The sequence below is a fragment of the Xanthomonas hortorum pv. cynarae genome (assembly GCF_002939985.1).
GTDB classification, from domain to species: domain Bacteria; phylum Pseudomonadota; class Gammaproteobacteria; order Xanthomonadales; family Xanthomonadaceae; genus Xanthomonas; species Xanthomonas hortorum_D.
The window spans coordinates 1-57,671 of sequence record NZ_MDFM01000028.1 but is presented as its reverse complement, the minus strand read 5'-3'; the positions used below and the strand labels follow the sequence as shown (position 1 = coordinate 57,671).

Sequence of the window (57,671 nt, the reverse complement as noted above, 5' to 3'; positions counted from 1 at the left end):
CACCGCCACGGTGATGCGCATCATGCCCGAGCATGCGGTACCCAAGGCCTTGGGCATCATATTTATCGGTAACGCGGTCGCTGCCGCATTCGCAGCGCCGTTGGGCAGCTATCTGGGTGCGACCATCGGCTGGCGCGGTGTGTTCTGGGGCATGCTGCCGCTGGTTGCGCTCACCATCGTCTGGCAGTGGCGCAGCCTGCCGTCGATGCCAGCGCAAGGCGCCACTTCGCTGAGCGGTATCGTCACCTTGTTGAAGCGTCGTTATGTTGCGCGCGCCATGCTGGCGGTGATGCTCGGGTTTGCCGGCGCGTTCTCTGCGTTCACCTATTTCCGCACGTTTCTGGAAACCATTGCGCAGGTCAATGTGTCGCAACTGTCGTTGTTGCTGCTTGGCCTGGGTTTGGCCGGGTTCGTCGGGACCTATGCCGCCACCGCGCTGGTGCCCAAGCGCCTGTTCACGCTGCTCAGCGTGCTGCCGGCCGCGTTGGGCGTGGCCACCCTCGGCATGTTGCTGGCCGGGCATCTGCTGTGGGCGGTGGCCATCGCGATGATCGCCTGGGGCACGCTCAACGCGGCGATACCGGTAGCGTGGTCCACCTGGCTGAGCCGTTGCGTCAAGGACGCGCCGGAAAGCGGTGGTGGCCTGATGGTTGCCGCGATCCAGCTCTCCATCATGCTGGGCGGCGCCGCAGGCGGTGTCCTGCTGGATCATGTCTCCATTGGTGCCACGTTCGGGGGTGCCAGCGTGTTGCTGCTGGCATCGTCCTTGGTGGCAGGGCGGGGCGATCGTTTGCAGCCCTGAGTGTTGGTGATTGCACGATGCAGTGCTCATCGCATGGAAGGCAGCTCGCGCCACGCTATGCCGCCAGAGCAAGGGTTCGATCAAGTCATCAGCTCAAACGCCAGCGTAAAAACCCAGATCCTGCCGCAGGGCATCCACGCAATAATCGACAAACGTGCGCACCTTGGATGAGCCCCGGCGTCCTTCCACGTAGACCACTTGCACCGGCTCTGGTGCGATCTCGAACGCGTCGAGGATGCACGTGAGCTTGCCGCTCTGCAGGTGTTCGCGGATCTGGTAAGACGGCACCTGCGTCAATCCCCAGCCCTGCACTGCGGCGATGATGGCGGCGTTGAACGAGGTCACATTGAGGCGTGAGGCGACATCCACCAGATGCTCACGGCCATCGATGCGAAACGGCCATTTGGGTGGACGCTCGGAAGATGCGGTGGAGATGGTGGCGTGCTGCAACAAATCGTCCGGCCGCTGTGCAGTGCCGTGCTCTGCCAGATAGCCGGGCGAGGCGCAGATCATGCGACGCACGCTGCCGACCGGGATGGCGGTCGATCGCCAATGTATCGGCGTCACCGGGCATAGCCATGGCGCGCTGATGACGGCCAACCTGTTGGCACAGACCGACCTGTTCCGCGCTGGCGCAGGTACCAGCGGCAGCTACAACAAGACGCTGACGCCGTTCGGATTCCAGAACGAGCGCCGTTCGTTCTGGGCCGCACCGGAGGTCTATGCGCAGGCGTCTACGTTCTTCCACGCCGAGATCAACGAGCCGTTGTTGATCGTGCACGGCATGGACGACGCCAACCCCGGGACCGAAACCACCCAGGCACTGCGATTGTTCCAGGCGATCGGTGGCAACGGCGGCACTGCGCGGCTGGTGTTGCTGCCGTTCGAACCGCATTGGTACACCGCACGCGAATCCACCGAAGACGTGGTCGCCGAGATGCTGGACTGGTTCGACCGCTACGTGAAAAACGCCCCACCGCGCGATGCGGGCAGCCAGCACAAAATGTGAGATGACGAGCACCTCACACCAAAGCGGAGCTTGCCAGGCTTAATCCGCCGACAGCGATCCCAGGGTGAAGCCGGAAACGGCATTCACCTTGCCGCGCCACAGCACACCACGGTTGCTGGGCAGGGGCTGGCCGCCGGGTGAAAAGCAACGCGATTCAATCAGGTGAATGAACTGCGGAGGCGTGCTGCTCGGCTGAACATCTTCTTCGGCGTCGTAGATACTGGCGTGGCTGGCAAACGCGCGGCGAATATCTTCTTTTTCGTCGGCGTTGCCTGGATAGGCGGCAGAAAATTCCTGCGCAAATGCCTCGAAGTACTGTTTCCCGCTGACAAGCTGGCCTGAAACAATGATGCCTTCAACAAACAGCGTAATGCCGAACTGCACATTCGAAGTGTTGACGGTCGCGACCAGCTTTTGCAGATACCAATCCAGGCTCTGACCATCGAACGCCAGCTTGACGTCTTCCAGCTTGGGTTGAGTGTCGTCTTGATCTGTCATGTGGCTCTCCTTGGTGAAAGGTCTAACGCGTATGTTGAAGTAAGCGCAGCGACGTACCTATGCATCGCCCCGCATGCCCAAGAAAGCAAATGCGTCCTGTCCAGTGATCGGCGTGGTTGAGTCCGCCATGGTCGCCTTGGAGAGCATGCTCTGAGTCTATGACATGTTTGCCTTGTTGGTTTGCCCTGACTACAGTCTTGATCCTGAGCACTAGCGCGTGCTGTTGCACAAGCTCTCTCACCTAAGCGGGGGATCGATTGTCCTCTAGCAACCTCTGTTTTTATGAACGCAGGTCCAGAGATCCCGCCGGACCTGCCAGCCCATCGAAGGCGTATCGCGTCGTTCGATGCTGCGCACTGCTTACTCGGCGGGCGTCATGTCACGTAGTGCAATCACCAGCTCGCCATCGCGCGCACGGATACTGAGTTTGCTGCCGATCGCAAAACCAAGTTGCTCCAGCCACAACCCACTCAAGCGCAGATGCGGCACGCGTTGATCGCCGCCATGCTCATAGTCACCCGCGTAATGCGTATAGCTCACCGTGCATGCCTTGGGCTTGCGTGCGCGACGCGGGGCAAGCAGACGGCCAGGGCCGTCGGGCAGCGGGGGCGTACTCTTGGCGAGTTCCTCGGCAGTGGGTAGCGGTTTGCGCTGCGGCTCGACACAAGTCCAGGTGGCGAAGGTTTTCTGTGGTGGCTTAGCAGCGCGCTTCGGCTTACTGGCTAAGGTCGCCTTCGATGGAGTGCGGCGCATTAGCGTGCCTCCTTCGAATCATGCTGGACGCATACGCACTGGGGCACCAAACGTAGCAAGGCACTCTGGCGTTGCCCGGACATTGCAAACAGCCCATGTGGTGAAATGAATCGGACCGACACGTCCGACAAGCGCAGGGGTGCACGAAGCATGACCAACCTCCATAAGCCAAAGACCATCGCCCGCAGGCGACGGGATGTCGGGAGGTTAGAAACCGCACGTAGCCGGCGGGCTTATTCCCCTTACGGGTGTTGTATTCGCCGCCCTCCCGACGCAGGCATTGCGTCGGTCGCGCCTGCAGGTTGCAGACACAAAAAAACCACCGGTTTGACGGAGGTGGGTGCCGCTACGTGAGGAGTTTCTACGCTCCTTGGTGTTGAGTCTGCTACCAGCACGTTCGGGCTGTCAAGCAGTGGTCATTCGCAGCCTTGCGATTGTGGCAAGCTAGTTAAACTTCACTATTAGGGGCTTGCATTGATGAACTGCAGTAGGTCTTATGCTGAATCTTCTTCGTGCAATTAGATTGGTTCCGTGCTTTCCGGTAAAGCTGCGGACTAATTATGCTCTAGACAATCAATTATATTAATTTACAAAATAAATTTAATGGGTTTGTAAGGTTCATAATTTTGTGCTAAAAATGTTTAAGATGGCATTAATTTGAAATTCGCAAAAAAAGGATAAATAATGAAAGTCGAAGAGGCGAAGTACTCGATTGCGGAAATAAGGGGATGGTTTATTGATAAGGTTGTTTCTGTCAATAAGGACTATCAGCGTTCTTCCGGACTCTGGCCGGCGTCAGCCAAAAGCTACTTTATTGATAGCATTCTCAGGGACTTTCCATTTCCAAAAGTTTACTTCCATGAGCGACTGGACAAGGCACTCAAGAAGCCGCATCGTGAAATCGTAGACGGTCAGCAACGTTTAACAACCATCTTTGACTTTGCTGAAGAGAAATTTGCACTAGGCAAGAATGCAGGAGAGTTTGCTGGGATGCGTCTCAGTGATCTTCCTCAAGAACTTCAGGATGAGTTTTGGTCTTACACAGTATCTGTGGATGTTATTAGAAATGCTGATAGAGCAAACATTCTTCAAATGTTCCGTCGAATGAATGCTTTTACTCTTCCGCTCAATGCTGCAGAAAAGCGTCACAGCGAGTTTTATGGTGATTTTAAAGACTGGGTTAACCGAACTCTAGATAAATATGGATCCATTCTAGTTGACTGGAAGGTTTTTACGAGTCGGCAGATTGTTCGCATGGTTGACGCAGAGTTTATAGCCGACGTTGCGCTGGCAGCCAAGGAGGGATTAGTTAGTACGAGCCCGAAGAAGTTAACAAAAATTTATGCAGATTATGAAAATTCTAATGGCAGCCTGGCTGAGCTAGACGATAAGGTGTGGGGAGCACTTGATGTCGTAAGGCAGCAACTTTCAGGTATCCAAGGAAGTTATGCGGTCAAGCCGCATATATTTCACTCTCTTCTGTGCGCGTTAATGCACAATAAGTTCGGGTTGCCCGATGTTGCAGTAAAAACGGGTATTCAGCCGTCAGGGATATGGCTAGATAATCCCCAACGAGCAGTAGCACAAATTAGAGAGCTGGTGGAAGCTTTTGAAACAAGAAGTGTTGATAAATATTCTGAATTCGTAAATGCAGCAGCTGAGGGCGGTAACCGGGCCCCGCAGAGGCAAATTCGTGTCAAATGGCTTTGCGCTGCTTTGCAGAGTGAACTACCGTAGTCCAGGCTGGAGAGTGTATGACTTTGTTGCCCGCGTGGACAGTAATGTCACATAACTTTGACGCTTTCAGTGAAGAATTTTCGGCTTTCCTAGGCAGGAAATCCATTAGCATAGTGTGTGCAGCAGACTTTTCACTTGCAGATGAATGCTTTTTAGAGGGATTATTATCGCGATTATGGCAGGAATGGGGCTATTTCTGCCGCTCGGTAGTATTTCTTTCGTGTCGTGGAACACTCACTTCAGGTGGTTTTCCCGTGCCTCAGCATCCTAACGCTCTTAGCGAGAATCATATCTCTGGCGCGGTAAAGCGAGCCAAGGCTACCCCTAATCCTCCGACTTGGGGAAACACTAATGACTCCCTACGAAATGAAGTGACATGGGGTGATACAGATGTTTTGGCAACTATTATTCCACGCATGGAAGTGCCCCGTCATGGGCAGCTAGTGGCTGCCTTTTCTCAAGCGCATTCCAGTTCAAAGGCTATGCAGATTATTAGAAATGCAAGCGCTCACAATAATAGGCAAACTATGGAAGAAGTAGTTGCACTAAGTTCGAGATACATAGCGTTCGAAATTTCTCATCCAACCCATGCACTTTTTTGGATTGATCCGTCTTCAGGGGACTATCTCTTTCGCCATGCTTTAGAAGATCTAAGGGAAAACGGATCTTTTGCGATCACCTGATTGAATTGGGTTGCTTTAATAATTAGAAATTTATTTATTACTGAGTAATTTTTGAGTCTACAGAGTCCTCATCGAGTCGGTCCGCCCTGGCTAGGATCATTCATTCCACGCGCAACTTCCTGCTGTTGCATAATCTGTCTTTCCTGTGCGATCGCCTGATTAGCTGCCAGCAACTTCTGGTCTGATTGCTCAATCGGAATGTTGATCGCTTGATCAATTTGCACATGCACCCGCTTGTTCGCCGGGTCGTCCAGCCGGCCTTCTACCGCAAACAGGTTGCCGGTCTTGCTCATCAATACGTGATCGACGCGCGTCAACGCATTGCTCTCCATGGAGCGGTCTGCCGCTTCTGGGTAACTCTCGCGGTTGTCTTTACATGCGGCCAGGAGGCATCGGCTTGCTCGCTCACTCATCTCGTCGTAGGGCTTGCCAACGCTCTCGTCGATCTTGCGCATGCCATCGCGGATCTGCTCAAGCATGGCGTGGTCGGGATGATCTGGGTCGTCTGGACCGCGCTGGGCTAGAGTCGAACTGGATGTGGGCGCTACTGGTACATATTTATGATCATGTGCCGGATTTACGCTTCCATCCTGGGTGTGATCGAAGTGATGGAGGACTGGTGGTGTTGTGCTGCTGTCGTAGTAAGGAAAGGGAGCCTTGTTCTTGCCAAAGTCCAAACCCTCAGCTTCAATGATCGGCTCTTTCATTCCGACAGAGGCCATATTGATGGTTGCTGCAGGCATCACACCCTGTATTGGCCTTGCATACTTCCTTTCGTACTCAACTATATGCTCTACCCCTGAGGTCGCGTAATAGTTTGGATAGTCAGATGTGCCTCTATCCCCGATTCCAATTGGGTTTCGACCTGGGATAGGGTGTGTCGGATCTGGTCTATTGAAGTAATGTTGTCCCATTGCCGCAACATTTGTCGGCGACATTTGTAGCTGACCATCCGGGTCGAATTTTAGTCCTGGCCGTGGCTGAATAGTTGCGCCGGCACCCTGTGGCTTGACGATAAAATCTTCGATCCTGCGGTTTCCTAGAGCATTCATTTCTGGTAAGCCTGCAGCTGGATTGCCCTGCTTTTGTCTACTCAGTAACGCGTTCCAACCTGCAATTTCTGCTTTCGCTTCGTCGTCTCTGCTTGCTTGAATGGAAGTGGCGAAGACACGCGTGTAATCGTGAACAGGATTTGTACTTTTAGCTATGGAAACGGCATCGTTGTGGAACGCCGCGTTCGCTAGCCTTCTTTCGGGGGCATTGAAACCGTGTTGAATCTCGTGTCCGAGGACAAACGTCATGTCATTGGGATCGTACCCGTTAGGGTTTGCCGCAGACCTTCCCTGTAATCTGGCAGCAGGCATGTTCATGGAGTGACTGCTAGCGCTGTAGGTGCCACCAGCCGTGAATCCTGGAGGTATAAAGTCGAAGTGTTCTAAATGCTTATGCGGCGGATCACCCTTGTCGGTCGTCATTACCGCTCGCTTGATCTCATCTGCAAGCACTGGCGAGCCATTGATGGTCGATTGGAGGTTGTTGACCATATCTTGCGTCACTGGATGAGTCGCCCTCGCTGCATCCAGATATGTCTTCTGGGAAAATTCGATCGACATATGCTGCAGCCTGAGAGTTGCTTGCAGATCCGGGTTGTGTCTAGCGCCAGAGGATTGAAAATCAGCTGCCGGTAGAGTGACGGTCCCGGACTGAATATCGTAACTCCCAGCAAGATTTTGTTGTCCTGTAGAACCTTGCAGTGCAAATGCTTTCAAGTGCCCATTCTGGGCATCTTGATTGAGAAGCCCAAGCTGTTGTGAGTCAGCAACTACGGCCGAGCGAAGTTGCGCAACTTGCTCTGGCGTAACACCTGATTGACTTGCGAACTGCTTCAAAGCCGCTTCAAGTTGAGCATTTGGACTAGCCATGTCGGTAGGTGCTCCTACTCATTCACGGTGGAAATCGACGTTACGCAGGCGCGATATTTCTTGCCATCAAGCGCTGTTACTTCAGGCCTGGAAGCAATAGAGACCGTCATGCCGTCTTTGTGATAGCGCCAATCAATGAGCTGGCCAAGTTCGCCGTAGTTAGGCGCATCGCCAAAGCCCATTGCCTTCATGGCGTTGTGGTAATCCTCGAAACTGAGCTGACAAATATCCGTCATGGCTGCATATCTATCTGACTTGTGCACGAAGTCCAGCGACACGCCAGGGCTACGCATAGCGGCTGACGGCAGGTACTGAATTTCGTATGACCAATCGCCTCTTAATAGTTGGCTGTAGGCAAAGGATTCGACTCGCTGCCCTGGAATCGCGTTGAAGTGTTCAAGGCGAACTCCGATCACTTCATTCACATGCTCAGGGTTGAGATCGCTGGAGGATTTCAGAGCACCGATCAGTTTCAAGAACCGCTTGCCGATCTCGTCGGCGCTGAGTTCAGAGGTGCTAGCCGATGTACTGTCAGTCGAGGTCATGGTGGCATGTTCCTTCGCGGGTGGCTGTATTGCATCGGCCGAGGTGTGCGCGCAAGCACAGAGTGTCGTTCCGCATAGCGCGAGTATCGAAAGCAGGACGGTTCTTGAAAATCTCATTGACTCGTTCCGTGCAAATGACCAGGGGAAGTTAGTTTTCCTAACATGAATCATCAGTTAAGTTTTTCGCTGAAATTATCAGTCACAGCATTGACGGATCCAGGCCCCATCCATCACCACCCAGCCACCGCACCATCGGAGCGCGGATCGCTTGCTCCGCTGATCACGCCATCCACCTCGCGCACCAACGCGCCCGCGTGTCCCATGATCGAGGTATATGCGGGCAACAGTTCCACTGCATGCCCGGCATCGCGTAGTGCTTGCACCACCGCTGGATCGAAGCGGTCTTCCAGCTTCAGCGAGGTGCTGTCTTCGCCCCAGGTGCGGCCGAGCAACCAGCGCGGTGCCGTGATGGCCTGTTGCAGCGGTACGCCGAAGCGGGCGTAGCGGGAGAAAAGGGCGGCCTGTGTCTGTGGTTGGCCTTCGCCGCCCATGGTGCCGTAGGCCATGACACGGCCGTCGTCGAAAGTGGCGAGTGCGGGGTTGAGGGTGTGGAAGGGTTTGCGGCCCGGTGCGAGGGCATTCCAGCCGTCGGGGGCGAGGCGGAAGCTGCAGCCGCGGTTTTGCCAGGTGATGCCGGTGCGCGGCAGCACCAGGCCGGAACCGAATTCGAAATACGTTGACTGGATGCAGCTGACGGCGCGGCCGTGCGCGTCGATGGCGCCGAACCAGACGGTGTCGCCGGCCTGCGAGGGCTGCGGCCAGGGCAATGCAGTGGTCATGTCGATGCGTGTGGCGAGCGCGTCGAGTGCGGCCTTGTCGTCAAGTAGGGCCTGAGCGTCGAGCGTCATCCAGGCGGGGTCGCCGACGTGTGCGTCGCGGATCAGGAAGGCCTGTTTGGTGGCTTCGATCAGGCCGTGCAGGTGTGCGTAGCTGTCGGGGTGTTCGGCATGCAGGCGATCGAACAAGGCGAGGATCAGCAGTGAGGCGAGGCCTTGCGTGGGCGGTGCGTGGTTGTAGAGGCGTGCGCCGTGGATGGCGACCGAGAGCGGCACAGTGGTTTCGGCATGATGGCTTGCGAGGTCATGTGCGTTGAGCGGGCTGCCGAGCGCTTGCAGATCGGCGGCGATGTCGTTGGCCACTGCGCCGCGATAGAAACTCTCCAGGCCTTCGTCGGCGAGCCGTTGCAAGGTGCGTGCGAGGTGCGCTTGGTGCAGCAGCGCGCCTTCGTGCAGGGGCGCGCCGTGTGGCTCGAAGATGCTGGCGTAGGCGCCGGGTTGCACGTGCAGTTCGGCGCTCTTGCTGGCGGCGATGTGTGCGCCGCCTAACGTGACCGGTACGCCATCGCTGGCGTGGTGGATGGCGTCCTGCAACAAGCGTTGCAGCGATAGCGTGCCGCCTGCGTGCTGCAGGGCGAGCGCCCAGCCGGAGACGGTACCGGCCACGGTATTGGCCGCACCGGGGCCGCGCCACGGAATGCTGCTGTGGCCGCGATAGAAGTCCAGGGTTGCGGCTTGCGCGGCGCGGCCGCAGGCGTCGATGGCGTGTACGCGGCCGTCGGGTTCGTGGATCAGCCAGAAGCCGTCGCCACCGATACCAGTCATGTGCGGGTACACCACGGCCAGGCAGGCGGCGGTGGCGACGGCGGCTTCGATGGCGTTGCCGCCGTCGCGCAAGATATCGCGCCCGGCCTGTGCGGCCAGATGATGCGGGGCCACGACCATGCCGCGACGCGCGCGCAAGGTGTGCAGCATCAGCGTGTCTCCGCCGGTGGACTGAAGGCGAGCAGGCCGTCGCGTTCGAGTTGCGCCGCCAGTGCGAACAGGCGGTCTTCGCGGCCGGGCGCGGCAATCAATTGCACGCCCAGCGGCAGGCGGCCGGGGCGCGGCAACGGGGCGGCCAATACCGGGCAGGCGGCAAGCCCGAGCGGTTGGGTGAAGATACCTAAGTTGGCGCGCGCGGACACCGGCAGGCCGTCGATCTGGATGGTGTCCTGGTCGATGCGTGGTGCCACGCACGGTGTGGTAGGCGCGATCAGCACATCCACCTCGTCCCACAGGCGTTGCATGGCGGCGCCAAACCACTGCGCGAAGCGGTGTGCATCGGCCACCGCGCTGGCAGGCAATTGCAGGCCGGCAAGCAGGCGGTCGCGGGTGGCCGGGTCGAACTGCTCGGCATGCGTGCTCAAACCGGCGCGATGACGATGGCCGCCTTCGGCAGCGGTGAGCACGAAGGCGGCGGCGCGGGCGCGTTCTGCTTCGGGTAATTCGATGAGGGTGGTGCTGTTGCAGGCGGTCAGCAGCGTGGTGAGCCCGGTATCCAGGTCGGGATCGAGATTGCGTTGGAACCAGCCGCCCAGGCGTGCGATGCGCAAGCTGCCGGCATTGCAGGAGGCAACGGCGTGACCAAGCATCACTTCATGGACGCGGCGTAGATCGGCGATGGAGGTGGCGAACGGGCCGACCACATCCAGCGCATCGACGAAGCCGAACACGCCGTCCAGCGGCAACGCGCCATGCGTGGGACGCAGGCCGTACACGCCGCATAATGCGGCCGGAACGCGGATGGAGCCGTTGGTGTCCGAGCCGAGCGCGAATGGCACCAGACCGGCGGCCACCGCAGCAGCCGAGCCACCCGACGAACCGCCGGCCAGATGGCGGTGATCGTGCGGGTTGGCGGTGGTGCCGTAGTGCGCGTTGACGGTGGCAAACCCGTAGGCGAATTCGTCCATGTTGGCGGTGCCTACCAGCACCGCGCCCGCATCGCTCAGCCGTTGCACCACAGCCGCATCGCGGGTGGCAGGTGCGCACTGCGCGCGGACGACGGCACCAGCGGTGGTGACCTGGCCGGCGACATCGAACAGGTCCTTGACCACGAACGGCACGCCGGCCAACGCGCCGCCGTCGCTGCCGCCGGCCAGCGCGGCCTGCACGCGCGCGGCATCGGCGGCGGCGCGTGCAGGCAATAGGCGGGTGATCGCACGCAGGCTGTCGTTGGCCTGGTGGATGTGCGTGAGTGTCTGGGTGGCATGGCGTGCGGTCAGCGTGGGCTGGCTGCGGGTGGTGCTGACGATGGAGGCGATCTGCCCGCGCGGAGTGGTGCTGTCCTGTTGCGTTGGGCGCGGGGCGGTGAAGCTGGCGAGCAGCTGCGCGTGGCCGCGCAGGACCTCGGTATTGCGATCGATGCCGGCCTGCCACTGCGCTGGGAGTTGCATGGGGTCACCTTGGGTTGCTGGAAGTTGCGGGTATGGGTGTCTTCCAAGCCCCTCTCCCGCCGGGAGAGGGGTTGGGGTGAGGGTGCCCCGCTAGTTGGAGATGTATCAGGTACGCGTTTACCTTGCTTGCCACCTACTCAACTGGCGCAGCATTTTTCGTAGTTGCCGTACCCTCATCCGCCCTTCGGGCACCTTCTCCCGACGGGAGAAGGGGTAACGGCAACCCCACTGCCGGCGGCTGCGGCGCAGTGAGGTGATCGACCAGTAATTGCTCGAACGCTTCCACATTCACCGCATGCACCACCGTCTGAGCTTGTTCGCCCAGTCCAGGCTGATAGCCTGGTGCCCACGACAGGATGTCGCCATAGCCGGCATCGAAGGCGGTATTGGTATCGACATAAAGCGTCTCGGTGTGCGTTGCCAACTCGGGGCACAGCCACACCGCAGTGGCCAGCTCATCCCACATCGGAAAGCCGGTTTCGCGACGGCGCAATGCGTGGCCGATGCTGGTATCGGCAGCGCTCATGCGTGCCAGCAAGGCTGGCGTGAGTTCGGTCGCGGTCGATGGGTCCACCGGCACCATGGTGATCTTGCGCCAGGGCGCACGCATGACGATGCTGGCCGCTTCCGGATCCCAGCGGATGTTGAATTCGCGGCGTGGCGAGTTGACGAATTCGCGCGCGAATTGCTGTGCGCTGATGCTGTTGCGTTGCTGCCGCGGGTTGAGGCTGCCGCCCATGTAGACCAGCTCGCGCGCCAGTGTGGCGAAGGCCGGGTCCAGCGATTGTGCAAGCGCCAGATTGGTCAGCGGGCCTGTGGCAATGATGCTCACCTCGCCTGGATACAGGCGCACCATGCGCAGCATGAACAACGCAGCCGGTTCGTCGGATGCGCGCACCACGCTGGGATTGCCCAACGCCAGGTCGGGCACCACGTCGTGGGCGTGATAACGCGGCGCGCTCTGCACGGTGTCGCCATCCACCCAGTGTTTGGTCCATGCACCTTTCCAGACCAGCTTGCCGTACAGCGCTTCCCAACGCTCGGTGGCGAGCTCGCTGTTGAGCAGCGGATGCACCGGGCCGGGTAGCACCGGGATCTGCGGCTGGCCGGCCAGTTCCAGCAGACGGCAGCTATGCGCCAGCACTTCGTCGCGCCAGATGTTGCCGCTGACCGCGCTGATGCCCAGCACCTCGACCTCGGGCGATTGCAACAGCAGCAGCTGCGCGGGGGTGAAGCCGTCGATGTCGTCTTCGAGAATGACGCGGCGTTTTGATGGGGCGGCGTGCGAGTGGGTCATTGCGCTTTGGTCATGGGGAAGAATGCGTTGCGGCGAGGATGGAGTGGACGTCGCGTTTGTAGGAGCGTGCCTGCGCGCGATGAGGCGTTACCGGTGAAGCCGATTCGCGCTCGGGCGCGCTCCTACGTAAAGCAGCATGCGCTCGTATTGCGCCAGATCGGTTTCAAGCTGCCATTGCAGCCGTGCCTTCTCGCTGCTCTGGCGGAAGGCGCGACACACGGCATCATCGGTTTCGCGCTGCAATGCAGTGGCGCAGGCCTGCGCAGCTGTACCGTCTGCGCTCCACACGCTGGTGCCCGGCAGGAAGCTGTAAGTCAGCCCGTTGCGAGCGAGCTGCTTGAGCGTGGGGTAATCGATGCCTTGCTCCTGCATCGCGCGTTGATACTCGTGGGTCATGTCCGCGCGCGAGACGCCGGCATCGTCGGTGGACAGCACCACCGGCACACCGGCGCGCAGATACATCGCCAGCGGATGCGCGCCACCTTTGACGCCCAGAATCACATCGTTGCTGGTGAGGTTGATCTCCACCGCGATCTGGTCGCGGCGCATGCGCTGCAGCAATCCATCCACGTCGTCTTCGTAAGGCAGATCCACACCGTGACCGATGCGGCGTGCACCCACGTCCACCGCCTGGCGGATGTGCGAGCGCAGTTGCGCGGGTGGCACCAGACCCAACGCCAGCTCGCCGGCATGCAGGGACAGCGGCACGTTGGGATAGCGCGTTGCGAAGAAACGGAACATCGCCATGTGGCGCGCGTAATCGGCCAGCGCCACCGGGTTGTCTTCGGGCGCAACGATGTTCAACGCCACCGCGTGGCTGCCGCCGGCAGCGATCAGCGCGTGCGCAAGCGCCATCTGCCCGAACACCATCGGCTGCGGCAACACGCGCAACACGTAAGGCACGTAGCGATACGCGACCTGGCAGCCGGGACGTGCATCGGGCTGGTCGCATTGCAGCACGCGGCGCACCTGGGCATCGGTGTCGGCAAGGTCGCGTTGCGCAGCCTGCACCAGCGGCGGCAAGGCATCCTGCAAGGCAAGTAGATTGGCTGCGTCGTCGTCGGCCTTCCATGGCAGAGCCTGCATCTGTTTTGCGGCCTGATCCATCTGCGGCGGGTTGGCGATGATTTCCACATAGGGCACGCGGTCGCGTGCGGCCTGCTCCAGCACCGCGGCCACGGTGTCGGCAACGCGCGCGCGCACTACCGCGTCGAACTTGCCGAAGGTGCTGAAGAACTGATCGTGTCCGGTGGGTTGCGATGAGCTGGGCAGGAACTTGCGCATCGACAAGCTATCCACCACCCGGCCATACAGCGCGGCATTGCGCGTTGCCAGGTCGCGTGCAGGCTCCTGGCCTTTACCGCACGGCGGCGCGCGCAGGCTCAGGTCGTCCAGCTGCACGCAGGCGCCGTCGTCGCTGGCCCATTGCAGATAGTTTTCGGCATAGACCGAACCGGAGAGATGGTTATGCAGGTCGCCGCCCTTGGGCATGGCTTGCAGCCACGCGCGCAATTGCGCAGGTTGCGCGGCCGCGTCGTGAAACAGCTGCGCTACCTGCTGCTCGCGCTGTTGCGCAGGCGCCTGCGCCGGGCGTGCGAGCGTCATGCCCGGTAACAAGGTGCACAAGCTGAGGATCAGACAGCGATAACGATGTGGCATGTGGTGAGCTCTGGGAATGAGACAGCACCGTCGTGGCGCTGCCGGTTGCGGTGCAGCTTGCCGCGCGACGCGGTGGGTGACCAGGGGGGCAGGAAATGAAATAGCTGCGGCGACTCGCTCACTCCAAGGCATAGCGCAGCACGAACAGGCCGGCAATCGCCCAGGTGGCCGGATGCACGGCGCGCCAGCGGCCGCTGCCCAGCTTGAGTGCCGCATAGGTGATGAAGCCGAAGGCCAGGCCGGTGGCGATGGAATAGGTGAGCGGCATGGCCAGCATGCAGATCGCGGCCGGTAGCGCGTCGCCGACATCGTCCCACTGGATCTGCGTGCACTCGCGCAGCATCACCGATGCCAGGTAGATCAGCGCCGGTGCGGTGGCATACGCCGGCACCATCGCCGCCAATGGCGAGAACAGCAGCGCCAGCAGAAACAGCGCTGCCACCACCAGCGCGGTGAGCCCGGTACGCCCACCCACCTGTACACCGGCAGCGCTTTCCACATAGGCGGTGGTGCTGGAAGTGCCAAGCAGCGAGCCGGCCAGGATGGCGGTGCTGTCGGCGAACAGGGCGCGGTCGAACTGGCGACGGTGCGCCTGTGTGTGCAACAGGCCGGCGCGCTGGGCCACGCCCATCAAGGTGCCGGTGGCATCGAACATTTCCACCAGCACGAACACCAGCACCACGTGCAGGACGGCGGTCAGTGCGCCGCTGCCACCATGGCCTTGCAATGCGCCGGCAATATCCAGCTGCAGCAGCGTCGGCGCCAGGCTCGGCGGCAGCGACAGCACGCCCTGATAGTGCACCAGACCCAGCGCCAGCGCCGCGACGGTGACCGCCAGGATGCCCAGCAACATCGCCCCGCGCACGCGGCGCACTTCCAGTACGCCGATCAGCAGCAGCCCAGCCAACGCAAGCAATGGCTCGGGCCGATGCAAGTCGCCCAGGGTCACCAGCGTCTGCGGATGCGCCACCACCAGCCCGGCTTTTTGCAAGCCGATCAACGCCAGGAACAGGCCGATGCCCGCTGCAATCGCACTGCGCAAGGTGGGTGGGATGCCATCCACCAGCCAGCGTCGCGCGCCGGTGACGCTGAGCAGCAGGAACACGCAGCCGGACACGAACACCAGCCCCAGCGTCTGCTGCCAGCTGTAACCCAGCGTGCCCACCACGGAGAAAGCGAAAAACGCATTCAAGCCCATGCCCGGTGCCATGCCGATGGGATAGTTGGCCAGCACGCCCATCAGCAGCGAGCCAAGCGCGGCGGCCAGACAGGTCGCCACGAACACCGCGCCGTGGTCCATGCCGGTGGTGGCCAGGATGTCGGGGTTGACGAAGACGATGTAGGCCATGGTCAGGAAGGTGGTGGCACCGGCCAGGACCTCGGTACGCACGCTGCTGCCATTGGCGGACAGCGCAAATCCGGGCCAGCGCATCAGCGTGCGCCCCGGCACGGGCGGGCGAAGGCGATCGCACAAACAACCATCGGCAGGTATCTCATCGGCACAAAGGGGCATGCGCGATTGCGGTGGACGCGCGCGGGCCAAATATCTTGCACTGTGCGACGGCGGTTGCCACGGACCTTGGGCACCGATTGCGCTGCAAGTGCAATGCGTGTTGCGCGGCGTAATGGCATGACCGCAGGCTTCGTCTGTCTCTGCGCCGGCGGCGCCTTGTGCACCCATCGATCAAACCGTGAAAGAAGATGCGGGGCTCACGTCCGTCCACAGGTGTCCTGCGAGGTTGGCGGCCGCTTCGCGTTGCAGCGTGACCGACGTTAGCCACCTGCGCGCCCGCTGTCGTCCTGTCTGCGCAGGCGCACGACATACGGAGCGCTCAAAGATCCAGCACCAGGCGTGGCGAACGGCTGCGCGAGCAACACAGCGTGATCTGGGTATTGGCGGCGTGCGCGCTGTCGCTGAGCACGCTGTCGCGGTGATCCGGCGTGCCGGCCAGCACGCCGGTGAGGCAGGCGCCGCACATGCCTTGCTCGCAGGACAGCGGCACCTCGATGCCGGCATCGAGCAAGGCGCTGGCGATGCTGCACTCGGCCGGCACCTGCACCACGCGGCCGCTGGCGGCCAGCTCCACTTCGAAGGCGCTATCGGCATCGTGCGCCACGTTGGTTTCGGCAGCGGCAAAGTGTTCGCGGTGCAGTTGCTCCGGCGCCCAGCCGTGGGTTTTGGCAAGCAGCGTGAAGTGGTTCATGAAGGCGGCAGGTCCGCACAGATACAGCTGGTCGCGCGCACGCGCCTGGCCCAGTTCCTCGGGCACATGCACGCGCGGGCTCTCGCCGTCGTCGCTCAGATGCACCTGCACCTGGCCATGCGTGAAGCCGCGTTGCAGCCGCTGCCCGAACGCCACATCGGCATGCCGGCGCGCGTAGTAGTGCAGCACGAAGGTCTCGCCGCGCGCTTCCAGCGCCTCGGCCATCGACAGCAGCGGGGTGATGCCGATGCCGGCGGCCAGCAGCACGTGGCGCTCGCCCGGATGCAAGGGAAACAGATTGCGCGGTGTGGAGATACGCAGGCGGTCGCCGGTACTCAGCTGCTCGCACAGATGCCGCGAGCCGCCGCGCGACGCATCGGCCAACTTCACGCACAGCAGATAGTGATCACGCACATGCGGCGCACTGGCGATCGAGTATTGGCGGATCAAGCCATCGGGCAGATGCAGATCCACATGCGCACCGGCTTCGAATGCCGGCAATTCCGCGCCCACCGGCTCCAACCGGATCGCGCGTTGGCGGTGGCCCTGGTCGAAGACGTCGGCGACGCGGACCTCGTGCAGCTGCATGGCGTGCTCCTCGGCCGTCAACGCAGAAAGAAGTCGCTATAGCCCTGACTGCGCAGGCCACGGCGGTAAGCGATCGAACTGCGATCGGCCGGGATATGCACTTCCAGCAGCGGATCCAGCGGCAGGTATTCGGGGCGCTGCGCCTCCACCATGGCGCGGTCTTCCTCGAACACGCGCAGGTTGAAGGCGTGCACGTCTTCCACTGGCAGATGGGTGTCGAAGTTGCGCGCGATCGGCACCAGCAGGCGGGTCTTGTGCTTGGACACCGGGCTGGCGGCATTCATGATCACCAGCCGCTTGCCCGGCACCGGGAAGTGGATGGTGAGGGTGGCGGTGAACGGCAGATGCACCTCGAAATGGCGCAGCCACTGGAAGTCCGGCGCCACGTCCGGCAGCGGCATGTCCACCGAATAATTGGCCACCGAGCTCAGGTAATCGGCATTGAAGCCGGTGGGCGTTTCGGTGGTGGTGTAGGCCGGTACCTCGCGCTTGTCCGGCTGGGCGAAGGTCGCGGTGTGCACGAAGGCGAAATGCGCCACGTCGATGAAGCCTTCCAGCTGGCGTGCGGCGCTGCCGCCGATATCGAAAGCCGGGCAGACGATCTGTTGAAAGCCGTCCTCGTCCCAGCCGGGCATCGGCGGAATCTGCACCTCGGCCTCGCTCACCCCGGCCGGTTTGGACAGACACACCCAGATCAGCCCGTAGCGCTCGGCCACCGCGTAGGTATGCAGCCGCATCTTGGCGGGGATGTTCTGGTTGGGACTGGCGGGGATGTGATTGCAACGCCCGCCCGCGCCGAAGCGCAGCCCGTGGTAGGCGCAGACCACGCCGCCGCCATCGGCGGTGCCCATGCTCAGCGGCACGCCGCGGTGCGGGCAGACATCGCGCGCAGCCACCAATTCGTCGCCCAGCCGGTACAGCACCAGCGGCTCGTCCAGCAGGGTGGCCTTGAACGGCGCTTCGCTCACTTCGCTGCTCAGCGTCACCGCGTGCCAGTGCTGGGCCAGGCGCCGCCAGTCGGCGGCGGCGAAGGTGCAGTGCAGCGGCAAGGCGGGGACGGCGACATCCATGGGTCCAGTCTCTGGCGTAGGGCGGGAGCGGTGCCGGATTGACTCTAGGAAGCCGGGGGTGTGTTATCAAACATCGATTTTCAGCCAAGCCATTGCAAAAAATGCAACGCCAACCGAGCCCCACCGCATGCTGACCTTTTCCCGCTTCACCCGTTACTTCATCGAAGTGGCCCGCTGCGGCAGCATCCGCAAGGCCTCCGACGTACTGCACGTGTCGGCCTCGGCGATCGACCGGCAGATCCTCAAGGCCGAGGAAGAACTGGGCGCGCAGCTGTTCGAGCGCCTGCCCGGCCGGCTGCGCCTGACCGCCGCTGGCGAGCTGCTGCTGGTGGACGTGCGCGGCTGGGAGAAGGCCTACGCGCGCACGCTGGAGCGCTTCGACGAGCTCAAGGGGCTGCGCCGCGGGCATGTGGAGATCGCCATGATCGACGCGCTCAGCGAGGGCGTGGTGCCGGCGGCGGTCGCCGCGTTGGTGCAGGAGTACCCCGGCATCACCTTCAACCTCTCCACCGCGCGCAACCAGCGGGTGATGGAGATGGTGACCTCGGCCGATGTGGACATCGGCCTGCTGCTGGACCCGGTGAGCAGCGTGGACCTGGAGGTGCGCGCATTCGCCGACATCCCGCTGGGGATTGCGATGCCGGTGGGCCATCCGCTCAGCACGCGCACCGAGCTGCAGCTGAGCGAGACGCTGGAGCACCGGCTGCTGCTGCCGGCCGCCCCGTTGATCGTCGGCGAGCACGCCAAGGTGCTGTACCAACGCCAGCATATCGACGTGAAGCGGCTGACCCACTGCAACGATGTGCGCACCCTGCGTGGCCTGGTGCGCGCCGGTGCGGGTGTGGGTTTGATGTCGTGGCTGGATGCCGCCCCGGATGTGGCGGATGGGCGGCTGGCGTTCGTGCCGTTCCGCCGTCATTTGACCAAGCCGATGACGCTGGCACTGTGTGTGGCTCCGCAGCGGCAGCTTTCACGCTCGGCGCAACTGGCGATCCAGGCGCTGGCGGCGCGCATCGAGGCGATGGCGGTGCCGGTGGTTGGTTGAACCCCTCTCCCTCTTGGAAGAAGGGAGCAAAGCCCCTCTCCTGCGGGAGAGGGGTTGGGGTGAGGGTACGGCGGCGCAGCAGTCGGTGCAGCACTTCTGAAGGCGCGTGGCGAAGCGCATACAACCCCCACTCGTTACACTTGCCCAGCTCTTTCCACACGACACCCGCACCATGCAGTTGATCGATATCGGCGCCAATCTCACCCATGACTCTTTCGACCGCGATCGCGATGCGGTGCTGCAGCGCGCACGCGAGGCCGGTGTTACGCAACTGGTGATCACCGGCGCCAGCCGTGAGCACTCACCACTCGCCCTGCAACTGGCACAACAGCACCCGGGATTTCTCTACGCCACCGCCGGCGTGCACCCGCACCACGCGGTGGAATTCACCGCCGAATGCGAGGCCGAAATGCGCACGCTGCAGGCGCACCCGCAAGTGGTGGCGGTAGGCGAATGCGGGCTGGATTACTTCCGCGATTTCGCCCCGCGTCCGGCGCAGCACAAGGCCTTCGAACGGCAACTGCAGTTGGCTGCCGACAACGGCAAACCGTTGTTCCTGCATCAGCGCGATGCGCACGACGACTTCCTCTCGATCATGCGCAGCTTCGACGGCCGTCTGGGTCCGGCGGTGGTGCATTGTTTCACCGGCACGCGCGAAGAACTGTTCGCGTATCTGGATCGCGATTACTACATCGGCATCACCGGCTGGCTCTGCGATGAGCGCCGTGGTGCGCATCTGCGCGAGCTGGTGCGCTCGATCCCGGCCAACCGGTTGATGATCGAAACCGACGCGCCTTACCTGCTGCCGCGCACGCTCAAGCCGATGCCCAAGGACCGCCGCAACGAGCCTATGTTTCTGTCGCATATCGTGGAAGAACTCGCACGCGATCGTGGTGAGGACGTGGCGCTGACCGCGGCCAACAGCACGGCAGCAGCGCGTGCGTTTTTCCGTTTGCCCGCGCCTGCGGTCGTGGCGTGAAGCGAGCGGCGTGGGCGGTCACGCCGCCAGCAATTCCCACCCTTGCGCGTCGCGTAGCCGCAGCCATCGCGGGTGATCAGCTCCAGCACAGCGCCATCGGGGCCGGCGAAATACACCGACCGCGATTGCCACACCCTGGCCAGCGTAAAACGTTGGAGGCCCTCCGGGTCGGCAAGCAGCGTGCTGCGCGCAGCGATCCATTGCGCGGTGGCCTCCAAGCGCGAAGGGGCGACGTTGAAGGCCAGATGCCTACCGGGTGCTGCGCCTGCACGCAGTCCAGCGTGGTACAGCCGATGCGCAGTGTGTTGCCGTGTAGCGGTAGCTGCAGTGCATCGCGATAGAAACGCCGGGTCAGGTCGGGGTCCAGGCAGGGCAGCAGTAGATGGCGGAGATGCATGGCACTGAGTTCGATGGAAGAGGCGTGCATTGAAAAACCTCAATCCAAGTTGAGGTCAAGCGCCTATCCGGATAGGCATCAGCTTGCAATGTGCAGTATCCAGGCAATGCGCATTGGTTAGGAGAGTGCAGCAGCGCATCATGGCCGAAGAACGCGCAACAACGTGCAGGGCATTGAGATGCATGCTTCAGAGCTCATGCATCGTCGCTGGTCGATGTTGCCGTTTACGTGCATCCACCTTGTGCGCTGATTGGCTTGCGTCCGTAACGCTGCCTGATGACCGCTGGAGAAACTTCGCATACGCAAGCGGGTCTTCCATCGGCACGAGCGTGTTTGCACAAGTACTGCCTATGCTCCTCATACAAACTCGGAGACCTCAAATGGGAAATTGCATCAGCGGAGTCTCTTCGGCACAGCCAGCTCTGGCGCCTGAATTGCAAGCACACCCTGCCGCCGAAGCATCCACCAGCAGCCACACCATGCACGCACAAACGCACCTGTCGCCACTGGGTCGGGCGCCTGCCAGATCTCCCTCGCGTACAAGCCAGGCAAGGGCCAGCGAGCCACTGCAACCGGAGCTCCGGCGCGCCACGCAGCTCTGTGAGCGCTGGAATTCCCTGATCCCTTCGCTGGAGACAAGGGGCGAGATGGATCTGAAAGATGCCTTGGTTGACAAACAGCTCGTGCTTGAAAACATCAAACAGGTGTTGGAAGACATGAGCAGTGCGAACGCCATTGCCGATGACAGAGATGTTGACGCGATAGGCAAACTGCTCTCCAACATTGAGGGTATCGTGGCGATGCTCGAGCGCATGCTCAAGAACCGGGACGTCAACGTGTTTACCAATATGCGCGCGCCGCCGCTTGCCCAGCTGAAAGGCCTCAAGGCTCCTGTGCTTCATCGGCCATGAGGCATGCTGTTTGCAGGAGTGAGTTGAGCGTGACAGCAGACGTGCTTCCCGACACAAACATTGGCCAGGTGACATACGCAGCTTTGGGGCACGCTCACAGCAACTCCGCCAACGTCCACAAGTGACGCACCAATGGCGCGGTCTCCAATGCACCTGGCGAGACCGCCAACGCAAGCCTTGCCATTGGCATTTGCCCTTCGATATCCAGATAGCGCACGCCGGGCAGTTGCAGTTGCGCAGTGGAGGCGGGCACCACCGAGACGCCCAATTCGGCGGCGACCAGATTGACGATGGACGACATCTGCGGCGCGTCCTGGGTGATGCGCAAGGTCACGCCGGATGCGCGGCAGGCGGCGAGAATCTCGTCGTACAGGCTCGAACCGAAGCTGCGCGGAAACAGGATGAACGGCTCGCCCGCCAGTGCCGCCAACGGCGCGCTGCTGCGTGCAGCCAGGCGATGCGCGGCGGGCACGGCGATCTTCATCGGCTCATCGGCAAAGCGCAGCAGCTGCAGATCGGGTGGCGTGCTCAAGCCGTAACGCACAAACGCCGCATCCAGCCGGCCATCGGCGAGCGCGATCAATAATCCGGCGGTGTTGGTTTCTTCCAGCAGCAGCTCCACCTGCGGCCATTGCCGGCGAAAGTCGCGGATCAGATGCGGCACCACCGGGTTGAACGCCGCCGATGCGGTAAAGCCCAGCCGCAGCCGGCCGGATTCGCCACGCGCCACCCGGCGCGCCGTTTCGGCAGCGCGCTCCACATCGGCGAGCACGCGGCGCACCTCGACCAGGAATGCCTCGCCGGCGGGGGTCAGCTCGGCGCCGCTGTGAGTGCGCCGGAACAGTGGCGTGCCCAGATCGCGTTCCAGCGCCTGGATCTGCTGACTCAGCGGTGGCTGGCCGATACCGACCCGCGCTGCTGCCCGAGTGAAGTTGCCTTCTTCGGCAACGGCCAGGAAATAGCGGAAGTGATGAAGCTCCATGCTATCTGTTCTGCATATGGCAACTGCCAGCATCATATATTGGACAGGGGGTAGTGGAAGGCGAATACTCGCCGTCCCATGTCTCATCATCGCCCCCGTGTCCTGTTCTGATCGCCCCTCCGGCACGTCACCGGATACCGCCGCGAGCGGTGCAACCCAGGCGCCTGCCATCGACGCGCCCGCCAGCGGCCGCATCCGGTTGGCATTGTTTCTGGCTGGCTTTGCCACGTTCTCGCTGTTGTACAGCGTGCAGCCGGTGCTGCCCGAATTTGCGCGCGCGTTCGGCGTGGACGCGGCCACCGCCTCGCTGCCGTTGTCGTTGGCCACCGGTGCGCTGGCGCTGGCGATCTTCTGCGCCGGCGCGGTGTCGGAAAACCTCGGCCGGCGCGGGCTGATGTTCGTGTCGATCGCACTGGCCGCAGTGCTCAACCTGGTCGCTGCGTTCCTGCCGCATTGGGGCGCGTTGGTGTTGGTGCGCACCTTGTCCGGCATCGCGCTGGGCGGAGTGCCGGCGGTGGCGATGGTCTACCTGGGCGAAGAGCTGCCGGCCAACAAGATGGGTGCGGCCACCGGGTTGTATGTGGCCGGCAATGCGTTCGGCGGCATGAGCGGGCGCATCGTGATGAGCGTGCTGACCGATCATTACGACTGGCGCACCGCACTGGCGGTGTTGAGCGTGTTCGACCTGCTGTGCGCGCTGGCATTCTTCTGGTTGCTGCCGCCGTCGCGCAACTTCGTGCGCCGGCACGGCATCAATCTGCGCTTCCATCTGCGCGCCTGGGCCGGGCATCTGCGCGATCGCAATCTGCCTTTCCTGTTTGCGTTGCCGTTTTTGTTGATGGGCGTGTTCGTATGCCTCTACAACTACGCCGGCTTTCGGTTGGGCGGGCCGGAGTTCGGCTTGAGCCAGAGCCAGATCGGGATGATCTTCAGTGCCTATGTGTTCGGCATCGTCAGTTCGTCGGTGGCCGGTGCGGCGTCGGATCGTTTCGGTCGCGGCCCGGTGGTCACCACCGGCATCGTGTTGTGCGTGCTCGGCGTGGCGTTGACCCTGGCGCATGTCCTGGCGCTGGTGGTGGCCGGCATCGTGTTGTTGACGATCGGCTTTTTCATCGCGCATTCGGCCGCCAGCGCCTGGGTGAGCCGGCTCGGCGGTGCGCATCGCAGTCATGCGGCGTCGCTGTATCTGCTGGCGTATTACGCCGGCTCCAGCGTGATCGGCGCGCTCGGCGGCTGGTTCTGGCAACACGGTGGCTGGGGCGCGTTGGTGGGCATGTGCCTGACGTTGCTGGCGCTCGCTTTTGCGGCTGCGCACGTGCTGCGCCAACGCGCCGACGACGCACGCCCATACGGACGGTTCGCTCCGCATCCTGCGCGCAGCGAGTGATGCAGAGCGACCGACGCTTCTAGCGTACCCGCTTGCTGCGTGTCGTTTGCGCTAAAGAAGGCGGGGCGGGCGTTGCATCCGTCGCCCTGTGCCAAGATTGCCAACAACCGCGTACGCCGCCGCTCCAGATCGGCCAACTGGCGTTCGGTCAGCTGCAGGCGCGCGCGATGCGCGTGTGCGGTTTCCGGGCACATCTGTGCGCCTTCGACCAGGCGCATGCAATCAGGAAACCCGAGGATGTCGTCCAGGCTGAAGCCGGTGGCGATCAGCCGCTGAATCTGCCGCACCTGCGCGACGCACGCAGCGGGAAACACCCGGTAAGCCATTGGCACTGCGCGAAGAGGTGCCGGTGTGGTGTATGTCGATGGCGGGATCGAGCTGGGCGCGCATCCGGCGATCTATCGCGATCTGTCTCCGACGATCTGCGTACGCATCTGCAGGCGGTGCAGGACTTCCTGCGGCTGTGCTTCGCTACCCAACCGCCTGCGTCGGTGTTCGACGCCTTGCTGGCCGGTGCAGCGCTGGCCTCATGGGACATGCGGCATGCCGTGCAAGGCATGTCGATCTATGTCGCCGGCCTATAGCGCACGCGTTTGCCGGTGCTGCTGATGTGCACGCGATGCGCTGGTAAGTACCGAGCCGACCCTGGCAGGTTGAGGTCAAGGGGAGGACCTTGTAGATGTTCTGTGCTGCGCAAAAATATCGCGGCAACCGAAGTTTTTGCTAGATGTTTAAAAATTTTACTGCTCTGTGGTAAACACTGCTTTAACTTAAGTAAGCAAAACCCATAGTCAAGGAGCCCAGCCATTATGACCATTGCATCCGCCAGGATCGCAGCTGGCATTATTTGGGTTTGTTCACGGCTACATCAGGGTTGCGTGCGAATAAAGCCTAAAGAATTCCACAAAAAAATTTTACCGTCGTAATTGAAATGTGGACTCTTATATACTGCCGGAAACGGCGCGCTACATTTTGAGAAATTATATGTATGTATTCATATTAATAGTGAGAGAGGAGAGTTATGAAAAACAAAGTGAAAAATCCATCTTTTATTGCAGGCGTTCTGGTGGTAGCAATCGCATTGTCGTCAGCAGCTGAAGCGCAAAGTTATTTTGGCTTCCATAGGCTGGCGATCGGTATCCCTAACCGGAGTAATGTGAACTCTGTCTATGTCACTGCGACAGGAAGTAATAACTTTCAGATCGGTACTTGCGTAAGGACTCCCAGGGGAGACAATCGCAGCGCGGTGACATGGACGCTGCTTACAGATCCCTCCCTGGTGACGGACGGAACTCCCGTTAGGCTGCTCGGATTTGCTTCAACTGAATGCACCAATACCCTGCTGCGCAGCAGAAGCGGAACCGTTCCAAATGCTGATAACTTGGAAAATTACTGGTTTCTGCTGAAATAACGTCTGCACTCAGAGCCGCCTGCTCGCAAGGCTGCGCCTTCGATCGGTGACAGCCAAGCGCCCTGGCTGACACCGCTCCAACGGCATCGAACAAAAACGTGTTGTGCCATGGGGTCGCTTGCGGCGCTCAGATCAGTTCCGCCAGCGCCCACAGGTGCCCCACCAGCGGCATGCTGTCGAGAGCACCCGGTGCAACCGCCAATGCCAACCGCGCCAGCGACATGCGGCCTTTGATGTCCAGGTAGCGCACGCCGGAGCGCTGCAATTGCGCGGTGGAGGCGGGCACCAGCGAGACGCCCAGTTCGGCGGAAGACGGGAAGGCGTCATATGAGCGTCCTTTGTGGCCTGCAGCGGGCAAGCCATGCTGGAGGCGATGCATCAAGAGAGTGAGCGCTGACATCCAAAGATGCAGCATTTCAACGTCAGCGCACTCAGAAGTGGTAAGTCACCACCAACCGCGAATTGCGCTCGTAGATCGGCCGGCCGTAGATCGGCTCGCGCGTGCCCTGGCCGGAGATGGTGTCGGTGCGTGGGTTGCCTTCGGTCAGCGCAAACGTGTTGGTCAGATTGTCCACCGACAGCTGCACATCCCACGGCCCGCTGCGGACCAGGATATTGGCTGCCAATGTGTCGTAGGCGGCCAGCTCGGTGGTGTTTTCCAGGTCGGCGTAGCGCTTGCCCACATAGGCGTAGCGCAACGAGGTTTCCCAATCGAACTTGCCGGTGGTGAAGAACAGCGTTGGCCCCGCATTGCCGTACACCTTTGGCTGGCGGTTGGGCATGTTGCCGTCCACATCGACCACGGCCACCGCGCCATTGGCCACCACTTCGGTCAGATCGGACACCTTGGTGTCGTTGTAGGTCAGATTCGCATCGAAACGCAGCCACTGCGCCGGTGTCCATACCGCCGCCAGTTCGATACCCGGGTTGGTGACGCTGCCGCGGTAGTCCTTGGATTCGGCTGCGCCGGTCTGCGGGTTCACCGCGCTGGTGCCGATGTTGTACGGGTCGTACTTGGTGTAGAAGGCGGTGGCGAACACGTCCAGCGTGTCGAAATTGAGCTTGGTGCCGAGCTCGAACTGGTCGGCGGTGGGGATGTTGACGTTGCCTTCGTTGGCGCCTTCGCTGGGCGCGCGGTGCGCACGCGAGGCGCGGCCGTAGATGCCGACCATGGGGTTGATGTCGTAGTTGAAACCCGCCGTCCAGTTGGTCACGCCCACGTCCAGCGCGGTGCGCGCGCGGGCACCGGTGAACAGGCGTGCGGCATCGTCGGCCAGGGTGTCGGTCATGCCCAGGTTGCCGGTGCTGCGCAGCATGCTCCAGGCGCGATAGCGGTAGCGCTCGTAACGCACGCCGCCTTCCAGGCGCAGCTTGTCGGTCACCTGCCAGGTGTCGGCGATGTAGGGCGCCAGCATGCTGGTGTAGGCCTTGCCCTGGGTGCGGTCGGCGCCGTAGATCACCACGCCGTCCTTGGTCACGCCACCGACCACGTTGCCGGCCGCGTCGTAGCCGAGCAGGTCGATCGTGCGCGGGTTCTGCCGCATCTCGAACAGATAGCTCTGGTAGCGCGAGTTGTAGGAGCGGGCGTAATAGGCGCCGTAGATGCCCAACGTGATGTCATGGGTGTCGCCGCCCCAATCGAAGCTGCGATGCAGGCGCAGATCATCGGCAAACGAATCGGCACGCACGTTCATGGCGCGGTACTGGCCCTGGATCACCAGGCCGTCGGTGCTGGCCGGGTCGAAGCGGCTGCCATCGTCGGTGTACGCATAGGCGAGCGAGGTCAGGCCGGGAAATGCTGCCGTGGCGGCAGCGCGGCGGCTGTTGGCATAAGCGTTGGCATCCTGCGGCGCATTGCTCGAATACAGCGCGTCGAAGGTCATGTCCAGGCGATTGACGATGGCCTTGTTGGACAGGCTCCAGCCATTGTCGAAGGCCAGGTCCAGGTTCGCACCCAGATGATTGAACTTCATGTGGCGGCCATCGGAGAGATCGCGCAACTCGCGCTGCGGCGCGCCGTTGGCATCGCTGGAAATAATCGTGGCGCGTTTGAGTTGCGCGGTGCTCAAGGTGCCGGTGAAGCGGTCGATCAACGGGTCCAGCGAGCGCGTGGTGTCACGCGGGTCGTACAGCGGGATCGGCATGTAGAACGCGTTCTTGTCGTCCAGATGCTTGGCGGTGAAGGTGATCTTGCCGTGGTCCAGCGTGTGCGTGAGGTTCATGCGGAACTGCCCGCCCTCGTCGGCCGGAAAGCCCACATCGCGGTAGCCGTCGTTGCGCCGCACGAAGCCGCCAGCAGCCAGATACCAATCCTGCGCCAGCTTGCCCGACCAATAACCATCGAGCCGATACAGCCCGGTGTCGCCGACGGTGGTGCGCACCGCGCCTTCGGGCGTGTCGCCGCCCTGGCGGGTGACGAAATTGACGATGGCCGCGGCATTGGAGGCAAAGATCGGCGAGGGCCCGCCGCGCACGGTTTCCACCGATTCGACCATCAGATCCGGGCGCACCAGGCCTTCGGTCTTGTAGAAATAGCCGTTGTTGTCCGGGTAAGGGCTGATGCCGTCTTCCTGGATGACCGCAAACGAGCCTTCGTCGGGAATGCCGCGGATGCGGTAGACGTTTTGCACTTCACCGCCGGTCGATTCGGCATAGATGCCGGGCATCGAGCCGATCAGGCTGGCCAGGTTGAGCGGGGCCAGTTTGTCGATCTGTTCGGCGGTCAGCGCGGTGATCGCATACGAGGCGTCGAATTGATTCTGGGCCTGGCCGGCGCCGGTGACGATCATCCGGTCCAGCGAGAAGATGCCGTCCTCGCTCTTGCGTGTGGCAGGCGTGGAGGGCGCGCCGGTTTCCTGCGCGAATGCGGGTGTGGCCAGGGTCAGTGCAAGGACGATGGCGAGCGGACGACGCGACACAGCACGACGCACTCCGGAGCGTGTCCGGATGTGGGTGTAGGGCATGGCAAGGAGTGGGGCAGCGGGGGAGTTGCCCACTGTCGCGGCGACATGTTTCCGCAGCGTTGCGTGTGCACCCGATCACGCTAGCTTGGCGGACTCGCACGCCGATTTGTGACGTAGTGCTTTTTTTAAAGCGGTTTCAACCGTGCACAGCAGGTTGCCGGCTGTGCGTCGTTCGGTGCGCATCACCAAGCCAGTCGTCCGCTCCGGTGTCATCGCGTCGGTGCCGAGCTCGGACATCGCAAGCTGCGTCACGCAGCTCCCTTGCCAGCAGCACGGTGAAGGCATCGGGCGCGGTCGGCACCGTCGCGCAGCGCAACAGGCGCGGAGCTGGGACAGAAGACGCTTCCTTGGAATCACCAAGAAGGCCCCCCAGACTAGGTGTCATCCGTCAGTGTGTACATTCGCATTCGTGAGCACCTCCTTGCCGCTGCAAAAAACGCGTAAATCCCCGCAACAAGCGCGTTCGCGCGCCACCGTGGAGGTCATTCGCCAGGCCAGCATTCAGGTTTTGGTGGCCGACGGACTGCAGGGTTGCACCACCACGCGGGTGGCCGAGCGCGCCGGCGTGTCGGTGGGCAGCGTGTACCAGTACTGCCCGAACCGTCAGGCCATGTTGACCGCCTTGCTGGACTGGCACCTGCAGGCGGTGATCCATGCGGTGGAACAGGCCTGCGCGCAACACCATGGGCACACGCTCGCGCAGCAATGCGAGGCACTGGTGCATGCCTTCGTACAGGCCAAATTGCAGCACGTGGATGTCTCACGCGCGTTGTATGCGATCTCCGAACTGCATGGTGGCGCCGCATTGGGATCGCAGGCGCGCAAGCGCTCGCAGCAGGCGTTTGCGGCTGCGCTCGCCACCGCATCGGATGTGCGCTTCGATGACTGCGAGGCAGTGGCCAAGATCGGGATGGCCGCCATTGTCGGGCCGGTGAGAAACCTGCTGGAAGATGGTGCGCCTGCGGCGCGTGTTGCACCGCTACAGGCGCAACTGGTGCTGTTGCTGCACAGTTATCTCATGGCCACCGGAGTTGCACGATGACTGCGGCACTCGTTCAGGACAGCTACGTGCTGCAGGACTTCATCGAGCGCCATCGGCGCCTGTTCGTGCTCACGGGCGCCGGGTGCAGCACCGATTCGGGCATCCCCGATTACCGCGATCTGCAAGGCGGCTGGAAGCGTCCGCAACCGGTGACCTTCCAGGCCTTCATGGGCGAGTTGTCCACGCGGCAGCGGTATTGGGCGCGCAGTCTGGTCGGCTGGCCGCGCTTCGGGTTGGCGCAACCCAACGCCACCCATCACGCACTTGCCGCGCTGGAAGCGCGTGGCCAGCTGGAACTGCTGCTGACGCAAAATGTGGATCGCCTGCATCAGGCCGCCGGCAGCCAGGCGGTGATCGATCTGCATGGCCGGCTGGATGTGGTGCGCTGCATGGGTTGTGAGCGGCGCATGCCACGCACCGAGTTTCAGGTGTTGCTCGAACAGGCCAACCCCGGTTGGGCCGAGCTGGAGGCCGCGCAGGCGCCCGATGGCGATGCCGATCTGGACGATGTGGCCTTCGACCGTTTTGCGGTGCCGCCATGCCCGGTGTGCGGCGGCGTGCTCAAGCCGGATGTGGTGTTCTTCGGCGAGAACGTGCCGCGCGAGCGCGTGGAGCGCGCGTTCTCGCATCTGCAGGCGGCCGATGCGGTGCTGGTGGTGGGCTCGTCGCTGATGGTGTATTCGGGCTTTCGCTTTGTGCAGACCGCTGCACGCAATGGTCTGCCGATCGCCGCGCTCAACTTCGGGCGCACCCGTGCGGACGAACTGCTCAGTTTGAAGGTGGAGCAGTCGTGCGCGCAGGCCTTGGCGTTCCTGCATGCGCCGGTCGACCCGCCGCGTACGCGCGGCGTCAATGACGTGAGTGCGCGTTCGGCATGACGCAGTGATCCATCGCAGCGGTTGTGCGCACGCGCGCGGCGCAGTGCAATGGGCATCCCCGTGTCATGTGTGGATGCCCTCTTGAGCCAGCTGTTCTCCCCCATTCGCTTCGGTCCGCTTGCGCTCGCCAACCGGATCGTCATCGCTCCGATGTGCCAATACTCCGCACAGGACGGCCGCGCCAGCGACTGGCACCGCATCCATCTGGGCACCTTGTCGCAATCCGGTGCCGGCCTGCTGATTCTGGAAGCGGCCGCAGTGCAGCCGCAGGGCCGCATCTCTTACGCCGACCTGGGCTTGTACGACGACGCCACCGAGCAGGCGTTGGACGAAGTGCTGCAATCGGTACGGCGCTGGTCGCCGATGCCGATCGGCATTCAATTGGCACATGCCGGGCGCAAGGCCTCCACCGATCTGCCGTGGAAGGGTGGCGAGGCGATCGCACCGGATCACGCGCATGGCTGGCAGACCGTGTCTGCGTCGGCCGTGCCGTTTCGCGAGGGCCAGCCGTTGCCACAGGCGCTGGATGAAGCCTGCATCGACGCGGTGGTCGATGCATTTGTCGCCTCGGCACAGCGCGCCGAACGTCTGGGCCTGGAGTTGATCGAGCTGCATGCCGCGCATGGCTATCTGATGCATCAGTTCCTGTCGCCGCTGAGCAATCAGCGCAGCGATGCGTATGGCGGTTCGTTGGAGAACCGCATGCGGTTGACCCTGGGCATCTTCGATGCGGTGCGTGCGGCGGTGTCGGACAAGATCGCCATCGGCGTGCGGATTTCTGCCACCGATTGGGTGGAGGGCGGTTGGGATCTTGCGCAGAGCATTGCCTTGTCCAAGGCGCTGGATGCACGCGGTGCGCATTACATCCATGTCTCCAGCGGCGGGCTGGATCCGCGCCAGCAGATTCCGGTGCAGGCGGGTTATCAGATTCCGTTTGCGCAGCAGATCAAGGCGCAGGTCGACACGCCGGTGATCGGGGTGGGCCTGATCACCGAGCCGACGCAGGCCGAGGCGATTGTGCAAGACGGGCAAGCCGATGCCATCGCATTGGCGCGCGGCATTCTGTACGACCCGCGCTGGCCGTGGCATGCGGCCGCTGCACTCGGTGCCTCGGTCACGCCCGCGCCGCAATACCTGCGCTGCGAGCCACGTGAGGCGCGCGGCGTGTTCGCCAGCTGATTGACGCTGGGGGTGGTAAACAAGCAGAGCGGGCCGGTGTCTGGATCGCCGCTCTTGACGCAAGATCGCATAAGGAAAACAGATGCCGATAGGATTTCTGGGCTTGGGCACGATGGGCCTGCCGATGGCACACAACCTGCTGCGCGGCGGGTTCGAGCTGAGTGTGTGGAATCGCTCGCCCGAGCGCGCGCAGTCGCTGCGGCAGGCCGGTGCAACGGTGGTGGACGCACCACGCGACGCTGCACACGGCCCGCTGTTGTTCTCGATGCTGGCCGACGACAACGCGGTGCGTGAAACCCTGCTGGAACGCGGTGTGCTGGACGCGCTGCCGGCCGGCAGCGTGCACGTCAACATGGCCACCATCTCGGTGGCGTTGGCGCACGAGTTGACCGCCCTGCACGCCGAACGCGGTGTGGCCTACGTGGCCGCACCGGTGCTCGGCCGCGTCGATGTGGCCGAGGCCGGCAAGCTCAACATCCTGGCGGCCGGCGACGAGGCGGCGTTGGCGCGCGTGCAGCCGATGTTCGATGTGCTCGGCCAGCGCACCTGGGAGATCGGCCGCAGCCCCGAGCAGGCCAATGCGGTCAAGCTGGCGGCCAACTTCTGCCTGGCCAGTGCGATCGGCGCCATGGCCGAGGCCAGCGCGCTGGCACGCGGCCACGGCGTGGAGGCCACCCAGTTCCTGGGCATGCTCACCAGCACCTTGTTCGCCGCGCCCGCGTATCAGGGCTACGGCCGCTTGATCATGCAGCGCGAGTATTTGCCGGCCGGCTTCACCGCCACGCTGGGCCGCAAGGATGTGGATCTGGCGATCCAGGCCGGCGCCGACAAGCAGGTGCCGATGCCGCTGGGCGAGTTGCTGCGCGTCGGCCTGGACGAGGCGATCGCCCATGGCGACGGCAACGCCGATTGGGCGGTACTGGCAGAGGTCTCGGCGCGCCGGGCAGGGCAGGTGGCCTGATCGCAGCGCAGGGGCGCAAGTGGGTTGCGCGCATCGCGCTTCGCTTGAAGGCGATGCGCGATGCATCTTGCTCACCCCAACATGCAGCAGACCTTCTAAAATGCCGGCTCGTTATAGCCGCCGCTCCAGGGAGGATGCGATGCGACACCTGCATATCACGCTCGGTTCGACCGAGCGCACGCCGCGCGCACTTGCCTGCGCCGGTGCTGCACGATGACCGCCGCACTGGTCGTCGACCAGGGCCCGGTAGGCCCGGACCATCCCGAGCATCCGGACCATTATCTGTTCGCGCAGATCCGCGAAGCGGTGGCGGTGCTCGATGCCGAGTTGAACAAACCCACCGACCAGGCCAGCGTGCGCATGGCCGCGCGCCTGTTGCCGCTGGCCAAACAGCACGGCTTCGATCAGGTGGACTACGTGGTGCTCAGCCGGCATGTGGGCGAAGTGGGCGAGAACGTGTTCCTGGTGCGTGGCGAGCTCTCCGACCCCGCGCATCTGCGCGCGCACATCACCACGCACGAAGCGATGGAAACCTCGGTGGAGGCATCGATGGCGCAACTGGACGAGATCAATCGGCGGCTGATGCTGCGCCTGCCGCCGCGCTGAGTCGGATGGAAAAGTTACGGGCGCAAGCACCGCGCCCGCAGCTGCGCGCATTGGCTATCATTGTGCAGATGCGCTCCGACTACATCCTCACCCTGTCCTGTCCCGACCGTACCGGCATCGTCTATCGCGTGACCGGGCTGTTGTTCGATCTGGCCTGCAATATTCTCGACGCGCAGCAGTTCGGCGACGACGAAAGCGGCCGCTTCTTTCTGCGCGTGCACTTCAACAAGCCGCAGGCCACCGAGATCGCCGGTCTGGAGCGGCGCTTTGCGCTGCTGGCCGACGAATTCCAGATGCAGTGGCAATTGCACGACGCGCGCCGTCGTGCGCGCTTGCTGGTGCTGGTGAGCAAGCAGGGGCATTGCCTCAACGATCTGCTGTTCCGCATGCATAGCCGGCAACTGCCGGTGGACATCGCCGCGGTGGTCTCCAACCACGCCGACTTCGCGCCGCTGGCGGCCTCCTACGGCATCGCCTTCCACCATCTGCCGGTGAGTGCAGACACGCGCGCTGCACAGGAAGCGCAGCTGCTCGCACTGGTCGAGACCTTGCAGATCGATCTGGTGGTGCTGGCGCGCTACATGCAGATTCTTTCGCCGGAACTATGCCGCGCATTGGCCGGGCGCGCGATCAATATTCATCACAGTTTTCTGCCCAGCTTCAAGGGTGCGCAGCCGTATCATCAGGCGCACGCGCGCGGGGTCAAGATCATCGGCGCCACCGCGCATTACGTCACCGAAGACCTGGACGAAGGCCCGATCATCGAACAGGACGTCGCCCGCGTGGACCACGCGATGCCGCCGCGCGATCTGGTGCGGCTGGGCAGCGATACCGAATCGCTGGTGCTTGCGCGTGCGGTGCGCCGCCATGTCGAACATCGCGTGGTGCTCAATGGCCATCGCACGGTGGTGTTTCGGTGAGGCGGGCCGAGCCGTGCATCGCGTTGACCCAGCCTGCGCCAGGCGTCCGTGCGCGGCAACTCCCCCCAGCGGTGTCGAGTGTGGTGTCGGAGCGCGACAATCCAGCCTGGAACCGGGCGGCATTGACGCCCATCACGCCATCCCGATGGCTTCAAGGTCGCACCAGGCCGGGGCACACATCGTCCGACGGCTAAGAGCGGCTGACAGAACTGCCATGTGTGCGTAGCCGGTTGATCTGCAACCTGGCGGGCAAGGACCAGTCGAGCGGGTCGCTGAAGAGCTCTGGGAGGATCACGGCTCGTTCTTGAGCCGTCCTGATTGTTGGAGCTTCTGCAGGAAACTCTGAGTATCCATTGCTTTCAGGCGGCGCATCGCTCATCTGCAAGCAGTGCCCTGGTGTCGGGACAGACGGTTCGAACTGGTATTCAGCAGCCTATAAGATCGATTAATTCGAATAATAAATGGAACCAGTCGGGAGAAATCAACGAAGTTTCGGAAGCGTTCGTTATTGGTAATGCATTTTCGCCAAGAGAAGGCGAGAGCCATGGAAGGTGCGACACATTGGCCGGCAGCTCGCGCTTTCGTACAAGGCATAGCCGGAATAAACATTGGCGATACCTGCCGCGGTCTGCTGCGAATTCTTTAAGAACTCCGTCCGTTGCGCAGTGTAGTGACTTGCCGAATCATGCTAGGTGGCTTGCCCTTGCATATCGCATCCGCGCGCATCGGGAATACATCAATGCAATCATGGCAGGTGCACAATGAAATTTCCGAAAGAAGCTCGACCCCGCCCCAGAGTGACCGTGGTTGTTTTTCTGGTGACGTCCTGTCTGCTCAGTGGGCCGGGCGTGTCCGCAGAGACAACTGTCGTGAACCGCGCCGATGGCGGGGCCGCAACATCCAGATCGGCTCTCAGGACGGCCTCGTTCGTCGAGCAGGGCGCTGAAAATGGCGCGAGGTATGTTCATTCGGTCAGCGCCAAGAGTGCCGCAGGCCCCAGCGGGAGCATGTCCAACATGGGTGGCAGGCAGAGGGCTGCCGCAAGCATAAGAGAAAAAATAAGGGCAATGACGCTCGAGGAGAAAATTGGGCAAAAAATAATGCTTGATTTTCGCTACTGGGATCCAGCCGGTAATGAAAAGCGGGATATGACGGCTCCCGATGAGGTAATCGGCCGAATAATCAAGAGCAATCACGTTGGCGGCGTCATTCTTTTCTCGAATAACATCAAGGAGCGCTCCCAGATCGAGAAACTTACGTCTTGGTATGCTGGAATGGAAAGCAGCGCAGGGGTGCATCTGCTGATTGCGACGGACAATGAGGGAGGTAATGTCTTTCGACTTCCCCGTAACGAGTATGCCTCCTTTCCAGGCAATATGGCGCTTGCAGCAGCCATTGAGGGAGGCTCAAGCGAGCAGCTTGCCTTTGAACAGGGCAGGTTATTGGCGCAGGACCTGCTCGCCTTGAAGATAAATACCAATTTCGCACCGGTGGCCGATGTCAATGCAAACCCCTTCAATCCGGTCATCAATGTTCGCGCATTCAGCGACAACGCAGATGTCGTCTCTCGCTTGGCCGGAAAAATTGCAGCCGGAATGGAACGGCAAGGGCTGGTCACGACCTACAAGCACTTTCCGGGCCACGGCAGCACTTCAACCGACTCGCACACTGGCCTTCCCCGCGTGGATCTCTCACGGGACCAAGCCTTCGCAATCGATATCGCGCCCTATCAACAGGCTATCTCCGCACACGCCGCTCCAGACATGGTCATGACGGCGCATATCCAGTACCCGGCGCTGGATGAAACCCTGGTCACCAATCGTAACGGACAAAGGATTATAGTTCCCGCCACCATGTCACGTCAGATACAGACGCATATCCTGCGCGACGAACTGGGCTATGCCGGCGTGACCATTTCCGATGCGCTGGATATGGGCGCGATCACCGACAACTTCGACGAGGAGGATTCTGTCGAGAAGTTATTTTCCGCAGGAGTGGACATTGCGCTGATGCCGATCAGCATTTCTTCACCCGCTCAGGCCGAGCTTCTGCCTCGACTTGTCGGTCTGATTGTCGAAGCGGTCAGGGAAGGGCGCATCAGGGAGGATGATATAGATGCTTCGGTCGAACGAATCTTGGAACTCAAGGCGCGGCACAACCTGCTGGCGAGGAGTGAGCGAAATTCTTCCGAAGCGCCCTCCTTGTTGGCAGGAGAAGTCCAGAAAGCGATTGCGGATCGGTCTATAACCGTGGTGATCAATCGCCAGTCCTTGTTGCCGTTGAAAGACAAATCGTTACGCTATTTCGTTCTGACGCCTCAAGCTCAGCAGGCTACTGGCATTGCAGTGGCGATGGGGCAGGAAGGGTACCGCAGTGTGGTTGCCGCAGATGAGGCAACGCTCACTGACGCGCAGATAAGAGAAAATATTGCCAGGTGCGATATTTTCCTGCTTGGAACCCTGCCGACGAGTTTTACGGCAGTCGAACAGGATATTGTTCCTGCAGCACAAGCGACTGTGGTGCAAAACGACAGCAGGTATCTGGACTGGCTCAGTTATGCTGCGGGCTTGGGGAAGAAGCGCGTCCATCTGTCGTTGCGCGCGCCATACGACATCGTCAATTATTCCGGGTATACGGATGCGGCTGTCGCCGCCTATTCCTATTACGGATATAATAACGGTGTTTGGCTCGGTCCCTCCATGTTGTCGCTGGCGGAAGTACTCACTGGCAAACTGACGCCGCGCGGCAAATTGCCGGTCAATCTCTGGAAAAACTATGACGTGGAGGCAAATACAGGGATGGTGGCTTATCCGCGAGGATTTGGATTGAGCTGGTAACTGCGATCAGACACGGGCGCAAAATCGATCTGGCACAGGGCCGCGAGGAGACTATGCGTCTTGGAAAAGCTGACAAAACTCCTGTGCAGCCGTCGGGCGGGCGCGGCCGATGCTCGGAATCGGCATGTACCATTCGTACACTGCGGTTCTGAGCGCGCAGTCCGCGCCCACCTGACGACCCGCTCGCTACGTCTTGGTAGCCGCTCTTGGAACATACCCGTTGCGTCTCATGCTGGAGGAAAACCGGCTGTAGCCTGTTGCAGGTCGTGAAAGAAGACGGCCGGCGCGCAGGCGCCGGCCGTCGCAGCACACCTCAGCTCGCAGTCATCTTGCAGCGTTGGCGTTCATCACCGCATTGCGGCTGGCATCCAGATACTGCGCCGGATCGCGCATGCCGGTGGTGTGGCATTGCCCGGTGGTGTGGCCGCGATTCACCCCTCCCGGCAGCTGCGCATTAACCTGCTCCACGGTGCCGTCTTCCGGGTCGTTCAACACCAGGTCCGAGGCTGCGTTGCAGTAGTCGTTGGTGTACCAGTTGGTCTTGGCGAACGAGGTCGTGTAGTAGTTGACCTTGGCCCGCGCATCGGCCGGAATGCCGGCCAGCCACGCCTTCGCGCCGTCGTAGGTCATGTCGGTGTTGGTGCCGCAACCAACACCGAACCACGAACCCACCGCCGCCAGAATGCCCGACAGATTGGTGCCCTGATACGGCGTGCCCACCGACTGCATCACCCGCCCGCCGCTCGCGTTATCCAGCCCGCTCCAGTAGTAGGTATACAGATGCAGTGCGGCCATGCCGCCCTGGCTGTGCGCCACGGTGGCGAACGAGGACCACTGGCTGGCGAACTGCGCCAACCGCTGCGCGAACTGGTCGTTGCTGCGGTTCTGTTTGGCATCGATAAACGACGAGGCACTGGTGAATTGCGCCTGCGGCCACACGCCGTTGGAGCAATAGCCGTGCACCAGTACCAATTGCGAAGTGACTGCTTGCGGCTGCGCCATCGCATTGGCACTGGCCAACGCAGTCGGGCGCGGCCCCATACGCATGCTTTCGTCGATCGCACCGGCAGACCGCGCGATGCTGGCACGCCGCAACGCGGGAAGCTGCAACGGCAGCATGTCGGCCTGCACCAGCGGGATGTAATGGTCCGGATCTTCGATACGCAGCCCACGCACGCTAAACGGCGCACGTGCACCGGCACGCGCAATCCAGCGTTCGTCCAGGCTCAGCGGCAACTGGCCTTGTTGCGGCGTCAGCATGCCGCCGATCCATGCTACCGGCACCTCCTTGCCTTTGGCATCGGTGCCCCACACCTGGCCGAACACACGGTAGTGCGACGGCGCCTTGCCGCGCGCGGCGATGGGCAACGCAATGCTGAGCCGCGTGCCATCGGCAGCACGTGCGCTCAGTGCATTGCCGAGCAGACGCAACGAGGTGTCCAGCACCGGCAACACATGCTCGCTGGTGCGCACGAACGGCTGCCCGGCCTGGTCGTGACCGTGCAGGATCACCTGCGCGATCCAGGTGCCTTCGGCTGTCGGTTGGAACGTACCGCCATACACGCCATCGCCGGCTGCGCCATCGTCGTGTTGCCCGTCATCGGCCATCGGCAGCGTGCGGATGCCGCCTTGCGGATCGATCACACGCAGGCTGGCTGTCTCGATCTGCCCAGCCTGCGCGGCAAGCAAGGTCGCGCCGTGTGCATCGTTGCCGCTGAGCAGCGCGTTGAGCGTCAGCGATTGACCCACCTGCTGGCGACGATTGCGCGCATACGAAGCCAACTGCGTGCGTGCATCGCCTTCCATCAACACATAGCCGCGTTGCGCCACCGGCGATGCCGATTGCAGGGTCAGCGACCATGCACCGTTCTGTGCCGATTCCACTGCGTAACGCATGCCGCTGGTGCCACTCTCTGCGCTGCCCAGCAATGTGCGTTGTGCCTGCAGTTGCGGTGCAACGGCAGCGGCACGCGCGCCGGCAACGCGTGGTGCAGTCACTGCCGCATCCCACAGCTGATCGCCGGCCAACACCATGAAACGCAGGTGGCCGTTTTCCACCGGCAACCTGCCTTGCCAACGCGCCGATTTACCAGCCGGCGCCAACTCCACCGGTAGTAACGCGCTCTTGGACAGAATCGCCGACTCGGCCGGATCGGGTACGCGCATCTGCGCGAACTCCTCCGGTGGGCCAGCCAGTTGTTTAGGCTGCAACTCGGCCGCCGCAAGCGGCAGGGACACGAGCGACAGGCTGCACAGTAACGACAATAGCGACGGCTTCGGCATGGCGACATCTCTCCTTGAACGTTGCGAAGCAATGCCGTTGCGCATGGCAACGACACCGGATGCAGCGCCCCCTCGCCGCGATTCGCCGATGGTTATACCGCGCGCTCGTGACAGGTCTGCTGTGCGCTGCAGCACCTCACGCGAAGCCAATAAATAAACAGAAATGAATAGTACGGACTGTGATCCAGGTCGTGGACATGTGGACGATCCACACTTCCGTACCAACTAAAACTGTAAGTCTGCGGTCGCTGTTGACCGCCGAACTCTGCGGGTCTTAGTCCGCACGGACTGCAGACTACCGTGCGAAATCTATTGCGATCTTCGCGATGCCGAGGTCTACAAGATGTGGGCGGCGGTGCGGGAGCGATACTGCTCTACCCACGCGACAGACTGTGCAATGCCGCCGAAGGGAAAGAAGTGCAGGCTGACGTCGCCATGCGCCTCAGTGAGGCCGGTGGCGAGGCGATCCACAAAACAATCCGGCCCCGCGCTACCGAACAGTTTGCCGATCGAGATGCCGTACTTGGACAGCATCGATGCGCATGCGCCCACACCGCAGCGTGCGGCATAGCGCGCGAGCACCGCGACGCCGGCAGGACCGGGAACGCCCACACGCACGGGATGTGCAATGCCACGCGCGCGCAGCGCTTCCAGCCACGTCAGCACGATGTCGGCATCGAACGCGAATTGGGTGACGATCAGCGGCGCCATGCCGCGCTCGGCGATGCTGCGACACTTGCGTTCCAGCACATCCCATTGATCGGTTGCAGGCATGCCCGGATGTCCTTCCGGATGTCCCGCCACGCCGATGGTCTTGATGCCCGCGCGCTCAAACACGCCTGTCGTGATCAGCGACACGCTGTCCGGAAACGGCCCGATCGCAGAAGGCGCATCACCTGCGATCACCAGGCAGCGCTCAACGCCGGCGTCATCGACGGCGCGCCTGACGAAGGCGTGTAGCTCCTCCAGCGAGGTGATGCGGCGTGCGGACAGGTGCGGCATGGGCGCAAAGCCGAGTGCGCGCACGCTCTGTGCGGCGGCCAGTCGTGCATCGTTGTCCTGGCTCGGCAAGTAAGGGATGGCAATGGTCGAGCCACGCATGATCCGCGGCGCCGCTGCGGTCAGCCCGGGAATGTCGGTTGCGCTGACCTCCAACGAATAGGCGTCGGTAACGGTGCTGGCGAGGCTGGGCGTATCCGGATAAATCAAGATCTTTTGCCGTGCTTTGGTGGTGATTGGGTGGTACAGGTACGTCAGCCCTGATCGAGCGGGAAGGGCGCCATGGAACGCACTGAAATCCCGGTGGCGTTGTTGCCCTGGCGAGGCACTCAGTCTTCCTGCTCCCCATCGCCGTAGAATTTCACGCCCAGTTGAATGCGATTGCGCCCGCTTTCCACGCGATGCCGATTGGTGTCGCGCAGCGAGTAGACGCAGCCGCAGTATTCCTGCTGGTAGAAGTTCTCGCGCTTGCTGATCTCGACCATGCGCGAGGAACCGCCGCCCTTGCGCCAGTTGTATTCCCAGTACATCAGGCCGGGATACCTGGCCGCAGCACGTACGCCGCAGTCGTTGATCTGCTGCATGTTCTTCCAGCGCGAGATGCCCAGGGAGCTGGTGATCACCGGGAAGCCATGTTCGTGCGCATACAGCGCGGTGCGTTCAAAGCGCATGTCGAAGCACATGGTGCAACGCACGCCGCGTTCGGGTTCGTTCTCCATCCCGCGTGCGCGTTCGAACCAGTTGTCACGATCATAGTCGGCATCGACGAAGGGCACGCCGCACTGCTCGGCAAAGCGGATGTTCTCGTCCTTGCGCAGCTCGTACTCCTTGCGCGGATGAATATTGGGGTTGTAGAAGAAGATGGTGTAGTCGACGCCGGAAGCCAGCATGGCCTCCATCACCTCGCCGGAGCACGGCGCGCAGCAGGAATGCAGCAAGACCTTGTCGTGGCCGGCAGGCAGTGGAAGTGGCGTGCGCGTGGCGATGCTGTCCATCAGTTGGCTCCCGGCGTATTGGTGTTGGTGTTGGTATTGGCGGTGGCATTGGCATTGCCAGGCGCGCGCGCCAGTTCGATAAAGGCCCGCAGGTAGTCGACGGCGATATCCGCCTCGCGTGCGCCCAGAAAGATCTGTTTGGGAATGCCGCGCGCGCCCAGCCTGACCGGCACCACGTCCATCCTGGAGGCATATTCCTCCACCAGCCAGCGTGGCATGGCGGCCACACCGCGGCCACTGGCCACCATCTGCATCATGATGTCGGTGGTTTCGATGGCCTTGTGGCGCCTGGGCGTGACACCGGCCGGCAGCAGGAACTGGCTGTAGATGTCCAGCCGCTCAAGGTCTACGGGATAGCTGATGAGCACCTCGCGTGTCAGCTGCTGCGGCTTGACGTAGGCAGCCGACGCCAGCGCATGGCCGCTGGCCACGACCAGCACCTGCTCGTAGTCGAACACCGGCTCGAACCGCAGCCCGGGCTTGTACAGCGGGTCGGGCGTGACCAGTAGATCGATCTCGTAGCCGAACAGCGCGCCAATGCCGCCGAACTGGAACTTCTGCTTGACGTCCACATCCACATCCGGCCAGGTGGCCAGATAGGGCGCCACCAGCTTGAGCAGCCACTGGTAGCAGGGATGGCATTCCATGCCGATGCGCAGCGCACCGCGTTCGCCCTGCGCGAACTGCCCCAGGCGCTCTTCGGCCAGGTCCAGTTGCGGCAATACCCGGTTGGCCACCGCCAGCAGATATTGGCCGGCCTGGGTCAGCCGCAGGCTGCGGCCCTCGCGCAGCCAGACGTCGGTGCCCAGCTGCTGCTCCAGCTTTTTCATGCTGTGGCTCAGCGCCGACTGGGTCAGGTTCAACACGCCAGCGGCGGCCGTCAGCGAGCCTTGCTGCTCGACCTGCTGGACGATGGTGAGATGGATGCGCTCAAGCATTCAGATGATCCGAATTCATGGATTGTTGAAATAACACCATTTTACTTCATTGAATGCGAGCCCTAGCATCGGGGTTCGTCGTTCTAGGCCCACCTGCATGACTGTCAACGTGCCACACCCTCTCCGCGTCGTTGCGGTCTCCGGCGGGATGCAACGCCCCTCCAAGGCTGTCGCCCTGGCCGAACACCTGCTAGCGCTGATCGCCGATGCCGTGCCGTGCGAGCAACATCTGGTCGAACTCGGGGCGTTGGCGCCGCAGTTCGCCGGTGCGGTCTGGCGCTCGCAGCTGCCCGCAACGGTGGAGCAGGAACTGATCGCCGTGGAGCAGGCCGACGTGCTGGTGGTGACCACGCCGGTCTATCGCGGGTCCTTCACCGGGCTGTTCAAGCACTTCTTCGACTTCATCCATCAGGACGCCTTGATCGACACGCCCGTCCTGTTGGCTGCAACCGGCGGCAGCGACCGCCATGCGTTGGTGATCGACCACCAGCTGCGTCCGCTTTTCAGTTTCTTCCAGGCACGCACGTTGCCGCTGGGCGTCTACGCCACCGATCGGGACTTTCTGGACTACCGCGTGCACAACGAGGCCCTGGCCGAGCGGGCCAGGCTGGCGGTGCAGCGGGCATTGCCGCTGATCGCATTGACGCGGCAGCCAAGTTCCATCGCCGCAGAAAAAGTCGCTGCGGCCTGAGGGCCATCCCGCCCACGGTTGCCTGGCGGGCCACCTCGCCCTCTTCGGCCACCGGATCCGTTGGCGATGGCCCGCCGATCCAGAGTCCCGGCGTCCATCCAGCAGGCATCAACAGCTTCGCTGAAAAGTGCGCTCGTATTTAATCTCGAAACAAGGCGTCAGCTTGCAATGACTCAGGAATTGACCTTCACCATCAAGAGCCTTTGGTTCGATGAGGACTACCGTCCCGCGGCCAATACGCGCAACACGACCAACTTTGCCAATCTGGCCAGGGGGCAGCGTCGTCAGGAAAATTTGCGTAACACGCTGGCGATGATTAACAACCGCTTCAACGACCTGGCGCATTGGGATAACCCCACGCTTGACCGCTACGCGGTCGAACTCGAAATCATCTCTGTCGAGATGAAGATCGGTGGGAGCGAAGCAGGTGATGGATTTCAAGCAGGCGATGCATTTCCGTTGATCGAGATATTGAAACCCAGCATCCTCGATAAAACGACCGGCGCGCGCATCGACGGCATTGCAGGGAATAATTTTTCCTCCTATGTGCGTGACTACGATTTCAGCGTGCTGCTGCCAGCGCACAATCAGGATGCGTCCAGCTTCAGCCTGCCGAATGATTTCGGCAGCCTGCATGGCAAGCTGTTCAAGCACTTCGTGCACTCGGACGCCTACAAGGCGCGGTTCGCCAAGCCGCCGGTCATCTGCATCAGCGTCTCCAGCAGCAAGGTCTATCACCGCACCGGAAACCAGCACCCCATCCTGGGCATCGAATACCGGCAGGACGAAGGTTCATTGACGGATCGGTATTTCGAGAAGATGGGCCTGCAGGTGCGCTATTTCATGCCGCCCAACAGCGTCGCCCCGTTGGCGTTTTACTTTCTCGGCGACCTGCTGAACGACTACACCAACCTTGAGCTGATCGGCACCATCAGCACCATGGAGACGTTCCAGAAGATTTACCGGCCAGAGATCTACAACGCCAATTCTGCGGCGGGGGCCATCTACCAGCCGAGCCTGAAGCATCAGGATTACTCGTCTACCCAGATCGTCTACGACCGCGAAGAGCGCAGCCAGCTCGCGGTGACGCAGGGCAAATTCACGCAGGAGCACTTCATCAAGCCCTACGGGAACATTCTCGAGCAGTGGGCCTCCAGCCACGCTGTCTAATCAACACGAACGCAAGACATCACTCATCATGAATAAGCTGCTCCCCACCTCAACCGCCGGTAGCCTGCCCAAGCCGTCCTGGCTCGCGCAACCGGAGAAACTCTGGTCTCCCTGGAAGCTGCAGGACGAGGAACTGATCGAAGGCAAGCAGGACGCATTGCGCTTGTCGCTGCAGGAACAGCAGCACGCCGGCATCGATATCGTGAGCGACGGCGAGCAGACCCGCCAGCATTTCGTCACCACCTTCATCGAACACCTCAGCGGTGTGGATTTCGAAAAGCGCGAGACGGTCAGGATTCGCGATCGCTATGACGCCAGCGTCCCCACCGTTGTTGGCGCGGTGAGCCGCCCGAAGTCCGTCTTCGTCGACGATGCCAAGTTCCTGCGCCAGCAAACCCGGCAGCCGATCAAATGGGCGCTGCCTGGTCCCATGACGATGATCGACACCCTCTTCGATGCGCACTACAAAAGCCGCGAAAAGCTGGCATGGGAATTCGCCAAGATCCTCAATCAGGAAGCCAGGGAGCTCGAAGCTGCCGGCGTGGACATCATCCAGTTCGATGAGCCGGCCTTCAATGTCTTCTTCGACGAGGTCAACGACTGGGGCGTTGCCACGCTTGAACGCGCGATCGAAGGGCTCACCTGCGAGACCGCCGTGCATATCTGCTATGGCTACGGCATCAAGGCCAATACCGACTGGAAGCAGACCCTGGGGTCGGAGTGGCGTCAGTACGAAGAATCGTTCCCCAAGCTGCAGACATCCAATATCGACATCATCTCGCTGGAGTGCCACAACTCGCACGTGCCGATCGATCTGATCGAACTCGTTCGCGGCAAGAAGGTGATGGTCGGCGCCATCGACGTGGCAAGCAATACGATCGAAACACCGCAGGAGGTGGCCGATACGCTGCGCAAGGCGCTTCGGTTTGTCGACGCCGACAAGCTCTACCCGTCCACCAACTGCGGGATGGCGCCGCTCGCCCGGCACGTTGCACGAGGCAAACTCACTGCCCTCAGCGCAGGCGCAGACATCATTCGCGCAGAGCTGTCAGCGCGGTAGTGCGCTGGTGCTTTCGATGGATTAGCTGCCGTCGCAGGTGCCTCGCTCTCAGCGTCATGATGTGGAATCAGGTCGTTTGCTTGTCGAGTGTGCCGTGCGCGTACCTAGGCTGAGGCATGGTAGCTAACACCGCATGTGATGCTTGGCTGCCATGTGCGATGTCGATCAGGACCCATGGTTGGCTCCCAGTCCGGGAAGATGGTAAGCCGATAGTGGGCTCTGGCCTGGTTTAACCATTGCTGCGAGGACTTGCTCGTCAGCGCCATCACTGGCCTTGTTAGGAACTGCACGCGCGGGGCGGCTACGTAACCCTGCAAGTGAAAAAGCTGCGAGCTGAACGCGTCACATTTGGCTAACATTTGGTTGCTGTGCGGTACCAAATGGTGCAGAATTTCGTCAACACACCCGCCACGCCTCTACAGCTTCTGCTGAAAGCGCAATTTGGCGGGTTTTTTTTGCCTTGGGCACAGGGAGGTGGGGACAATGCAGTACACGAAGGAGGCGTTGGACTACGCCCAGCAGATTCAGCAGTTGCAGGACCGAGGTCTGGCAATCGCCGATCCCGTCACAGCAGAACTCTACCTGCGGAGGGTTGGTTACTACCGCCTGATGGGCTATCTGTTTCCTTTGCGAGTTGCAGGCAGCGATACCTATCTGCCGGGCGCGAGCATGGACACCGCGCTCGGACTTTACGAGTTTGATCGTCTTCTGCGCCATCTTGTAGGCGAAGCCATTGGACATATTGAAGTGGCCACCCGGACGGCAGTGACCTATAGGCTGGCTCACGCCTACGGAAGCTTTGGCCATCGCAACGCGGCTAATTTCAGGGCAGACGGTGGGGACCGACGCAGTTTAGGTAATTGGCACGTAATCTGGCTAAGAAAGGTCGACGACGAGGTCTGCCGCGCCCGGGAGACGTTCATAGACCACTACAGACAGCGATACACCACCCCACCGTTCCCTGAAGTGCCCATTTATATGGCCAGTGAGGTGATATCACTTGGCACGCTGTCCAAATTGGTGCGTGCCATGCATGGCGTGGATCAAACCGCAATTGCCGCTGAATTTCAGACGGCTGGACCGGTTTTGGTCAGTTGGCTTCATACCGTCTCCGTGGTTCGCAACATGGCGGCGCACCATGGTCGGTTGTGGAATCGGGTTCTTGGCGTGTCGCCGATGATTCCCAGGCACGGGGTCTGGGCGAGCACGTCGTCGGTGGTTCCAGCAAACCGCCTGTTTTTCGTGCTGTGCGTGTTGAATCACCTGCTCAAAAGCACTGCGGCCAACGTTACGAACTGGCGGATGACTGTCAGCAATCACCTGCGACCGCTTCTGGTCGACGCGTCGCATAGAGCCGGCATGGGAGCCCCGTACAACTGGGAGACGCACGCGCTGTGGAGATAAGCACTGACCTGCCACAAGGCTGGTGCGCGGGCATGTCTGCAACGGCCGCTCGATAGCGCGTTTGAAGTGTGTGTATCGCCGTCCTGATTGTCGAGTTGCGCGCTGCTGGCGAACGCGCAACTCGATGTCTTGCATGCAATGCCACCAAAAACAGGAAACTTCCGTAGTACGGGGATCCGGGTAGTTACATCAGGCTCAGTGAATCAGTAATTGACCTGCAACTGCAGCCGCAGCAGATCGCCTTCCACCACCGGATACGGCGCAGTGGTGACGTCGGTGCGCTTCATCTTCGAATACGCGAATACCAGTTCCAGCGCATCCATCGGTTGCCACTCGACACCGGCTTCCACTTCGTCCAGACGCATGCGCGGCGCATTGGTATCGAACTTGGAACCGCCGCGGTAGGTCTGCCATTTCAGGTACGGCAGCAGAGTGCCGTAATTGAAGTCGTGCTTGTACATCGCCTGCACGTAACCGCCGCTCAGCGAACGGGTACGGATGCGCCGCTGCGCGACATCCAGCTCCGGGCCGCGACCCACTGTCCACTCGGCCTGCAGGCCGAACGGCTGCGGGTAGTAAATGATGTGCGCGGCCACGCGTTGGTCGGTATAGCCGTTCGGGTCGGTGATGGCGGGGGTGAAACTGCGCCCATCGATATTCACCGCTGCAGCCGTCGGCACGAAACGTCCGCTGTAGGCATCGGCGCCCACTTCCAGATACTGGCCATTGGCGAACTTGAACGGATAGGTGGCGTGCACCACCGCATGCATGCCGTCGTTGCGTTCGGCGCGGTTGGCGCCTTGGCCGTTGTAGACGCCGGCGCCGATCACGCCGTAATCGCCCGAGCCCTTCAGGCCCGACTTGACCAGATCCTGGAAGCGGCCCTTGGCCACGGTGGGGCTGTAATAGAACACCGCACCGATATCGCGTTCGTCGCGCAGGCCGGAGTTGAGCGCGTCGGCGCGATCCAGCGTGAGACGGTTCTGGCTGGACTGCAGGTTTTCCCAGCCGTACGGCATCTTCGACTGGCCCACACGCACGCGGTATTCGCGCTTCTTGTCGAAGTAGATATCGGCATACGCATCGCGCAGCTGCGCGAAGTTGGAGGTGGTCGAACCGGTGGGCGTGCTCGCAAAGTCCGGCTGGAAGTACAGCGACACGTGCTCGTTGAGATCGCCGCTCAGCACCAGGCGCGCACGCCGGATGCCCAGGCTCTGGTCGTTGCCGATAAAGCGGTCGCCAGGCGCACGCAGGTCTTGCGCGTCGCCGCCGATGCCCTGGTTGTAGCGGATCTGGGTGTAGCCGCGCAGGCTCAGCTTGTCGTACCACTTCTTGCCGGCCTCGCCGGGCTGGGCCGGCGAGGCCGGTACGGGTGCAGGTGCGGTCTGGGCGATGGCGGTGTCGGCCGCCACTGGCGCGGCGGGCGGCGGCGGCAATGCCGGCGCGGCAGGCAGTGCCGAGGCCGGCAGCTTGCCGTTCTCGTCCACCTGCACGAACTTGCCCAGCTTGTCGCGCCCCGGTGCCGGCTCAGCAAAGATCTGCTTGGTCTTGCGGTCGACGTACAGCTCCAGCTCGGCAGCCAGCGTACTGCCGCTGGCGGTCGCGCTGAGGGCGCACAGAACGGTGGCGAGATTGCGTTTTTTCATGGGTCCGGCTCGTGCAAGGGAAACGGGTCGGCGGCAGCGTCAGGCCTGCGGCTGCCCCCAACCGGGGCGGCGAACATGGCGTCTGAGCGCCTGCCAGGCGCCCAGGTCGTCCTGACGTAGCGGCAATGGCAGCAGTTATATTTAGATTTGATGTCAGTTTGGTGACATCTACGGCACGCGTGTACGCAAGCCTGTGTCAGTAGCGTGTCCGGCCGATGTCAGTTATGCGACGCGCGGGAGGCGAACCCATCAGCGCGCAATGTGAGGTGCGGGGCGTTTTTGCAACGCTGTCGTTGCCGCCGCGCGTCCTCAAGTCTGCAGTGCCACTGGCAGGCAGCGACGCCATGAGGCGGATAGTGATGCAGGGCGGAAGGCGCGCGCCGCGTACGGCAACCGCGCCGCTGTCGTCGTCTTCCCGAGCAGCGGTGGGCGAGGGGACGAATGAATCAAAACGCGGCGAAGGCGGGTCAGAGCCCGCCGTCGTCTGATCAAACACCCTGGCGTATCGACGAGCAGGTGCTGGTCAACGCATGTCGACCAGCACCGTGCCGACGCCCGACTCAGGCTGCCGGTGCCGCCTTCAACGCCGCAGCCACCGCATCGTGCAGCGAGGTGGTCGGGCGGCCGATCAGCTGGCTCAGCGTGTGTCTGTCGTCGAACAAGCTGCCGCCGCGCGAAGACGCCGAGCACTGCGCCAGCACCTGGGCGAACGGAGCCGGCAAGCCGATCTGCACCAGCGCCGCCGCGTAGTCGGCTTCGGGCAGATCGTGATACGCCACCGGCTTGCCGGACTGCTGCGCCAGCTCGGCGGCATAGTCGGCCATGGTGAAGGCGGTATCGCCGGCCAGCTCGTAGACCTTGCCGGCCTGCGCTGCGTCGGCGGCCAGCACCGCTGCGGCGGCTGCGGCGTAATCGGCGCGCGTGGCCGCACTGATCCTGCCCTCGCCGGCGCTGCCGATCACCGCGCCATGCGCCACTTCGGCCGCGATCGAGCCGGTGTAGTTCTCGGTGTACCAGCCATTGCGCAGCAGCACATGCGGCACGCCGCTCTCGCGCAGCAGCGCTTCGGTGGCGACATGTTCGGGTGCCAGCGACAGCGTGCTGGTATCGGCGTGCAGCACGCTCGTATAGGCCAGCAATTCCACGCCGGCACGCTTGGCCGCCTCGATCACGTTGCGGTGCTGCGGCACGCGTTCGCCCACCGCATTGGACGACACCAGCAATACGCGGCCCACCCCGGCGAAGGCCTCATCCAGGCTCTGCGGGTCTGCATAGTCGGCGCGACGCACGCTGATGTCGCGTTTTGCGAACTTTGCGAGTGACGCAGTATCGCGGGCCGTTGCTACGATGCGTGCCGCTGGCACACGCTCTAGCAAGGCTTCGACGACCAACGCGCCCAACTGCCCGCTGGCGCCGGTGACGAGGATCAGGGGGGAAGTGTGTGCCATGGTGAACTCCAGTTGGTATTGATAAGAGGTGTGGTCTACTATCTAGACTCTAGGTCCGCGCACCCATTATCAGGGCCGTTCGATCCTCCACAAGGAGGCAGTTTCCTTCCCCCTGGTTACCGTGAGATACCCCCGTGAACGCGATTGCTCTGTTTCCACCGCCGCCGTCCCTGCAAGGCATGCCCTTCGACGCCACCAAGTGCCCGGTGCGCGATGTGATCGATCAGATCGGCGACAAATGGACCATGCTGATCCTGCTGACGTTGATCCCCGGCCCGTCCCGCTTCAGCGCCATCCAGCGTGCCGTGCCGGACATCTCCAAGCGGATGCTGACCCAGACCCTGCGTAACCTCGAGCGCAACGGCATGATCACCCGCAAGGTCTACGCGACCAAGCCGCCCAGCGTGGAATACGCCTTGTCCAAGCTGGGCGTGGCGCTGCTCGGCCCGATCTCGCAGCTGCTCAACTGGGCAGGCGAGAACCATGCGGCCATTCGCTCCGCACGCGAACGCTTCGATCATGCCCAGCAGCCGGCGGTCGCGCTGGGTGCCGATGAAGCGATGGCGTAAGCGCTGTCAACCCAAGTTGGGCCGAGTTGCAAACAACTTGGTAGCACGCCTTGAGATGCCTAGCACAACCATTTGCAGTTGTTGTGCTAGGTACTCTACCGCTCTTGTTGGATTAGGCAGTACGCAACGGCGCTGACTTCGCCAGCGCCGTGCATCCCTCGAAGCTGCGGAGCGAGGTATCCCAATGATCCCCCAACCACTGATCGCAACCCCGGCTATCCCGTGGATTACGGCTCAGGGTGCGGGTTGGTGCGCCGTATCAGACACAGCCAGGTCCTGATACGGAATACGTTCGGCCAAAGGAGTTTCGCCATATCCAAGTTTACGGGCCAGCGCGGGAAGGGCCTCGAAGCTTGCATTCATGCCTTTGACAATCGCGGTTCCTACATGACGAAGGAACTCGCTCCTGGGAGCCAAAATCTGATGCAACTCTTCTGCGGTAATCTCCCGTTCTTCGCTTTCCATGTGCTCGCTTGCTCGCGTCAGAATGGTTTGCACAACGCGCGCGTGCTTGGCATTGTCGGATTCGAATAGCCCAGGAACATGCACGCGTCCGCCAAGCGCCAGCGCGTTCAGAGCGATGGCTTCGATCGGATTGAAGACGGCGCTCCGGAAGATACGTAGCACCTTTTCCGAGAGCAATCCTGTGGCTTTGTCGCTGGCGATCAGCGGGATCATCCCGACAATGGATGCCAGCCCCATAGACTTGACAGCGGTGCTTTCGCCGGGGGCAATATCGAGCGCATGGCGCGTCATCTGCTCAATCGCCTCCTCCGGGCCCATGTTCTCGCCGGGATGCGCCATCACGCCATCCTTAATGCTCTGGAACAATCCAGCACGCATCAACTCTTCGCTTTCCTTGACTTCGGGTGGAATGCCCGAAGCAGCGCCAAAAATGGCCGCTTCGGTTGTCGTCGTATTGGCCGCAAGATCACCTAATCCTGACTTAAAGCCTGCGTACTGCAAGACGTTATTGGGGAATGACACAACTGAAGAGATGGCACCGGCTTTCATCGCCTTGGGGAGCAGGTCGCGCATTGACCAGTCCTCACCCTTCATACCCTTGATGATTGCGAGCACACACATGGTGTCCATAGTCTCGATTATCAAAGGCGGCACTGAATCGATTCCGGCCAATTGCAGAGCATACTGACTGGGCGAGAAATTTTTGCCGAAGATGGCTTTTTTCAACAGTTCCGAAGCGCCGAGTTCCCATGCGGAGCCGAGCATGCTGCTGACGCCAATGCTACCGGCCAAGCCGCCGAGCTGGAATTCTTTCTTGGTCGCCACATGTAGCAATTCCTGTGCACCCAGACGAACCTGGAGGTCCTCGTCCCCTTTGAGTTTCTGGTTGATGAACGCCGACAGGACATCGTCATTGGACATGACATCTGGGGCACACGAGGCGAGGAACGCTTTCGCGCTGATCTGGCTGCCGTCTGCCATCTCGATCAAAGCGCTTGGGCCAAATGCTGCGGAGCCCCGCTCAATCGCCTTAAGCAATAAGGGGATATGAATGTCAGCATCGATTTGCTCAGCTGTCCGCTCTGACGAGTCGGCGGTGGGCATCAGTTGCGCCGTTTCCACCGTGAATGCGTCCTTGAACTCCTCAAGCGCTTTCTCCGGGTCTCGACGCGACGCCATCTCTAGTCGGACCCCCTCAATGCTCGCGGCCTGTGACGGGAATGGCTGGTCAGCCTGCGCGAAAGATAACAACGCGTGCACGACCGGGTTGTCAGAAACAAGTCGGCCCGACTCCCTGCGCACCGAGCCGACATGCCCGGGTTTTTGAAAAGCCGCTAACGAGGTCAGTAGTGGGGTTTCCAATCCATTGTTATCAGTACGGCCGGATCCTTGCCCGGCAGCCTCGGGGCTAGCTGGCCGGAGGCTTACACCGCGCCGCTGCGGGGGCCTGGTGGTTGGCAGCCTGCTGTCTTCGGACTGACGGTAGACGCTATGGCTAAGCTGCGCGTCAGGTGCCAAACCCGAATTGTTATCCGTGCCAGATTCAGGTTGGCGTATGTGATCGAGTGACGACAAGGAATGGGATCGTGCAAGCACTGCCTTCATATTGTTCACCTCATGGAAAATTCATCAAGTTTGGGTAACGCAAATACAGCTTGTGGCGAGACCTTCCCAGCCCAGATGGAGAAAGCCATTCCGTAACACCAAATGTTTGACACGGATCTTCTTTTTTTACTGGAAGAGCCGCGTTGATGCACTGTTTCATGATTAAAAATGAGACGGGATCTTGACCAATGAGCGCTATGCTTGGCTGCGGGTCAGAATTTAGTTGACCGTCCAACCCCTTCCGGTCAAAAAATGCGGTAAATCGTCTAGCTTATATGGATATCTCCAACATAATAAATGTGACATCGATCTAATGTCGGCATATTCTGACTGGTCAGCGGAGCCGGATGGCGCGACCACACGGCGCAGGTGCCGCGCCTCGCGAAGAGTAACCTCGGACGCAGGGCGCGGAGCATCTGGAATGCTTTTTGCTTAGGGGCAAGCAGGATATGGCGTTTTATTCGAAGTTTGATCTATAGGTGTGGCGCCACCGACGGTCTAGATAAGCGCTTATTATGAGGCGGCTACACCGCAATTTAACGGACAGGTGCGAAATGAATTAGCAGGTTGCGAAATTACTTTCGCATCCGTGCGCCGCCGCCTTATCGCATCTCCAGTCTTCTTCAAAGCCACCATGAAGATTCGCAAGTAGTAAGCAAGCAGGTGCGGTGTCGACTCCCCACAATTCAGTGCCAGCCAAAACTAGAGGTCTGCGGTTGATGTTGCTCACGGAACTCGGCGGGCGTTAGCCCGCCCAGGCTGTCGTGCGGGATCTGCTGGTTGTAGTCGGCCAGCCAGTGTTCGGTCTGTTCGCGAACCTCGCTCAGCGTGCGGAAGATGTGCATGTCCAGCACGCCGCGCCGGTAGCTGCCGTTGAAGCGTTCGATAAAACCGTTTTGCATCGGCCGTCCCGGCTCGATGAAGTCCAAGGCGATGCCTTTGCGCTCGGCCCACTCGGCCAAGGCCAATGCGACAAACTCCGGGCCATTATCCAGGCGAAGCTTGACGGGATAGCCGCGCCAGGCTGCGATGCGCTCCAAGGTGCGGATGACGCGGGCGGCCGGAAGATTCAAGTCCACTTCGATCGCCAAGGCTTTCCGACTGAAGTCGTCGATGACATTGAACGTGCGGAAGCGTCGACCATCCCACAGCGCATCGGACATAAAGTCGATTGACCATCCAGCATTGGGGCGTGCTCCGCATGTCAGCGGTTGTGGATGACGCGTCGGGACCCGGCGCCTGCTGCGACGACGCTGATTAAGCTTCATCAGGCAATACACGCGCCAGACCCTTTTGTGATTCCACACATGCCCGCGACGGCGGATGATCTGAAAGAGCTTTCCAAAACCACGCTCGGGAAAACGCTCGACCAATTCGGAGAGCAGCGCAATGACCTCCTCATCCCGATCAGGACGGCGCTGATAGCGTGCAGTCGAGCGCGCCACGCCAACCACCGCACAGGCCCGGCGCTCGCTCCAGCCATGCTGCTCGACGAGCCAGGCAAGAAGCGGGCGCTTGTGCGCCGGGTCTACAGTTTTCTTGCGATGACATCCTTGAGTGCATGGTTTTCCATCGCGAGCTCGGCGTACATGCGTTTGAGCTTGTTGTGCTCAGTCTCCAGGTCGCGAAGGCGCTGCACATCAGCTGCCTCCATGCCACCGTACTTGGACTTCCAGACATAGTACGTCGCATCGGAAATGCCCAGCTCACGGCATACATCCTTGACCTGGCGGCCGCCCTCAACCTGCTTCAGCGTGGCGACAATCTGGCTCTCGGTGAACTTGCTCTTGCGCATCGTTGGTCTCCTGAGTGGCTAGTGTGCCCGGAGACCTCTAACTATGGATGGATCAATTTTACGGGAGGCTGACACTTGGTCATGCAGTAGGCGATCAAACAGTGCAACGACATCAAGCCACTTGAATGCAGTCCCACGGTACAGGTAGTGTAGTTTTGTTACCCAGAAATATCCGCTAACTCACTGATGCAATGAGTGAAATCCGAGCTTGTGAGTCATTTTTACACGTTTGTTGGCTGAACCCCAACTTGGGCTGGCCATGTGTATGCGGTCCAAGCCTGCGCACAGGTTTTCACAAGTAAATTATGTCGGCTGAACCCAGTGTGGGGAGGAGGCCAGCTTGGCCCCCATCCCCGGCATCGGAGATGGGGGCATGCGCTATTTGCCCATATGTCTTGCTAGAGAAACGTCTTCACCATTCAATGGCTCGCGACGTCACGATTGTTTCGAGCCTCTGCCCAGCTAAAGTTCCGTGATTTTAGAGACAACACGGGTTGGAACTCCGTCGACATCAATTTCCCTGCCCACGTCGTCACGCTGCGCGTTGACGATCACCCCCTTGAGTACACGACCCTTTGGCTCCGCAACACTCTTTAATTGCTTGATATCGGAGGGTTGATCGCCGTAAGAGGTTATCGGCACATTAGGTTGAACCGACAGCCGTTCAAGGCTCTCTGCCAATCTCGTTGAATCGGGTTTTTTGTCGATCCGTCCAATGATCGTGGAATCCGGATGGGAGTAAATTGCTGCCTCTGCAAGAGTAGCCCGTAGGGGTTCTTCGTCACTGCCATTCAATGAACTGATAAGCCGTTTCTGCAAATCTTCAGGCATTTGAGAAGGGGCCCAATGCGGCTTTTCAAGGGTCACTTCTTCCGCGCCGGACACCACGTCAAAGTAGTGCATCATTCCAAGATGATTGATCTCGTTTTCCAAATCGCCGTGACCGCGATTACTAATCAATATAACGCGAGAATTCGCATTGCGTGATTTCTCCAGAATTTCTTTTGCGCCAGGAAGCAGGGAAAGCTCGATGTCCTGGAAGGGAACATCCCGGCGATAATTTTTTTTCGAAATTTCCGGTTTTACTAGCATTTTATATTGGCGGACAAAATTAGAGTAAATGGCATTATTTATCGACGCCGCTTTCTGCTCAGAAATTCCTGGTAGCATTTTCCTAACAAAATCTTCAATTATGTGGCGCTTATATACGCTTGGCTTACCCATCAAATAAGATGAAAAGTCTTTTTGATTTTTCATCAGCAATGGCGCTTCATCGTCGACCGGTCCTGCATCTTTCAACTTACTGTGCAGGACCCCTACGGCATCTCCGAGCTCAGGCCACGTGGACGCATGCTCCCTTGCTGCGATAGCTAATGCGTTATGCATAAGCTTGTAATTCAATCCTTTCTCGTCACGCAGACAGTCGTCCCAATCCAATACGACAACCTGTTTTACTTCAGATGCTTGGATTGAGGAACGGCTCGCTAAACTAACCTGGTCGAGCTCTTTCACGATTTCATCAGGTGAAGCAGGTTTCATCTTCAAAATAGGAATAAGCGAATCATGCTCACCTTCGAGAACTTTCGCATCATCTACGAAGTTACGCGCAGAATCCGTCCCTGCCATCTCTTGCATGGAACGTAGTTTTTGCATTTGCTCAAGCGTATCTGGCGCGTCCGGATCTATCCCTACATTGTGAAGATGGGCTCTTTCGAATAAGTTATTTTGAATTGACTCGAATCTTGAGATTGCCGAATCGCTCGCCGGATCTATTGCGTAGGCGATTAAAATCATCGCTTCGCTATTGGTTAACTTCTCACGCGGCATTCCGATTGCGGCAAGGCGTTCAGTAACCTTTCCTTGAGGATCCCAAGATGCTAGGGTTTCGTCTAGAAAAGCGCTAACCTCGGAGGACATGGTAAGTTGCGGTGAAAATGGATGAGCGCTCAGCGTTGCAAGAGCAAGCACGTCCACACCTGCCTCCTTGGCTGCTGCTTCCATTGCTAGCATAGAACCTCCTGCCTGAATGTGGTCATCTGTAATGACAACTTTATCGCCGCGTTTCAGGTCGGTTGTAACGAAATAAGGCTGCTGTACCAAACGGCCGATCGGACTCGCTTCCGTGCGCGAGGTTCTTGAGAGACCCACGAGGGACTTATGATCTGTAAATACAATAGGCTTTCTGCCATTCTTCTTAGCTGAAGTAGCTTCTAAGGAATTTAGTGAACTAGCCAGCTCTGTTTGTTCGCAAAAAGTAAAGAAGTTTAACGTACTATCTTCGGCATAATGGTCGCGCGTCGGCCTTAGCAAATGAACCACTCCGCCTTCATCGCCCAAAGCCTCAACTACATGGCGATGTAGCCGTGCGACGTATTCTCCACGAGATTTATCGATTGTCGCTGTAGCCGCGAGAGCTCGAATAGCACGTGCTCCCTGACTCTGAGTACTCAACAACGGGCTGGTTTTCAGTCTGCCGAGTTTGCTATTTTCGCCCTCGATTGGTTCATCAGTGAAGAGATCTCGACCACGCTTTCCCACATGTCTAACTGCATAATAGTCCTGCTTTCCCTTCGAGAGGCTTTTCACTGATTGCAAAGATGGCTTCTCGGTAGCAAATTCGCTAAAAAAGAAAGGCGCTTTCCCGGATTCATCCCGTGAATGATAATTTTGCGAATCTACACGCTTTGCAGACCCTAGGTTTTGGGTAGAGAGAAGAAACTGACCTTTTCCAACGTTGTTGTTCGAGCGTTGCTCGGCAATCATTTTATTGACCGCCTGAAGGTTGTCGCTAGCGGTTGGTACCTTAGATGGAGTGCGATTGAGAGGGCGGAGCCCTTTTAGCTCTGCGCTTAACGCTGCATCCTTTGGAATGTCGCTATTGCGACCCACTGGAATTAAAATTTCTGGCGTTAAATCTCCCTCAGGAAATTGGCTAAGATCATGAGACTTGCTTACACCACTTGTTTTCATCAAGATTGACTCCTGTTGATTGCCCCATTCCCCCTGATTGCTTGATTTTATAAATTAAATAATTTATTAATTTTATTTAAAGTGTCTTATAAAGATTCATGGCGCCTCAAATTAAATCATTATTTTCCCTGGCACCCTGGTGCGCTTCCGCTAATAAAACAGATCCTTATATGAAGGGCCTCGACGAACGCTGCAAAAAACTAATAAATATTTTCTCAGGACCTCCTTGAATTGAAATAAAATAATTTTGCACGGAAATTATTGCCTTAGTACGGCGGTTACGCTGATGGGGAAATTAAAGTCATATCGACAGCAAATATTTTAGCTTTGCGGTATCAGTAGACGGGTACTTAAAAGAAAAAACCTGTCTGATAGCGAATATTCGATTCTGCAGGACAGTGACGCGTTTAACAAAAAGAGGGTTTGTAGGAGTATTAAGCGTCCGACGCCCCACCCTGAGTTGCGGTAGGTTTAGAGTCCGGGGCTGGGTCAAGGTGGTGAGAAGTGATGAGGTGGATGCGGCGGCGGGGCAGGAATCGGCCTGTACGAGGGGTACATGAGGATTCCGAGCAAGGACCGTGCCCGTCTGGCAGCTGCGCAGTCGTTTTGTTAGCTGCTCTTAGGTGTCTCCCGTAATGTAATCCCCCGCGGAGTAGCAGACGCCAGAAGTGGAATTCTCTCGTATCCTTTTCCGAGCAGGTTCCATGAAGACATCCCGCTTCACCGACAGCCAGATCATCGCCGTACTCAAACAGGCCAGGCTGGCACGCCGGTGCCGCAGTTGTGCCGCGAGCACGGCATCAGTTCGGCGACGTTTTACAAGTGGCGCAGCAAGTTTGGCGGCATGCATGCGTCGCTGATGTCCCAGCTCAAGGAGCTGCAGGACGAGAACCGGCGCCTGAAGAAGATGTACGCCGACGCCCAGCTCAGTGCCGACCTGCTGAAGGAGGCGATGGCAAAAAAATGGTGAGGCCATCTCAACGTCGGGAGATGGCCCGAACAGCGGTCGAAGTGTGATACGCCCAGGGTTCCGTAGACACTCAAGACCCTCGTTGCGCGTAGCGCCGTTCAAACTCTACAGGGGACAGGTCGCCAGT

General features: G+C 60.8%; 43 protein-coding genes, 1 other RNA gene and 7 pseudogenes (1 of these 51 running past the window's edge). 24 read left to right on the top strand and 27 right to left on the bottom strand.

The genetic code is table 11. The features are described from left to right. Positions 1–802, top strand: the 3' portion of a protein-coding gene (locus tag XcyCFBP4188_RS17420; protein WP_104592526.1) for an MFS transporter. It extends 398 nt beyond the left edge of the window; the window shows 802 of its 1,200 coding nt (coding positions 399–1,200); the start codon falls outside the window, past its left edge; it ends in the stop codon at positions 800–802. A 93-nt stretch (positions 803–895) separates the two neighbouring features. Here XcyCFBP4188_RS17420 and XcyCFBP4188_RS17415 read toward each other — a convergent pair. Next, positions 896–1,345, bottom strand: a pseudogene (locus XcyCFBP4188_RS17415) (LysR substrate-binding domain-containing protein); the annotation flags it as partial. On the opposite strand from XcyCFBP4188_RS17415, the pseudogene XcyCFBP4188_RS17410 reads away from it, so the two are divergent. After that, a pseudogene (locus tag XcyCFBP4188_RS17410) lies at positions 1,344–1,811 on the top strand (alpha/beta hydrolase family protein); the annotation flags it as partial. The pseudogenes XcyCFBP4188_RS17415 and XcyCFBP4188_RS17410 overlap by 2 nt on opposite strands. A 39-nt stretch (positions 1,812–1,850) precedes the next feature. On the opposite strand, the gene gvpU reads toward XcyCFBP4188_RS17410, so the two are convergent. Both gvpU and XcyCFBP4188_RS17400 read right to left on the bottom strand, forming a co-directional pair. Further along, entirely contained in the window at positions 1,851–2,309 is a 459-nt protein-coding gene (gvpU, locus tag XcyCFBP4188_RS17405) for a gas vesicle accessory protein GvpU (protein WP_006452132.1), read from the bottom strand. Positions 2,310–2,669: 360 nt separating this feature from the next. Continuing rightward, positions 2,670–3,062, bottom strand: a complete 393-nt coding sequence (locus XcyCFBP4188_RS17400; RefSeq protein WP_006452131.1) for a SymE family type I addiction module toxin — start codon at positions 3,060–3,062, stop codon at positions 2,670–2,672. A gap of 684 nt (positions 3,063–3,746) precedes the next feature. Here XcyCFBP4188_RS17400 and XcyCFBP4188_RS17390 point away from each other — a divergent pair. Further along, positions 3,747–4,799: a DUF262 domain-containing protein gene (locus tag XcyCFBP4188_RS17390; protein WP_006452129.1), complete on the top strand. Its 1,053-nt coding sequence runs from the start codon at positions 3,747–3,749 to the stop codon at positions 4,797–4,799. A gap of 17 nt (positions 4,800–4,816) precedes the next feature. Then, the gene (locus XcyCFBP4188_RS22675; protein ID WP_146094064.1) at positions 4,817–5,482 is read left to right on the top strand and encodes a hypothetical protein; all 666 of its coding nucleotides are present in this window, start codon (positions 4,817–4,819) and stop codon (positions 5,480–5,482) included. A 68-nt stretch (positions 5,483–5,550) separates the two neighbouring features. Here XcyCFBP4188_RS22675 and XcyCFBP4188_RS17385 read toward each other — a convergent pair whose 3' ends face one another. The 9 genes from XcyCFBP4188_RS17385 to XcyCFBP4188_RS17345 form a co-directional block, all read right to left on the bottom strand. Further along, complete coding sequence (locus XcyCFBP4188_RS17385) at positions 5,551–7,404, bottom strand: XVIPCD domain-containing protein (protein WP_104592524.1); 1,854 nt, start codon at positions 7,402–7,404, stop codon at positions 5,551–5,553. 14 nt (positions 7,405–7,418) lie between these two features. Beyond that, positions 7,419–7,949 carry a hypothetical protein gene (locus XcyCFBP4188_RS17380; RefSeq protein ID WP_006448940.1) on the bottom strand — a complete coding sequence of 177 codons (531 nt, stop codon included), beginning with the start codon at positions 7,947–7,949 and terminating at the stop codon, positions 7,419–7,421. Positions 7,950–8,179: 230 nt separating this feature from the next. Beyond that, positions 8,180–9,760: a gamma-glutamyltransferase family protein gene (locus XcyCFBP4188_RS17375; RefSeq protein WP_006448939.1), complete on the bottom strand. Its 1,581-nt coding sequence runs from the start codon at positions 9,758–9,760 to the stop codon at positions 8,180–8,182. After that, positions 9,760–11,220, bottom strand: a complete 1,461-nt coding sequence (locus tag XcyCFBP4188_RS17370; protein WP_046933135.1) for an AtzE family amidohydrolase — start codon at positions 11,218–11,220, stop codon at positions 9,760–9,762. The genes XcyCFBP4188_RS17375 and XcyCFBP4188_RS17370 overlap by 1 nt, the downstream gene beginning before the upstream one ends. A gap of 133 nt (positions 11,221–11,353) precedes the next feature. Further along, positions 11,354–12,517: a nucleoside hydrolase gene (locus tag XcyCFBP4188_RS17365; RefSeq protein WP_006450044.1), complete on the bottom strand. Its 1,164-nt coding sequence runs from the start codon at positions 12,515–12,517 to the stop codon at positions 11,354–11,356. Between the two features lie 87 nt (positions 12,518–12,604). Next, positions 12,605–14,176, bottom strand: coding sequence for an adenosine deaminase family protein (locus XcyCFBP4188_RS17360; protein WP_043908281.1), 1,572 nt, complete (start codon positions 14,174–14,176; stop codon positions 12,605–12,607). Between the two features lie 118 nt (positions 14,177–14,294). Beyond that, positions 14,295–15,608, bottom strand: coding sequence for an NCS2 family permease (locus tag XcyCFBP4188_RS17355; protein WP_006450042.1), 1,314 nt, complete (start codon positions 15,606–15,608; stop codon positions 14,295–14,297). A gap of 400 nt (positions 15,609–16,008) precedes the next feature. Then, a complete protein-coding gene (locus XcyCFBP4188_RS17350) occupies positions 16,009–16,968 on the bottom strand; it encodes a PDR/VanB family oxidoreductase (protein ID WP_043908283.1) in 960 nt (319 codons plus the stop codon). Between the two features lie 17 nt (positions 16,969–16,985). Continuing rightward, the gene (locus tag XcyCFBP4188_RS17345; protein ID WP_104592523.1) at positions 16,986–18,038 is read right to left on the bottom strand and encodes an aromatic ring-hydroxylating oxygenase subunit alpha; all 1,053 of its coding nucleotides are present in this window, start codon (positions 18,036–18,038) and stop codon (positions 16,986–16,988) included. A 127-nt stretch (positions 18,039–18,165) separates the two neighbouring features. Here XcyCFBP4188_RS17345 and XcyCFBP4188_RS17340 point away from each other — a divergent pair, with 127 nt between their 5' ends. Beyond that, positions 18,166–19,083 (top strand): LysR family transcriptional regulator, encoded by a 918-nt coding sequence (locus tag XcyCFBP4188_RS17340; RefSeq protein WP_043888849.1) that lies wholly within the window; start codon positions 18,166–18,168, stop codon positions 19,081–19,083. 172 nt (positions 19,084–19,255) lie between these two features. After that, positions 19,256–20,062 carry a TatD family hydrolase gene (locus XcyCFBP4188_RS17335; protein WP_043888850.1) on the top strand — a complete coding sequence of 269 codons (807 nt, stop codon included), beginning with the start codon at positions 19,256–19,258 and terminating at the stop codon, positions 20,060–20,062. 65 nt (positions 20,063–20,127) lie between these two features. Here XcyCFBP4188_RS17335 and XcyCFBP4188_RS17330 read toward each other — a convergent pair. Next, positions 20,128–20,459 (bottom strand): annotated as a pseudogene (locus XcyCFBP4188_RS17330) (VOC family protein); the annotation flags it as partial. Between the two features lie 647 nt (positions 20,460–21,106). Between XcyCFBP4188_RS17330 and XcyCFBP4188_RS17325 the strand changes: the two are divergent. Further along, a complete protein-coding gene (locus XcyCFBP4188_RS17325) occupies positions 21,107–21,370 on the top strand; it encodes a hypothetical protein (protein WP_006452663.1) in 264 nt (87 codons plus the stop codon). 94 nt (positions 21,371–21,464) lie between these two features. Here XcyCFBP4188_RS17325 and XcyCFBP4188_RS17320 read toward each other — a convergent pair whose 3' ends face one another. Continuing rightward, on the bottom strand, positions 21,465–22,352 hold the full coding sequence (locus XcyCFBP4188_RS17320) for a LysR family transcriptional regulator (RefSeq protein WP_104592522.1): 888 nt from the start codon (positions 22,350–22,352) through the stop codon (positions 21,465–21,467). Positions 22,353–22,449: 97 nt separating this feature from the next. On the opposite strand from XcyCFBP4188_RS17320, the gene XcyCFBP4188_RS17315 reads away from it, so the two are divergent. Next, positions 22,450–23,739 (top strand): MFS transporter, encoded by a 1,290-nt coding sequence (locus XcyCFBP4188_RS17315; protein ID WP_167393566.1) that lies wholly within the window; start codon positions 22,450–22,452, stop codon positions 23,737–23,739. Positions 23,740–23,758: 19 nt separating this feature from the next. Here the strand turns inward: XcyCFBP4188_RS17315 and XcyCFBP4188_RS17310 are convergent. Beyond that, positions 23,759–24,129, bottom strand: a pseudogene (locus XcyCFBP4188_RS17310) (MerR family transcriptional regulator). Between XcyCFBP4188_RS17310 and XcyCFBP4188_RS17305 the strand changes: the two are divergent. Further along, positions 24,085–24,390, top strand: a pseudogene (locus tag XcyCFBP4188_RS17305) (alpha/beta fold hydrolase); the annotation flags it as partial. The pseudogenes XcyCFBP4188_RS17310 and XcyCFBP4188_RS17305 sit on opposite strands and share 45 nt — an antisense overlap. A 370-nt stretch (positions 24,391–24,760) precedes the next feature. After that, positions 24,761–25,150 (top strand): hypothetical protein, encoded by a 390-nt coding sequence (locus XcyCFBP4188_RS22670; RefSeq protein ID WP_146094063.1) that lies wholly within the window; start codon positions 24,761–24,763, stop codon positions 25,148–25,150. Between the two features lie 127 nt (positions 25,151–25,277). Here the strand turns inward: XcyCFBP4188_RS22670 and XcyCFBP4188_RS17300 are convergent. From XcyCFBP4188_RS17300 to XcyCFBP4188_RS22905, 3 genes and pseudogenes are all read right to left on the bottom strand, one after another. Then, a pseudogene (locus tag XcyCFBP4188_RS17300) lies at positions 25,278–25,460 on the bottom strand (LysR family transcriptional regulator); the annotation flags it as partial. A gap of 121 nt (positions 25,461–25,581) precedes the next feature. Next, on the bottom strand, positions 25,582–28,068 hold the full coding sequence (locus XcyCFBP4188_RS17295) for a TonB-dependent receptor (protein ID WP_233397335.1): 2,487 nt from the start codon (positions 28,066–28,068) through the stop codon (positions 25,582–25,584). A gap of 120 nt (positions 28,069–28,188) precedes the next feature. After that, positions 28,189–28,350, bottom strand: a complete 162-nt coding sequence (locus XcyCFBP4188_RS22905; protein WP_160113181.1) for a hypothetical protein — start codon at positions 28,348–28,350, stop codon at positions 28,189–28,191. A gap of 184 nt (positions 28,351–28,534) precedes the next feature. Here XcyCFBP4188_RS22905 and XcyCFBP4188_RS17290 point away from each other — a divergent pair, with 184 nt between their 5' ends. The 8 genes from XcyCFBP4188_RS17290 to XcyCFBP4188_RS17255 all read left to right on the top strand — a co-directional run bounded on the left by XcyCFBP4188_RS17290 (position 28,535) and on the right by XcyCFBP4188_RS17255 (position 36,738). Beyond that, complete coding sequence (locus tag XcyCFBP4188_RS17290) at positions 28,535–29,155, top strand: TetR/AcrR family transcriptional regulator (RefSeq protein ID WP_043910762.1); 621 nt, start codon at positions 28,535–28,537, stop codon at positions 29,153–29,155. Further along, complete coding sequence (locus XcyCFBP4188_RS17285) at positions 29,152–30,033, top strand: NAD-dependent protein deacetylase (protein ID WP_104592519.1); 882 nt, start codon at positions 29,152–29,154, stop codon at positions 30,031–30,033. Before XcyCFBP4188_RS17290 ends, XcyCFBP4188_RS17285 begins: the two co-directional genes overlap by 4 nt. Before the next feature lie 60 nt (positions 30,034–30,093). Continuing rightward, positions 30,094–31,212 carry an NADH:flavin oxidoreductase/NADH oxidase gene (locus XcyCFBP4188_RS17280; RefSeq protein WP_043910759.1) on the top strand — a complete coding sequence of 373 codons (1,119 nt, stop codon included), beginning with the start codon at positions 30,094–30,096 and terminating at the stop codon, positions 31,210–31,212. Positions 31,213–31,294: 82 nt separating this feature from the next. Then, positions 31,295–32,173: an NAD(P)-dependent oxidoreductase gene (locus XcyCFBP4188_RS17275; RefSeq protein WP_006452653.1), complete on the top strand. Its 879-nt coding sequence runs from the start codon at positions 31,295–31,297 to the stop codon at positions 32,171–32,173. 213 nt (positions 32,174–32,386) lie between these two features. Continuing rightward, entirely contained in the window at positions 32,387–32,779 is a 393-nt protein-coding gene (locus XcyCFBP4188_RS17270; protein WP_006452652.1) for an XVIPCD domain-containing protein, read from the top strand. 68 nt (positions 32,780–32,847) lie between these two features. Further along, the gene (gene purU / locus XcyCFBP4188_RS17265) at positions 32,848–33,699 is read left to right on the top strand and encodes a formyltetrahydrofolate deformylase (protein WP_043910757.1); all 852 of its coding nucleotides are present in this window, start codon (positions 32,848–32,850) and stop codon (positions 33,697–33,699) included. An 869-nt stretch (positions 33,700–34,568) separates the two neighbouring features. Then, positions 34,569–36,536, top strand: a complete 1,968-nt coding sequence (locus XcyCFBP4188_RS17260) for a glycoside hydrolase family 3 protein (protein WP_233397334.1) — start codon at positions 34,569–34,571, stop codon at positions 36,534–36,536. A gap of 124 nt (positions 36,537–36,660) precedes the next feature. Beyond that, positions 36,661–36,738, top strand: a non-coding RNA gene (locus tag XcyCFBP4188_RS17255) — sX9 sRNA. Positions 36,739–36,860: 122 nt separating this feature from the next. On the opposite strand, the gene XcyCFBP4188_RS17250 is transcribed toward XcyCFBP4188_RS17255, so the two are convergent. From XcyCFBP4188_RS17250 to XcyCFBP4188_RS17235, 4 genes are all read right to left on the bottom strand, one after another. Then, positions 36,861–38,819, bottom strand: coding sequence for a choice-of-anchor X domain-containing protein (locus XcyCFBP4188_RS17250; protein WP_104592518.1), 1,959 nt, complete (start codon positions 38,817–38,819; stop codon positions 36,861–36,863). Positions 38,820–39,155: 336 nt separating this feature from the next. Continuing rightward, a complete protein-coding gene (locus XcyCFBP4188_RS17245; RefSeq protein WP_043910753.1) occupies positions 39,156–40,028 on the bottom strand; it encodes a methylenetetrahydrofolate reductase in 873 nt (290 codons plus the stop codon). A 119-nt stretch (positions 40,029–40,147) separates the two neighbouring features. After that, positions 40,148–40,813, bottom strand: a complete 666-nt coding sequence (locus XcyCFBP4188_RS17240) for an epoxyqueuosine reductase QueH (RefSeq protein WP_006452647.1) — start codon at positions 40,811–40,813, stop codon at positions 40,148–40,150. Next, positions 40,813–41,751 (bottom strand): LysR family transcriptional regulator, encoded by a 939-nt coding sequence (locus tag XcyCFBP4188_RS17235; protein ID WP_006452646.1) that lies wholly within the window; start codon positions 41,749–41,751, stop codon positions 40,813–40,815. The genes XcyCFBP4188_RS17240 and XcyCFBP4188_RS17235 overlap by 1 nt, the downstream gene beginning before the upstream one ends. 97 nt (positions 41,752–41,848) lie before the next feature. Here XcyCFBP4188_RS17235 and msuE point away from each other — a divergent pair, with 97 nt between their 5' ends. From msuE to XcyCFBP4188_RS17215, 4 genes are all read left to right on the top strand, one after another. Next, complete coding sequence (gene msuE, locus XcyCFBP4188_RS17230; RefSeq protein ID WP_006452645.1) at positions 41,849–42,442, top strand: FMN reductase; 594 nt, start codon at positions 41,849–41,851, stop codon at positions 42,440–42,442. 168 nt (positions 42,443–42,610) lie between these two features. Beyond that, entirely contained in the window at positions 42,611–43,612 is a 1,002-nt protein-coding gene (locus XcyCFBP4188_RS17225) for a DUF1852 domain-containing protein (RefSeq protein ID WP_006452644.1), read from the top strand. A gap of 28 nt (positions 43,613–43,640) precedes the next feature. Next, positions 43,641–44,672 (top strand): methionine synthase, encoded by a 1,032-nt coding sequence (locus XcyCFBP4188_RS17220; protein WP_006452643.1) that lies wholly within the window; start codon positions 43,641–43,643, stop codon positions 44,670–44,672. 483 nt (positions 44,673–45,155) lie between these two features. Beyond that, positions 45,156–46,076 (top strand): Abi family protein, encoded by a 921-nt coding sequence (locus XcyCFBP4188_RS17215; protein WP_167393565.1) that lies wholly within the window; start codon positions 45,156–45,158, stop codon positions 46,074–46,076. A gap of 203 nt (positions 46,077–46,279) precedes the next feature. On the opposite strand, the gene XcyCFBP4188_RS17210 is transcribed toward XcyCFBP4188_RS17215, so the two are convergent. Both XcyCFBP4188_RS17210 and XcyCFBP4188_RS17205 read right to left on the bottom strand, forming a co-directional pair. Continuing rightward, on the bottom strand, positions 46,280–47,722 hold the full coding sequence (locus tag XcyCFBP4188_RS17210; RefSeq protein ID WP_104592516.1) for an OprO/OprP family phosphate-selective porin: 1,443 nt from the start codon (positions 47,720–47,722) through the stop codon (positions 46,280–46,282). A 560-nt stretch (positions 47,723–48,282) separates the two neighbouring features. Continuing rightward, positions 48,283–49,170, bottom strand: coding sequence for an SDR family oxidoreductase (locus XcyCFBP4188_RS17205; RefSeq protein WP_104592515.1), 888 nt, complete (start codon positions 49,168–49,170; stop codon positions 48,283–48,285). Positions 49,171–49,304: 134 nt separating this feature from the next. Between XcyCFBP4188_RS17205 and XcyCFBP4188_RS17200 the strand changes: the two genes are divergently transcribed. Further along, positions 49,305–49,739, top strand: coding sequence for a winged helix-turn-helix transcriptional regulator (locus XcyCFBP4188_RS17200; RefSeq protein WP_043910746.1), 435 nt, complete (start codon positions 49,305–49,307; stop codon positions 49,737–49,739). A 234-nt stretch (positions 49,740–49,973) separates the two neighbouring features. Here the strand turns inward: XcyCFBP4188_RS17200 and xopB are convergent, their stop codons facing one another. The 3 genes from xopB to xopC all read right to left on the bottom strand — a co-directional run bounded on the left by xopB (position 49,974) and on the right by xopC (position 56,574). Beyond that, a complete protein-coding gene (xopB, locus tag XcyCFBP4188_RS17195) occupies positions 49,974–51,809 on the bottom strand; it encodes a XopB/HopD1 family type III secretion system effector (RefSeq protein ID WP_229015306.1) in 1,836 nt (611 codons plus the stop codon). 686 nt (positions 51,810–52,495) lie between these two features. After that, positions 52,496–53,604 (bottom strand): IS3 family transposase gene (locus tag XcyCFBP4188_RS17190; protein WP_104592514.1). Its coding sequence is split into 2 segments (ribosomal slippage): positions 52,496–53,352 and positions 53,352–53,604, totalling 1,110 coding nucleotides; the frame shifts between segments, so codons are not numbered across the junction. A gap of 462 nt (positions 53,605–54,066) precedes the next feature. Continuing rightward, entirely contained in the window at positions 54,067–56,574 is a 2,508-nt protein-coding gene (gene xopC, locus XcyCFBP4188_RS23475) for a type III secretion system effector protein XopC (RefSeq protein ID WP_233397333.1), read from the bottom strand. Between the two features lie 704 nt (positions 56,575–57,278). On the opposite strand from xopC, the pseudogene XcyCFBP4188_RS17170 reads away from it, so the two are divergent. After that, positions 57,279–57,582: pseudogene (locus tag XcyCFBP4188_RS17170) on the top strand (transposase); the annotation flags it as partial. Positions 57,583–57,671: the final 89 nt, after the last annotated feature.

Excerpts from the sequence above, each read along its gene's own strand:
- gvpU (WP_006452132.1), bottom strand. The coding sequence starts at position 2,309 with ATGACAGATCAAGACGACACTCAACCCAAGCTGGAAGACGTCAAGCTG.
- XcyCFBP4188_RS17355 (WP_006450042.1), bottom strand. The coding sequence starts at position 15,608 with ATGCGCTGGCCCGGATTTGCGCTGTCCGCCAATGGCAGCAGCGTGCGT.
- XcyCFBP4188_RS17240 (WP_006452647.1), bottom strand. The coding sequence starts at position 40,813 with ATGGACAGCATCGCCACGCGCACGCCACTTCCACTGCCTGCCGGCCAC.
- XcyCFBP4188_RS17400 (WP_006452131.1), bottom strand. The coding sequence starts at position 3,062 with ATGCGCCGCACTCCATCGAAGGCGACCTTAGCCAGTAAGCCGAAGCGC.
- msuE (WP_006452645.1), top strand. The coding sequence starts at position 41,849 with ATGACTGTCAACGTGCCACACCCTCTCCGCGTCGTTGCGGTCTCCGGC.
- XcyCFBP4188_RS17225 (WP_006452644.1), top strand. The coding sequence starts at position 42,611 with ATGACTCAGGAATTGACCTTCACCATCAAGAGCCTTTGGTTCGATGAG.
- XcyCFBP4188_RS22675 (WP_146094064.1), top strand. The coding sequence starts at position 4,817 with ATGACTTTGTTGCCCGCGTGGACAGTAATGTCACATAACTTTGACGCT.
- XcyCFBP4188_RS17365 (WP_006450044.1), bottom strand. The coding sequence starts at position 12,517 with ATGACCCACTCGCACGCCGCCCCATCAAAACGCCGCGTCATTCTCGAA.
- XcyCFBP4188_RS17275 (WP_006452653.1), top strand. The coding sequence starts at position 31,295 with ATGCCGATAGGATTTCTGGGCTTGGGCACGATGGGCCTGCCGATGGCA.
- XcyCFBP4188_RS22905 (WP_160113181.1), bottom strand. The coding sequence starts at position 28,350 with ATGTCCGAGCTCGGCACCGACGCGATGACACCGGAGCGGACGACTGGC.
- XcyCFBP4188_RS17390 (WP_006452129.1), top strand. The coding sequence starts at position 3,747 with ATGAAAGTCGAAGAGGCGAAGTACTCGATTGCGGAAATAAGGGGATGG.
- XcyCFBP4188_RS17325 (WP_006452663.1), top strand. The coding sequence starts at position 21,107 with ATGGATCTGAAAGATGCCTTGGTTGACAAACAGCTCGTGCTTGAAAAC.
- XcyCFBP4188_RS17285 (WP_104592519.1), top strand. The coding sequence starts at position 29,152 with ATGACTGCGGCACTCGTTCAGGACAGCTACGTGCTGCAGGACTTCATC.
- xopC (WP_233397333.1), bottom strand. The coding sequence starts at position 56,574 with ATGAAAACAAGTGGTGTAAGCAAGTCTCATGATCTTAGCCAATTTCCT.
- XcyCFBP4188_RS17345 (WP_104592523.1), bottom strand. The coding sequence starts at position 18,038 with ATGGATGTCGCCGTCCCCGCCTTGCCGCTGCACTGCACCTTCGCCGCC.
- XcyCFBP4188_RS17210 (WP_104592516.1), bottom strand. The coding sequence starts at position 47,722 with ATGAAAAAACGCAATCTCGCCACCGTTCTGTGCGCCCTCAGCGCGACC.
- XcyCFBP4188_RS17340 (WP_043888849.1), top strand. The coding sequence starts at position 18,166 with ATGCTGACCTTTTCCCGCTTCACCCGTTACTTCATCGAAGTGGCCCGC.
- XcyCFBP4188_RS17205 (WP_104592515.1), bottom strand. The coding sequence starts at position 49,170 with ATGGCACACACTTCCCCCCTGATCCTCGTCACCGGCGCCAGCGGGCAG.
- XcyCFBP4188_RS17360 (WP_043908281.1), bottom strand. The coding sequence starts at position 14,176 with ATGCCACATCGTTATCGCTGTCTGATCCTCAGCTTGTGCACCTTGTTA.
- XcyCFBP4188_RS17220 (WP_006452643.1), top strand. The coding sequence starts at position 43,641 with ATGAATAAGCTGCTCCCCACCTCAACCGCCGGTAGCCTGCCCAAGCCG.
- xopB (WP_229015306.1), bottom strand. The coding sequence starts at position 51,809 with ATGAAGGCAGTGCTTGCACGATCCCATTCCTTGTCGTCACTCGATCAC.
- XcyCFBP4188_RS17250 (WP_104592518.1), bottom strand. The coding sequence starts at position 38,819 with ATGCCGAAGCCGTCGCTATTGTCGTTACTGTGCAGCCTGTCGCTCGTG.
- XcyCFBP4188_RS17385 (WP_104592524.1), bottom strand. The coding sequence starts at position 7,404 with ATGGCTAGTCCAAATGCTCAACTTGAAGCGGCTTTGAAGCAGTTCGCA.
- XcyCFBP4188_RS22670 (WP_146094063.1), top strand. The coding sequence starts at position 24,761 with ATGAAAAACAAAGTGAAAAATCCATCTTTTATTGCAGGCGTTCTGGTG.
- XcyCFBP4188_RS17375 (WP_006448939.1), bottom strand. The coding sequence starts at position 9,760 with ATGCTGCACACCTTGCGCGCGCGTCGCGGCATGGTCGTGGCCCCGCAT.
- XcyCFBP4188_RS17335 (WP_043888850.1), top strand. The coding sequence starts at position 19,256 with ATGCAGTTGATCGATATCGGCGCCAATCTCACCCATGACTCTTTCGAC.
- XcyCFBP4188_RS17380 (WP_006448940.1), bottom strand. The coding sequence starts at position 7,949 with ATGACCTCGACTGACAGTACATCGGCTAGCACCTCTGAACTCAGCGCC.
- XcyCFBP4188_RS17270 (WP_006452652.1), top strand. The coding sequence starts at position 32,387 with ATGACCGCCGCACTGGTCGTCGACCAGGGCCCGGTAGGCCCGGACCAT.
- XcyCFBP4188_RS17350 (WP_043908283.1), bottom strand. The coding sequence starts at position 16,968 with ATGCAGCTGCACGAGGTCCGCGTCGCCGACGTCTTCGACCAGGGCCAC.
- XcyCFBP4188_RS17215 (WP_167393565.1), top strand. The coding sequence starts at position 45,156 with ATGCAGTACACGAAGGAGGCGTTGGACTACGCCCAGCAGATTCAGCAG.
- XcyCFBP4188_RS17320 (WP_104592522.1), bottom strand. The coding sequence starts at position 22,352 with ATGGAGCTTCATCACTTCCGCTATTTCCTGGCCGTTGCCGAAGAAGGC.
- purU (WP_043910757.1), top strand. The coding sequence starts at position 32,848 with ATGCGCTCCGACTACATCCTCACCCTGTCCTGTCCCGACCGTACCGGC.
- XcyCFBP4188_RS17235 (WP_006452646.1), bottom strand. The coding sequence starts at position 41,751 with ATGCTTGAGCGCATCCATCTCACCATCGTCCAGCAGGTCGAGCAGCAA.
- XcyCFBP4188_RS17370 (WP_046933135.1), bottom strand. The coding sequence starts at position 11,220 with ATGCAACTCCCAGCGCAGTGGCAGGCCGGCATCGATCGCAATACCGAG.